63 protein-coding genes and 1 pseudogene (2 of these 64 only partly in view) are annotated in these 53,880 nt (G+C 55.6%); 27 read left to right on the top strand and 37 right to left on the bottom strand.

What is annotated here, in order from left to right; genetic code table 11:
- From ACSPHG_RS13460 to ACSPHG_RS13480, 5 genes are all read left to right on the top strand, one after another.
- Positions 1-662 carry the 3' portion of a TVP38/TMEM64 family protein gene (locus ACSPHG_RS13460; RefSeq protein ID WP_435954034.1) on the top strand. It extends 4 nt beyond the left edge of the window, so 662 of the gene's 666 nt are visible here — the last part of the coding sequence; the start codon falls outside the window, past its left edge; its stop codon occupies positions 660-662.
- 10 nt (positions 663-672) lie between these two features.
- Positions 673-1,848: an ABC transporter substrate-binding protein gene (locus tag ACSPHG_RS13465; protein WP_435954035.1), complete on the top strand. Its 1,176-nt coding sequence runs from the start codon at positions 673-675 to the stop codon at positions 1,846-1,848.
- Complete coding sequence (locus ACSPHG_RS13470) at positions 1,845-3,428, top strand: ABC transporter permease family protein (protein ID WP_435954036.1); 1,584 nt, start codon at positions 1,845-1,847, stop codon at positions 3,426-3,428. Before ACSPHG_RS13465 ends, ACSPHG_RS13470 begins: the two co-directional genes overlap by 4 nt.
- On the top strand, positions 3,428-4,051 hold the full coding sequence (locus ACSPHG_RS13475) for an ATP-binding cassette domain-containing protein (protein WP_435954037.1): 624 nt from the start codon (positions 3,428-3,430) through the stop codon (positions 4,049-4,051). Before ACSPHG_RS13470 ends, ACSPHG_RS13475 begins: the two co-directional genes overlap by 1 nt.
- A 70-nt stretch (positions 4,052-4,121) precedes the next feature.
- Positions 4,122-5,417, top strand: a complete 1,296-nt coding sequence (locus ACSPHG_RS13480; protein WP_435954038.1) for a sulfurtransferase — start codon at positions 4,122-4,124, stop codon at positions 5,415-5,417.
- A 141-nt stretch (positions 5,418-5,558) separates the two neighbouring features.
- Here the strand turns inward: ACSPHG_RS13480 and ACSPHG_RS13485 are convergent, their stop codons facing one another.
- A complete protein-coding gene (locus tag ACSPHG_RS13485) occupies positions 5,559-6,173 on the bottom strand; it encodes a CDP-alcohol phosphatidyltransferase family protein (protein WP_435954039.1) in 615 nt (204 codons plus the stop codon).
- Positions 6,166-6,738 carry a carboxymuconolactone decarboxylase family protein gene (locus ACSPHG_RS13490; RefSeq protein WP_435954040.1) on the bottom strand — a complete coding sequence of 191 codons (573 nt, stop codon included), beginning with the start codon at positions 6,736-6,738 and terminating at the stop codon, positions 6,166-6,168. The genes ACSPHG_RS13485 and ACSPHG_RS13490 overlap by 8 nt, the downstream gene beginning before the upstream one ends.
- Positions 6,739-6,811: 73 nt before the next feature.
- On the opposite strand from ACSPHG_RS13490, the gene ACSPHG_RS13495 reads away from it, so the two are divergent.
- Entirely contained in the window at positions 6,812-7,222 is a 411-nt protein-coding gene (locus ACSPHG_RS13495) for a pyrimidine (deoxy)nucleoside triphosphate diphosphatase (protein WP_435954041.1), read from the top strand.
- Here ACSPHG_RS13495 and ACSPHG_RS13500 read toward each other — a convergent pair.
- The 4 genes from ACSPHG_RS13500 to ACSPHG_RS13515 form a co-directional block, all read right to left on the bottom strand.
- On the bottom strand, positions 7,188-7,472 hold the full coding sequence (locus ACSPHG_RS13500) for a DUF1496 domain-containing protein (protein WP_435954042.1): 285 nt from the start codon (positions 7,470-7,472) through the stop codon (positions 7,188-7,190). The two genes, ACSPHG_RS13495 and ACSPHG_RS13500, sit on opposite strands and share 35 nt — an antisense overlap.
- Entirely contained in the window at positions 7,396-9,384 is a 1,989-nt protein-coding gene (locus tag ACSPHG_RS13505) for a DNA topoisomerase III (protein ID WP_435954043.1), read from the bottom strand. Before ACSPHG_RS13505 ends, ACSPHG_RS13500 begins: the two co-directional genes overlap by 77 nt.
- Before the next feature lie 4 nt (positions 9,385-9,388).
- On the bottom strand, positions 9,389-10,432 hold the full coding sequence (gene selD, locus ACSPHG_RS13510; protein ID WP_435954044.1) for a selenide, water dikinase SelD: 1,044 nt from the start codon (positions 10,430-10,432) through the stop codon (positions 9,389-9,391).
- Positions 10,433-10,671: 239 nt separating this feature from the next.
- Positions 10,672-11,223 carry an NAD(P)H nitroreductase gene (locus ACSPHG_RS13515; RefSeq protein ID WP_435954045.1) on the bottom strand — a complete coding sequence of 184 codons (552 nt, stop codon included), beginning with the start codon at positions 11,221-11,223 and terminating at the stop codon, positions 10,672-10,674.
- A gap of 169 nt (positions 11,224-11,392) precedes the next feature.
- Here ACSPHG_RS13515 and sppA point away from each other — a divergent pair, with 169 nt between their 5' ends.
- The 4 genes from sppA (at position 11,393) to chiD (ending at position 16,568) form a co-directional block, all read left to right on the top strand.
- Entirely contained in the window at positions 11,393-13,243 is a 1,851-nt protein-coding gene (sppA, locus tag ACSPHG_RS13520) for a signal peptide peptidase SppA (RefSeq protein ID WP_435954046.1), read from the top strand.
- Positions 13,244-13,313: 70 nt separating this feature from the next.
- Positions 13,314-14,330, top strand: coding sequence for an asparaginase (gene ansA / locus ACSPHG_RS13525; protein ID WP_435954047.1), 1,017 nt, complete (start codon positions 13,314-13,316; stop codon positions 14,328-14,330).
- Positions 14,331-14,339: 9 nt separating this feature from the next.
- Complete coding sequence (gene pncA / locus ACSPHG_RS13530) at positions 14,340-14,969, top strand: bifunctional nicotinamidase/pyrazinamidase (protein WP_435954048.1); 630 nt, start codon at positions 14,340-14,342, stop codon at positions 14,967-14,969.
- A gap of 324 nt (positions 14,970-15,293) precedes the next feature.
- A complete protein-coding gene (gene chiD / locus ACSPHG_RS13535; protein ID WP_435954049.1) occupies positions 15,294-16,568 on the top strand; it encodes a chitinase ChiD in 1,275 nt (424 codons plus the stop codon).
- Positions 16,569-16,620: 52 nt separating this feature from the next.
- Here the strand turns inward: chiD and ACSPHG_RS13540 are convergent, their stop codons facing one another.
- Both ACSPHG_RS13540 and msrB read right to left on the bottom strand, forming a co-directional pair.
- Positions 16,621-16,896: a YeaC family protein gene (locus ACSPHG_RS13540; protein ID WP_435956016.1), complete on the bottom strand. Its 276-nt coding sequence runs from the start codon at positions 16,894-16,896 to the stop codon at positions 16,621-16,623.
- A 43-nt stretch (positions 16,897-16,939) separates the two neighbouring features.
- On the bottom strand, positions 16,940-17,353 hold the full coding sequence (msrB, locus tag ACSPHG_RS13545; protein WP_435954050.1) for a peptide-methionine (R)-S-oxide reductase MsrB: 414 nt from the start codon (positions 17,351-17,353) through the stop codon (positions 16,940-16,942).
- Between the two features lie 345 nt (positions 17,354-17,698).
- Here msrB and gapA point away from each other — a divergent pair, with 345 nt between their 5' ends.
- Both gapA and ACSPHG_RS13555 read left to right on the top strand, forming a co-directional pair.
- Positions 17,699-18,694 carry a glyceraldehyde-3-phosphate dehydrogenase gene (gene gapA, locus ACSPHG_RS13550; protein WP_435954051.1) on the top strand — a complete coding sequence of 332 codons (996 nt, stop codon included), beginning with the start codon at positions 17,699-17,701 and terminating at the stop codon, positions 18,692-18,694.
- A gap of 79 nt (positions 18,695-18,773) precedes the next feature.
- On the top strand, positions 18,774-19,661 hold the full coding sequence (locus ACSPHG_RS13555; protein WP_435954052.1) for a D-hexose-6-phosphate mutarotase: 888 nt from the start codon (positions 18,774-18,776) through the stop codon (positions 19,659-19,661).
- Here the strand turns inward: ACSPHG_RS13555 and ACSPHG_RS13560 are convergent.
- From ACSPHG_RS13560 to ACSPHG_RS13570, 3 genes are all read right to left on the bottom strand, one after another.
- On the bottom strand, positions 19,658-20,509 hold the full coding sequence (locus ACSPHG_RS13560) for an aldo/keto reductase (RefSeq protein WP_435954053.1): 852 nt from the start codon (positions 20,507-20,509) through the stop codon (positions 19,658-19,660). The genes ACSPHG_RS13555 and ACSPHG_RS13560 overlap by 4 nt on opposite strands.
- A gap of 162 nt (positions 20,510-20,671) precedes the next feature.
- Complete coding sequence (locus ACSPHG_RS13565) at positions 20,672-20,914, bottom strand: Ogr/Delta-like zinc finger protein (protein WP_001514747.1); 243 nt, start codon at positions 20,912-20,914, stop codon at positions 20,672-20,674.
- A 46-nt stretch (positions 20,915-20,960) separates the two neighbouring features.
- Positions 20,961-22,088, bottom strand: a complete 1,128-nt coding sequence (locus ACSPHG_RS13570; protein WP_435954054.1) for a phage late control D family protein — start codon at positions 22,086-22,088, stop codon at positions 20,961-20,963.
- A 161-nt stretch (positions 22,089-22,249) separates the two neighbouring features.
- Between ACSPHG_RS13570 and ACSPHG_RS13575 the strand changes: the two genes are divergently transcribed.
- The 6 genes from ACSPHG_RS13575 to ACSPHG_RS13600 are packed head-to-tail and all read left to right on the top strand — an operon-like array spanning position 22,250 to position 27,844.
- The gene (locus ACSPHG_RS13575; protein WP_435954055.1) at positions 22,250-23,446 is read left to right on the top strand and encodes a phage tail sheath subtilisin-like domain-containing protein; all 1,197 of its coding nucleotides are present in this window, start codon (positions 22,250-22,252) and stop codon (positions 23,444-23,446) included.
- Positions 23,447-23,458: 12 nt separating this feature from the next.
- Positions 23,459-23,974 carry a phage major tail tube protein gene (locus tag ACSPHG_RS13580; RefSeq protein WP_001514744.1) on the top strand — a complete coding sequence of 172 codons (516 nt, stop codon included), beginning with the start codon at positions 23,459-23,461 and terminating at the stop codon, positions 23,972-23,974.
- Positions 23,975-23,988: 14 nt separating this feature from the next.
- Positions 23,989-24,327 carry a phage tail assembly protein gene (locus ACSPHG_RS13585; RefSeq protein WP_435954056.1) on the top strand — a complete coding sequence of 113 codons (339 nt, stop codon included), beginning with the start codon at positions 23,989-23,991 and terminating at the stop codon, positions 24,325-24,327.
- A gap of 50 nt (positions 24,328-24,377) precedes the next feature.
- A complete protein-coding gene (locus ACSPHG_RS13590; RefSeq protein ID WP_326490683.1) occupies positions 24,378-24,452 on the top strand; it encodes a GpE family phage tail protein in 75 nt (24 codons plus the stop codon).
- Positions 24,453-27,383, top strand: a complete 2,931-nt coding sequence (locus ACSPHG_RS13595) for a phage tail tape measure protein (RefSeq protein WP_435954057.1) — start codon at positions 24,453-24,455, stop codon at positions 27,381-27,383.
- 11 nt (positions 27,384-27,394) lie between these two features.
- Positions 27,395-27,844 carry a phage tail protein gene (locus ACSPHG_RS13600; RefSeq protein ID WP_435954058.1) on the top strand — a complete coding sequence of 150 codons (450 nt, stop codon included), beginning with the start codon at positions 27,395-27,397 and terminating at the stop codon, positions 27,842-27,844.
- A 116-nt stretch (positions 27,845-27,960) separates the two neighbouring features.
- Here the strand turns inward: ACSPHG_RS13600 and ACSPHG_RS13605 are convergent, their stop codons facing one another.
- The 16 genes from ACSPHG_RS13605 to ACSPHG_RS13680 all read right to left on the bottom strand — a co-directional run bounded on the left by ACSPHG_RS13605 (position 27,961) and on the right by ACSPHG_RS13680 (position 38,722).
- Positions 27,961-28,482: a tail fiber assembly protein gene (locus tag ACSPHG_RS13605; protein ID WP_435954059.1), complete on the bottom strand. Its 522-nt coding sequence runs from the start codon at positions 28,480-28,482 to the stop codon at positions 27,961-27,963.
- A 1-nt stretch (position 28,483) separates the two neighbouring features.
- Positions 28,484-30,151, bottom strand: a complete 1,668-nt coding sequence (locus ACSPHG_RS13610) for a phage tail-collar fiber domain-containing protein (protein WP_435954060.1) — start codon at positions 30,149-30,151, stop codon at positions 28,484-28,486.
- A complete protein-coding gene (locus tag ACSPHG_RS13615; protein WP_435954062.1) occupies positions 30,148-30,690 on the bottom strand; it encodes a phage tail protein I in 543 nt (180 codons plus the stop codon). The genes ACSPHG_RS13610 and ACSPHG_RS13615 overlap by 4 nt, the downstream gene beginning before the upstream one ends.
- A complete protein-coding gene (locus ACSPHG_RS13620) occupies positions 30,680-31,591 on the bottom strand; it encodes a baseplate assembly protein (RefSeq protein WP_435954063.1) in 912 nt (303 codons plus the stop codon). The genes ACSPHG_RS13615 and ACSPHG_RS13620 overlap by 11 nt, the downstream gene beginning before the upstream one ends.
- Positions 31,588-31,953 (bottom strand): GPW/gp25 family protein, encoded by a 366-nt coding sequence (locus ACSPHG_RS13625; RefSeq protein ID WP_435954064.1) that lies wholly within the window; start codon positions 31,951-31,953, stop codon positions 31,588-31,590. The genes ACSPHG_RS13620 and ACSPHG_RS13625 overlap by 4 nt, the downstream gene beginning before the upstream one ends.
- Entirely contained in the window at positions 31,950-32,570 is a 621-nt protein-coding gene (locus ACSPHG_RS13630) for a phage baseplate assembly protein V (RefSeq protein ID WP_435954065.1), read from the bottom strand. The genes ACSPHG_RS13625 and ACSPHG_RS13630 overlap by 4 nt, the downstream gene beginning before the upstream one ends.
- Before the next feature lie 180 nt (positions 32,571-32,750).
- Positions 32,751-33,383 (bottom strand): phage virion morphogenesis protein, encoded by a 633-nt coding sequence (locus ACSPHG_RS13635; protein WP_435954066.1) that lies wholly within the window; start codon positions 33,381-33,383, stop codon positions 32,751-32,753.
- The gene (locus tag ACSPHG_RS13640; RefSeq protein WP_435954067.1) at positions 33,384-33,851 is read right to left on the bottom strand and encodes a phage tail protein; all 468 of its coding nucleotides are present in this window, start codon (positions 33,849-33,851) and stop codon (positions 33,384-33,386) included.
- A 2-nt stretch (positions 33,852-33,853) separates the two neighbouring features.
- Positions 33,854-34,390, bottom strand: coding sequence for a DUF2514 family protein (locus ACSPHG_RS13645; protein WP_435954068.1), 537 nt, complete (start codon positions 34,388-34,390; stop codon positions 33,854-33,856).
- Entirely contained in the window at positions 34,387-34,776 is a 390-nt protein-coding gene (locus ACSPHG_RS13650) for a M15 family metallopeptidase (RefSeq protein WP_435954069.1), read from the bottom strand. Before ACSPHG_RS13650 ends, ACSPHG_RS13645 begins: the two co-directional genes overlap by 4 nt.
- Positions 34,769-35,098 carry a phage holin, lambda family gene (locus ACSPHG_RS13655; RefSeq protein ID WP_001514729.1) on the bottom strand — a complete coding sequence of 110 codons (330 nt, stop codon included), beginning with the start codon at positions 35,096-35,098 and terminating at the stop codon, positions 34,769-34,771. The genes ACSPHG_RS13650 and ACSPHG_RS13655 overlap by 8 nt, the downstream gene beginning before the upstream one ends.
- 9 nt (positions 35,099-35,107) lie before the next feature.
- Entirely contained in the window at positions 35,108-35,311 is a 204-nt protein-coding gene (locus ACSPHG_RS13660; protein WP_435956017.1) for a tail protein X, read from the bottom strand.
- Positions 35,311-35,799: a head completion/stabilization protein gene (locus tag ACSPHG_RS13665; protein ID WP_435954070.1), complete on the bottom strand. Its 489-nt coding sequence runs from the start codon at positions 35,797-35,799 to the stop codon at positions 35,311-35,313. Before ACSPHG_RS13665 ends, ACSPHG_RS13660 begins: the two co-directional genes overlap by 1 nt.
- Before the next feature lie 99 nt (positions 35,800-35,898).
- Complete coding sequence (gene gpM, locus ACSPHG_RS13670) at positions 35,899-36,744, bottom strand: phage terminase small subunit (RefSeq protein WP_435954071.1); 846 nt, start codon at positions 36,742-36,744, stop codon at positions 35,899-35,901.
- A 44-nt stretch (positions 36,745-36,788) separates the two neighbouring features.
- On the bottom strand, positions 36,789-37,844 hold the full coding sequence (locus ACSPHG_RS13675) for a phage major capsid protein, P2 family (RefSeq protein ID WP_435954072.1): 1,056 nt from the start codon (positions 37,842-37,844) through the stop codon (positions 36,789-36,791).
- A gap of 38 nt (positions 37,845-37,882) precedes the next feature.
- Entirely contained in the window at positions 37,883-38,722 is an 840-nt protein-coding gene (locus tag ACSPHG_RS13680) for a GPO family capsid scaffolding protein (protein WP_435954073.1), read from the bottom strand.
- A 146-nt stretch (positions 38,723-38,868) separates the two neighbouring features.
- On the opposite strand from ACSPHG_RS13680, the pseudogene ACSPHG_RS13685 reads away from it, so the two are divergent.
- From ACSPHG_RS13685 to ACSPHG_RS13695, 3 genes and pseudogenes are all read left to right on the top strand, one after another.
- A pseudogene (locus ACSPHG_RS13685) lies at positions 38,869-40,585 on the top strand (terminase large subunit domain-containing protein).
- Positions 40,586-40,587: 2 nt separating this feature from the next.
- Positions 40,588-41,637 (top strand): phage portal protein, encoded by a 1,050-nt coding sequence (locus ACSPHG_RS13690; RefSeq protein ID WP_435954074.1) that lies wholly within the window; start codon positions 40,588-40,590, stop codon positions 41,635-41,637.
- Between the two features lie 567 nt (positions 41,638-42,204).
- Entirely contained in the window at positions 42,205-42,708 is a 504-nt protein-coding gene (locus ACSPHG_RS13695; RefSeq protein ID WP_435954075.1) for a DUF4760 domain-containing protein, read from the top strand.
- 37 nt (positions 42,709-42,745) lie between these two features.
- Here the strand turns inward: ACSPHG_RS13695 and ACSPHG_RS13700 are convergent, their stop codons facing one another.
- Complete coding sequence (locus ACSPHG_RS13700; RefSeq protein WP_435954076.1) at positions 42,746-43,000, bottom strand: hypothetical protein; 255 nt, start codon at positions 42,998-43,000, stop codon at positions 42,746-42,748.
- A gap of 252 nt (positions 43,001-43,252) precedes the next feature.
- Between ACSPHG_RS13700 and ACSPHG_RS13705 the strand changes: the two genes are divergently transcribed.
- Both ACSPHG_RS13705 and ACSPHG_RS13710 read left to right on the top strand, forming a co-directional pair.
- Positions 43,253-43,516 carry a type II toxin-antitoxin system RelE family toxin gene (locus ACSPHG_RS13705; protein ID WP_435954077.1) on the top strand — a complete coding sequence of 88 codons (264 nt, stop codon included), beginning with the start codon at positions 43,253-43,255 and terminating at the stop codon, positions 43,514-43,516.
- A gap of 170 nt (positions 43,517-43,686) precedes the next feature.
- Positions 43,687-44,061 (top strand): helix-turn-helix domain-containing protein, encoded by a 375-nt coding sequence (locus ACSPHG_RS13710; protein WP_435954078.1) that lies wholly within the window; start codon positions 43,687-43,689, stop codon positions 44,059-44,061.
- A gap of 75 nt (positions 44,062-44,136) precedes the next feature.
- Here the strand turns inward: ACSPHG_RS13710 and ACSPHG_RS13715 are convergent, their stop codons facing one another.
- From ACSPHG_RS13715 to ACSPHG_RS13750, 8 genes are all read right to left on the bottom strand, one after another.
- A complete protein-coding gene (locus ACSPHG_RS13715) occupies positions 44,137-46,629 on the bottom strand; it encodes a replication endonuclease (protein ID WP_435954079.1) in 2,493 nt (830 codons plus the stop codon).
- A gap of 2 nt (positions 46,630-46,631) precedes the next feature.
- A complete protein-coding gene (locus ACSPHG_RS13720; RefSeq protein WP_435954080.1) occupies positions 46,632-47,459 on the bottom strand; it encodes a DNA adenine methylase in 828 nt (275 codons plus the stop codon).
- Positions 47,460-47,528: 69 nt separating this feature from the next.
- Entirely contained in the window at positions 47,529-47,921 is a 393-nt protein-coding gene (locus ACSPHG_RS13725; RefSeq protein WP_435954081.1) for a hypothetical protein, read from the bottom strand.
- A gap of 27 nt (positions 47,922-47,948) precedes the next feature.
- Positions 47,949-48,188, bottom strand: coding sequence for a DUF3927 family protein (locus ACSPHG_RS13730; RefSeq protein WP_435954082.1), 240 nt, complete (start codon positions 48,186-48,188; stop codon positions 47,949-47,951).
- Positions 48,188-48,619 (bottom strand): tellurite resistance TerB family protein, encoded by a 432-nt coding sequence (locus tag ACSPHG_RS13735; protein WP_435954083.1) that lies wholly within the window; start codon positions 48,617-48,619, stop codon positions 48,188-48,190. Before ACSPHG_RS13735 ends, ACSPHG_RS13730 begins: the two co-directional genes overlap by 1 nt.
- A gap of 86 nt (positions 48,620-48,705) precedes the next feature.
- Positions 48,706-48,936, bottom strand: a complete 231-nt coding sequence (locus ACSPHG_RS13740) for a phage filamentation protein Fil family protein (protein ID WP_435954084.1) — start codon at positions 48,934-48,936, stop codon at positions 48,706-48,708.
- Positions 48,933-49,130 (bottom strand): DUF4761 family protein, encoded by a 198-nt coding sequence (locus ACSPHG_RS13745; protein ID WP_435954085.1) that lies wholly within the window; start codon positions 49,128-49,130, stop codon positions 48,933-48,935. The genes ACSPHG_RS13740 and ACSPHG_RS13745 overlap by 4 nt, the downstream gene beginning before the upstream one ends.
- Positions 49,131-49,138: 8 nt before the next feature.
- Positions 49,139-49,483, bottom strand: a complete 345-nt coding sequence (locus ACSPHG_RS13750) for a hypothetical protein (RefSeq protein ID WP_435954086.1) — start codon at positions 49,481-49,483, stop codon at positions 49,139-49,141.
- A 91-nt stretch (positions 49,484-49,574) separates the two neighbouring features.
- Here ACSPHG_RS13750 and ACSPHG_RS13755 point away from each other — a divergent pair, with 91 nt between their 5' ends.
- The 3 genes from ACSPHG_RS13755 to ACSPHG_RS13765 all read left to right on the top strand — a co-directional run bounded on the left by ACSPHG_RS13755 (position 49,575) and on the right by ACSPHG_RS13765 (position 51,354).
- A complete protein-coding gene (locus tag ACSPHG_RS13755; protein ID WP_435954087.1) occupies positions 49,575-49,856 on the top strand; it encodes a helix-turn-helix domain-containing protein in 282 nt (93 codons plus the stop codon).
- Positions 49,857-49,886: 30 nt separating this feature from the next.
- Positions 49,887-50,183 carry a helix-turn-helix domain-containing protein gene (locus ACSPHG_RS13760; protein WP_435954088.1) on the top strand — a complete coding sequence of 99 codons (297 nt, stop codon included), beginning with the start codon at positions 49,887-49,889 and terminating at the stop codon, positions 50,181-50,183.
- A 193-nt stretch (positions 50,184-50,376) separates the two neighbouring features.
- Positions 50,377-51,354, top strand: coding sequence for a phage integrase (locus tag ACSPHG_RS13765; protein WP_435954089.1), 978 nt, complete (start codon positions 50,377-50,379; stop codon positions 51,352-51,354).
- Positions 51,355-51,538: 184 nt separating this feature from the next.
- Here the strand turns inward: ACSPHG_RS13765 and ACSPHG_RS13770 are convergent, their stop codons facing one another.
- Positions 51,539-52,285 carry a MipA/OmpV family protein gene (locus ACSPHG_RS13770; protein WP_435954090.1) on the bottom strand — a complete coding sequence of 249 codons (747 nt, stop codon included), beginning with the start codon at positions 52,283-52,285 and terminating at the stop codon, positions 51,539-51,541.
- A gap of 426 nt (positions 52,286-52,711) precedes the next feature.
- Here ACSPHG_RS13770 and yeaG point away from each other — a divergent pair, with 426 nt between their 5' ends.
- Positions 52,712-53,880, top strand: partial view of a protein kinase YeaG gene (gene yeaG, locus ACSPHG_RS13775; protein WP_435954091.1) — the 5' portion only. 766 nt of this gene lie beyond the right edge of the window; only the first 1,169 of its 1,935 coding nucleotides appear in the window; its start codon is at positions 52,712-52,714; the stop codon falls past the right edge of the window.

Below are 53,880 nucleotides of genomic sequence, written 5' to 3' on the forward strand. Positions count from 1 at the left end.
GCAAGCTGCTTTTTGCCGCGCTGATAGCCGTAGTGGCGCTGGTTCTGCTCCTTTTGCCGCCGGGTGCGATTAGCCTGGCGGCAGTGCAACATTACCAGGTTCAGCTTTCTGCCTGGCAAGCCGGCCACCCGCTGCTCGCGGCGGCGGCCTTTTTCCTCTGCTACGTCATCGTCACCACGCTTTCCATTCCCGGTGCTACGCTGTTAACGCTGCTGGGCGGCGCTTTGTTCGGCCTGCTGCAGGGCACCGTGCTGGTGGCGCTGGCGGCAACCTGCGGCGCGACGTTGGCTATGCTTATCAGCCGCTACCTGCTGCGCGACTGGGTGCAAAGAAGGTTTGCCCGCATGATGGACACGGTGAACCGTGGCGTGGAACGGGACGGCGCGCGCTACCTGTTCGCCCTGCGCCTCGCGCCGGTTTTCCCTTTCTTCCTGGTCAACCTGCTGATGGGCCTGACGCCGATTTCCGTCGGCCGCTATTTTGCCGTCAGCCTGGTCGCCATGCTCCCCGCCATCGTCGTGTATCTCAACGCCGGACGGGAACTTAGCCAGCTGCGGTCGCTGGCGGATATCCTCACGCCGGGCATGGTGCTGACGTTCGCGCTGCTCGGCCTGCTGCCGCTGGTTTCGCGCTGGGTGGTTCGCCTCGCGCAACAAAAATAAGGACTCGATTTTGCGTTTATGCTCTCTGCTGCTTTCCCTTCTCACCTTTAGCTTTGCCGCCACGGCGCAGCAGCCCGCGTGGGATGCGCTGCGCGAACAGGCCAGGGGACAGACGGTATACTTCAACGCCTGGGGTGGCGATCCGGCGGTCAACGCCTACGTCGAGTGGGCGGGCGGCGAGCTAAAAGAGCACTACGGCGTGACGCTGAAAATGGTTCGCCTGTCCGACGCCGCCGATGCGGTGAAGCGCATCCAGAGCGAGGCCGCCGCCGGGCGCAAAGACAACGGTTCGGTCGACCTGCTGTGGGTGAACGGCGAAAACTTCCATACGCTCAAGCGCGCGGGCCTGCTCGCTGAGGGATGGGCAGAAACGCTGCCGAACTGGCGCTACGTCGACCAGCGCAAACCCGTGCGCGAGGATTTTTCCGAGCCGGTAGACGGAGCGGAAGCCCCGTGGGGCAGCGCGCAGCTGATGTTTATCGGCGACAGGCAGCGCACCTCCGCCTTCCCGCGCGATGCCGACGCGCTGCTGGCGTTTGCTAAAGCGAACCCGGGCAGGGTGAGCTATCCGCGCCCGCCCGATTTCACCGGTACCGCTTTCTTAGAGCAGATGCTGATCGTGCTGACCGACCAGCCGCAGGCGCTGCGCGAGCCGCCCAACCCGGCGACCTTCGAAAACGTCGCCGCCCCGCTCTGGCGCTACCTCGACCGGCTGCATCCTTACCTGTGGCGCGAGGGGAAATCCTTCCCGCCCACGCCCGCGCGCATGGACCGCATGCTGGCGGACAGCGAACTTCTGCTGTCGATAACCTTTAACCCGGCCCACGTCGACAACCTGATTGCCCGCCGACAGCTTCCGGCGACCGCCCGTGCGTTCGGCTTTAGCCAGGGCATGCTCGGCAACGTGCACTTCGTGGCGATCCCGGCGAACGCCAAAGCGAATGCTGCAGCCCAGGTGGTGGCGAATTTCCTGATGTCCCCGCAGGCGCAGATCCGCAAGGCCGATGCAGAAGTGTGGGGCGACCCGACGATTCTCGACGGTAAACTTCTGCCCGCCCCGCTTGGCGAACGGCTGGCAAAACATGTTCCCGCAAGCCTTGAGCCGGTGCCGTTCCTTGCCGAGCCGAATGCGGCGTGGGTTGCGGCTATCGAAAAAGCCTGGCTTGAGCGCTACGGTTCGCGATGAGCCGCAGGGTTTCGCTCGCGCAGGGGCTGGCCTGGCTTTTTATGAGCCTGGTGTTTCTCCCGCTCATCCCCGGCCTCGGCCTGATGGCAGCCCCCCTGTCCGGGGGTGAAGTCTGGCTGGCCGTCTTGCGCGACGCGCAGTTTCCCCTGGCCGCAGCGGCCACTTTAGTTTCTACCGCAGTGAGCGTCTGTCTTTCCCTCGGCCTGGCGCTGGTTATTCTCTGCGGCCTGTGGCCCGGCGCGCGCTGGCAGCGCTACGTCCGCCAGCTTCCGCTCCTGCTCGCCTTCCCCCACGTCGCCTTCGCAAGCGGCCTGCTGTACCTGTTTACCGACAACGGCTGGCTGGCGCGGCTGCTTTCACTCTCGCTTTCTGCGGATAACTTCGGCGTCGGGCTGGGCGTTACGCTGGCGCTGAAAGAGGCCTGGTTCCTGCTGTGGTTTGCCACCACCCAGCTTGACCGCCAGCGGCTTGAGCGGGAGCTTACGGTGGCCCGGACGCTGGGCTACGGCGCGCTGCACGCCCGCCTGCTGGTGCTGGTTCCGCAGCTTTTGCCGCGCATAGGCTGGACGCTGGTGGCGGTTGCCGCCTACAGCCTGTCGGTGGTGGACGTGGCGACGATCCTCGGGCCTTCCAATCCGCCGACGCTTGCCGTGCTGGCCTGGCAATGGATTAACGACGGCGACCCGCAGCAGCAGGCGATGGGCATGGCCGCGTCCCTGCTGCTGCTAGCCCTGCTGGCCACTTTTGCCGTCGGTGGAAAAACGCTGTGGCTGGCCGCCCGTGGCTATCTGACGCGGTTTTCAGGGGCGCGTCACGGGGCGGATATCCAACGTTTGTCGTCCTGCGCAGGGGCGGGAATGTCGCTCATCGGGCTTGCCTCACTGCTGATGCTGGCGATTTGGTCCCTTGCGCTGGGCTGGTTTTACCCGGCGCTGCTGCCGGACGAACTCACGCTGTTTGGCTGGCTTTCTGCCAGCTACGAGCCGCTGATAACCGCCCTTTTGCTGGCGCTGGCGAGCGGTTTTATCGCGGTGATGTGCGTTTTGCTGTGGCTTGAAGGCGGCCCGCGCCGCTGCGACTTTTTTGTTTTGCTGCCGCTGGTGCTGCCCGCTTTACCGCTCGCCGCCGGGCAGTATCAGGTCTTACTGACTATCATGCAGGAAGGCACCTGGCAGGCCGTTATCTGGAGCCACCTGCTGTGGGTCGTTCCCTACACGCTGCTGGTGCTCAAGCCCGCGTGGCTTAAGCTTGACCCGCGTCACGCCACCGTCGCCGCGACCTTCGGATGGACCGGCTGGAAGATTTTGTGGCGTATCAAGGTGCCGCTTTTGGTGCGCCCGCTGCTCGGCGCGCTTGCCGTGGGCTTCTCCGTAAGCGTGGCGCAGTACCTGCCGACGCTGTACGCTGGCGCGGGCCGTTTTACCACCGTTACCACCGAGGCGGTAGCGCTCAGCAGCGGCGGCGACCCGCAGCAGCAGGCGGTTCAGGCCCTTCTGCAAACGCTGCTGCCCGCCGCGATGTTTATCCTCGCGGGCAGGCTTAGCCGCCTGATCTGCCATTATCGACAAGGATTACGCTAATGCTCAGCGTCCGCGACTGTTCCCTTTCCCTTGGCGCAACCCCGCTCCTGCAACACATCAGCTTTGACGTGATGCCCGGCGAAATCCTCACGCTGATGGGACCGTCGGGCGTGGGAAAATCGACGTTCTTGAGCTGGATGATCGGGGCTTTGCCGCCCGCGTTCCGCGCCCACGGCGAGCTGGTGCTGGGCAACCTGCGCCGCGACGGGCTGCCTACCGAACGCCGCCGCATCGGCATTTTGTTTCAGGACGCGCTGCTCTTTCCCCATCTTAACGTCGGGCAAAATCTGGCGATGGCCGTACCTGGCCGGGAAAAAGACCGCGAGCATCGCCGCAAGCGGGTGGCGCAAGCGTTAGAAAACGCCGGGCTTGCGGGCTACGGCGAACGCGATCCCGCTACGCTTTCCGGTGGCGAGCGCGCGCGGGTTAGCGTTCTGCGGGCGCTGCTCGCCGAGCCTGAGGCGCTGCTGCTGGATGAGCCTTTTTCCCGGCTGGACAGGCGCCTTCGCGCCCAGTTTCGCCAGTTCGTCTGGGATGTGGTGGCGGAGCAGAAGCTGCCCGTCGTGCTGGTTACCCACGATGAGCAGGACGTGCCCGCGGGCGGCAAAGTCATCACTCTATGAGGTATCGCAAAGAAAGCGGCGCGCGCATCCCGCACAATTGCGCCTCTTTTTTCTCTCTTCAGGTTATTAGATGAAACGTGTTTCTCAGCTAACCACCGCCCTGCTGCTTGCCGGGCTGTCGTGTGCCGCTACCGCCGGAACTCAGCCAACGCCCATGAACTTTGCCTCGGTACAAACGCAAAAAGGGACGCTTATCGATACGCGCCCGAGCGCGTTCTACAACGGCTGGCCGCAGGCGCTTAACGCCGCGGGCGGCCACGAACCTGCCGCGCTCAACCTGTCCGCCAGTTGGCTTAAGCTGATGAGCGATGAGCAAATCAACGAGTGGGCGAAGCAGCACGGCCTGACCGATGCGAGCCTGATTGCGCTCTACGGTAAAAGCGAAGACGCGCAGGCGGTTAAAGATCGTCTGGATAAGCTTGGCTTTAGCCACGTCGGGCTGCTTGCCGACGGGATGCAGGATCCGTCGCGCCTGCAAAGAATGGCGCATTTCGAACAGCTCGTTTATCCGCAGTGGATTCACGATCTTCAGCACAAGAAGCCGGTAACCGCCGCGCCTGCCGGGGAATGGAAGGTAATTGAGGCGGGCTGGGGCGCGCCGAAGAAATACCTGCTGAGCCATATTCCGGGCGCGGGCTATATCGACACCAACGAGGTGGAAAGCGAACCGCTGTGGAATAAAGTTTCTGACGAGCAGCTCAAGACGATGCTTGCGAAGCACGGGATTCGCCACGATACCACCGTCGTGCTGTACGGCCGCGACGTTTACGCGGCGGCGCGCGTGGCGCAGATTATGCTGTACGCGGGGGTAAAAGACGTGCGCCTGCTGGACGGCGGCTGGCAAACCTGGAGCGATTCGGGCCTGCCGGTTGAGCGCGGCCTGCCTGCGAAGGTGCAGCCCGCAGCCGACTTCGGCGCGCCGATCCCCGGTCAGCCGCAGCTGATGCTGGATATGGAGCAGGCCCGCAGGTTGTTACACCGTAACGACGCCTCGCTGGTAAGCATTCGCTCGTGGCCGGAGTTTATCGGCACCACCAGCGGCTATAGCTATATCAAGCCAAAAGGCGAAATCGCCGGTGCCCGCTGGGGCCACGCCGGGTCTGACTCCACGCACATGGAGGATTTCCACAATCCGGACGGCACCATGCGCAGCGAGGCAGACATTACGGCGATGTGGAAAAGCTGGAACATCACGCCGGATCAGCAGGTAGCGTTTTACTGCGGCACCGGCTGGCGCGCTTCGGAAACGTTTATGTACGCGAGAGCCATGGGCTGGAAGAACGTCGGCGTGTATGACGGCGGCTGGTACGAGTGGAGTGCGGATCCGAAGAATCCCGTTGAGTCGGGCGATCGTAAGCCGGAATAGTGAGGATAGTGTCGGATAGCGCTTCGCTTATCCGACCTACGAATCGAAGGTGATCCCGGTGGCGTCGGATAGCGCTGCGTTTATCCGACCTGCAAAACCGAGCCCGTAGGGCGGGTAAGCGAAGCGCCACCCGCCGCTGCGTTACGACAACCGCTTTAACGTCTGATACCCGCTCCACACCCTCGTCAACGTCGTCATCCAGCACAGCGCGCCGAAAACCCACGCCAGCCAGACAAACGCGCCGGGGAACAGGCAGCTCAACGCAAACAGCGCGATGGTTTCCGTCCCTTCCGTTAGCCCACCGAGATAATAAAACGATTTGTGCGCGTAGCCTGGGTTATCCAGCTCGTGCTTTTGCGCCACGGCGGCAAACGCCAGGAAGCTGCTGCCGGTGCCGATAAAGGCGAACAGCAGCCAGGCGCCCGCCAGCCCGTTTTGCAGCGGATCGGCGAGGATAAACCCGAACGGCACCAGGGCGTAAAACAGAAAGTCGAGCGCGATATCCAAAAAGCCGCCCGCGTCGCTCAGGCCTCTGCGCCTCGCCAGCGCGCCGTCCAGGCCGTCAAACAGGCGGTTCAGCACGATTGCCGCCAGCGCCGCGCCATACCACTGGAGCGCCAGAAACGGCAGCGCCAGCACGCCGATGGCAAAGCCAAACATCGTCAGGCCGTCGGCGGAAACGGACGGCCTGTCGAGTACCGCGACCATGCGGTTAAGCGCCGGTTTGACGCGCGGATGCAGGTAGCTGTCAAACATGCGGACGCTTCCCGGCTGCGGGAACGCACAGGCCCTGGGCAGGAATATCGAGGGCGGCGTTAAAGCGGGCGGAGAGATTCTGGAAGGCGACGAGCGCCGTCAGCTCGGTTAGCGCTTTTTCATCGTAATGCGTTTTTAACGCGGCCTTCAGCTCGTCGCTGACGCAGGGTGGCGTAGCCGTCATCGCGTCGGCATAGGCCAGCGCCGTGCGCTCACGTTCGCTAAACAGCGTCTCTTCTTCCCAGTTCGCTACCGCCAGCACTTTCTCCATCGACCCGCTGCGCTCGGCCAGCCGCAGGCTGTTGGCGTCAATGCAAAATTCGCAGCAGCACCGCTGGGAAACGCGCGTCATCACCAGCGAACGGGTCACCGCATCAATTTTTGCTCCCCGACGTTCCAGGAAGCCGATAAACAGCGCCACCAGCCAGAACAGCCACGGCAGGCGGCCCCACCAGCGCGTGGGGTTGAGCACCGCGCCAAAATGTTTTTCCTGCATGGAAACGATCGGGCGCAGGCTTGCAGGCAGTTTTTTTAGCGGCGTAACCCAGGGGGATTTGTTGGCCATTGGCTCGGGACTCTTCAGATAACCTTATGTGGCGGGTATTATGCCATGCCCGGAGGCACGAAAATGGAGCGTTATGTCAGTAATCATTGATGTTGTAGCGGCAATAATCGAGCGAGACGGCAAAATTTTGCTGGCGCAGAGATCGGAACGCGGCGATCAGGCGGGCCTGTGGGAATTTCCCGGCGGCAAGGTGGACGCCGGTGAAACGCAGCCCGCGGCGCTGATGCGCGAGCTGGAAGAAGAGTTGGGTATCAACGCCGCCGTGGGCAGCTACGTGGCAAGCCACAGGCGTGAGGTGTCAGGCCGAATCATCAACCTGCATGCCTGGCACGTAAAGAGTTTTAGCGGGGAGATGGTGGCGCACTGCCACAGCGGCCTGGTCTGGTGCACTCCCGCCGAGGCCTTTACCTACGCACTCGCCCCGGCGGATGTCCCTCTTCTTGAAGCGTTTATGGTTTTACGCGACGCCACACCAGGGGATTAGTGCTCAGCGTTTTTTCATCGCGCTGGCACTGTAGCAGAATCCCACCGTCGGCCTTGACGACCGCGCCTTCGGTATAGTTCTGATCCTGATAGATACAGCACTGACTGCACGGCGCGGCACGCTGCCCCTGGGAGCTAAACACTTCCGGCGGCACGTTGATGTCGACCTGCGGATCAAGACGTTGCGCTATCCCCGGCAGGCTCACCGTCAGCGCTACCGCGGCGGCGAGCAGGCTTTTTCTTAGCATCATCATTTCCCTCTTTTTTAGCCCACTGTTTGCGGGGCTTTTTGTTATCTTCCGGTGCCTTGATTCCCTTGAACGCATGGCGAACCGGGGTCGTTCTTGCCTGGTGGATCAGTTCATAGAGCGTGGTCACCAGCGGCTGCATGAAGTCCTGATAGCGGCACTGCTTTTCGCTGATTTGCGTCAGCGTCGATTCCCAGTGCGCCGTCATGTCCGGGCGGGCGGCCAGCTCCGGCAGCGCGTGAATCAGCGCGCGGCCCGGCTCGGTGGAAATAATGTAGCGGCCCTTTTTCACCAGGAAGCTGCGTTTAAACAATAGCTCAATGATGCCCGCGCGCGTGGCTTCGGTGCCCAGGCCGTCCGTTGCGCGGAGGATCTTTTTCAGATCTTTATCCTGCACGAAACGGGCGATACCGGTCATCGCCGAGAGTAGCGTTGCGTCGGTGAAATGACGCGGCGGCTGGGTTTGCCGCTCTATCACCTCGCCTTTTTCGCACAGCAGTTCATCGCCTTTTGCCACCACCGGCAGCGGCGTGCCGTCGTTTTCCTCATCGCGCTCTTTGTTGCCAAGCAGCGTGCGCCAGCCCGCTTCGGCCAGGAAGCGGGCCTTGGCGTTAAATTTGCCGCCCGCAATATCCAGATCGATGGTGCACTTGCGAAACACCGCGTCGGCGCAGAACTGCATCAGATATTGTCGGGCGATCAGGTTGTAAACTTTAGCTTCGTTTTCAGAAAGCGAGACGTGCGAGCTGCGCGCCGTTGGGATTATCGCGTGGTGGGCGTCGACTTTTTTATCGTCCCAGCAGCGGTTGCGTATGTCTGTGTCCACGGCGGGCTGCGGCAGGAGATCCGGCTGATGCACGCTGATGGCGTTCAGCACCGCGTGGCGACCGGCGTAATGCTCTTCCGGCAGGTAGCGGCAGTCGGAGCGCGGATAGGTGATCAGCTTGTGGGTTTCATACAGCTTCTGGCAGATATCCAGCACGTTCTGGGCGCTGAGACCATAGCGTTTCGCGGCGTCGATCTGCAGGCTGGAAAGCGAGAACGGCAGCGGCGCGATTTCTGATTCCCGTTTATCGTTATAGGCCGTAACGATGGCAGGCTTGCCGCCAATGCGGTTAACAACGTGTTCGGCAAGCGGGCGATGCAGCAGCCGCCCTTCTTCATCCTGGTAGGGTTCGCAGGATTCGCTCGGGATCCAGGTGGCGATAAAACGTTCGTCGGCCGGGGTGACGATGTGCGCCTTCACCTCAAAGAAGTCTTTGGCAACGAAGTTTTCGATTTCTTCATCGCGCCTGACCACCAGGCCCAGCACCGGCGTTTGCACGCGCCCTACGGATAGCACGCCCTGATAGCCCGCGTTGCGCCCAAGAATGGTATAGGCGCGGGTCATGTTGATGCCATAAAGCCAGTCCGCGCGGGCGCGGGCCAGGGCCGAAACGCACAGCGGGATAAACTCGCTGTTGGCGCGCAGGCGGGATATCGCCCGCTCCACGGCCTGCGGGTTAAGGTCGTTTATCAGGCAGCGCTGCACCTGCTGGCGCTTTTCCGCAGGCATTTGCAGGTAGTCCAGCACCTCGTCAACCAGCAGCTGCCCTTCGCGGTCCGGGTCACCGGCGTGAACCACTTCGTCCGCCTGGCCGAGCAGCTTTTTTATCGCGTTGAGCTGTTTGGTGACGGACGGGCGCGGCTGGAGCTGCCACTTTTCCGGCACGATAGGCAGGTCCGCCAGGTTCCAGCGGGCGTAGCGCCCGTCGTAGGCGTCCGGCTGCGCCTGCTCTAAAAGGTGGCCGATACACCAGGTGACCACCTGGCCATTCCCGCATTCGATAAAGCCGTCGCCGCGACGGTGCGGTTTTGGCAGCACGTCGGCGATAGCTCGGGCAAGACTCGGTTTTTCCGCAATAAACAGCCGCATGAGATTAACGAATCTCGATCATCGGCCGGCCCGCGCGGGCGGTTTTCAGCTCGCCGATGGCGGTGAGCCTGATGCCGTTTTTTTCCGCCACGGCGGCCACTTCCGGCTCGGCCTCGGGCAGTACGGCAATCAGCAGGCCGCCGGAGGTTTGCGGGTCGCACAGCAGGTCGCGGTGCGCGTCGGACATTTCGCCCATCAGGTGGCCGTAGCTGGCGAAGTTGCGCCCCGTGCCGCCCGGTACGCAACCTTTAGCGATGTATTCCTCCACGTCCGGCAGCTTCGGCACTTTGTCGAACCACACGTCTGCCTGCACGCCCGCGCCCTGGCACATTTCGCTAAGGTGGCCGAGCAGGCCGAAGCCGGTAACGTCGGTCATGGCGGTAACGCCTTCGATGTTGGCAAACTCCGCGCCCGGCTTATTTAGCTGGCACATGATTTCAGCGGCAAGGCCGTGGTGTTCAGGCTTAAGAAGGGATTTTTTCTCGGCGGTGGTCAGCACGCCGATGCCCAGCGGTTTGGTGAGGAACAGCTTGCAGCCAGGCTTGGCGGAGCTGTTTTTCTTCACGCGTTCGGTGGGCACGATGCCGGTCACCGCAAGGCCAAAGATAGGTTCCGGTGCGTCAATGGAATGACCGCCCGCCAGCGAAATTCCCGCCTGCTGGCAGACAAAACGTCCGCCCTCAATCACCTTACGAGCGATTTCCGGCGCAAGCGTGTTGATAGGCCAGCCAAGAATGGCGATCGCCATGATCGGTTTGCCGCCCATGGCGTAGATATCGCTGATCGCGTTGGTTGCCGCGATGCGCCCAAAATCGAACGGGTCGTCGACAATCGGCATGAAGAAGTCCGTGGTGCTGACGACACAGGTGCCGTTGCCCAGGTCGTAAACCGCCGCGTCGTCGCTGGTTTCGTTCCCCACCAGCAGGTTTGGGTCGACAAACTTCGCCTGCTCCGAATGCAAAATGGTTTGCAGAACTTTTGGGGAAATTTTACACCCGCAGCCAGCGCCGTGGCTGTACTGCGTTAAACGAACGGTTTGCTCACTCATGGACTTCTCCTGTCATTGGGCTTCAAATGCTCTAAATAATTCGAGTTGCAGGTAGGCAGCAAGGGAGCTCATCCCCAGGAGCTTACTAAAGTAAGTGACGTGGTGAGTGAGTGCAGCTAACACCCCTGCAACTTGAAGTATGACGAGCCTATGGTAGCGCTCAAATGGCGGGGTGGTAAGTCTGCGTGTCTGAATTGCTCTGCTTTCGCTCACAATCCAGACAGCTTTGCGGCGTTTGTTCAGAAATGACGCACAAATGGCGCGGTGTCCGGCACGCTGATAGTGGTGGAGGCTTTCAGCTGCGGGGTGCCCAGATAAAGGAAACCGACGACTTCATCCTGTTCACGGCATTGCAGCGCGTCGCGCACGGCTTCGCTTTCGGTCCACAGGCCGCTGCGCCAGATGCCGTTAAAGCCCTGCGCCACGGCGGCCATCTGCATCGCCATTACCGCGCAGCCCGCGGAGACAACCTGCTCCCAGACCGGGACTTTATGATCGTCATCGCAGTATGCGACAACGGCGATGATCAGCGGGGCGCGGAACGGCGCGTTGCGCGCTTTGTCGATGCCCTTTTCATCCATGCCTTCTGCAACGGCCGCCGTTTCCAGCACTTTGCTGAAGCGCTCGCGGCCTTCGCCCTCGATAACGATGAAACGCCACGGCTGCAACGTGCCGTGATCCGGCGCGCGCATACCGGCGCGGAAGATGTTTTCCAGCGCGTCGCCGGTTGGGGCCGGTTCGGCCAGGCGTGAAGCGCTGCGGCGGTTCAGCAGTAGTTCTAATGCATCCATTTGATAACTCCTGTAATGATTATTATTCACAAAATTAACACAGCAGTGCGTTTTGTTACAGCGCAGGGCCGATTTCCTGCTGACTTTTGGCCGGGGGCTATTTAGGATAGCGGTCACTTTCGCCGTGGTTTTGTGCGGCAGCTTGCGATTATAGGGTTACGGAGAAGACATGCGTACCATTGGGCGAATTATTGCCGGTTTCTTTAAGTGGACCTGGCGTCTGCTTAACTTCATTCGAGAATTTATTCTCAATATGTTCCTGATCCTGCTGGTTCTGGTGGGCGTGGGCATCTGGCTGCAGGTCAGCAGCACCTCTTCCGAACCGACGCGCGGTGCGCTGATGCTCGATATTACCGGCGTGGTGGTGGATAAGCCTTCGGTGAGCAATAAGCTCGGCGTCATTGGTCGCCAACTGCTCGGCGCAAGCTCCGACCGCCTGCAGGAAAACTCGCTGTTCGATATCGTTGACGCGATTCGCCAGGCGAAGGACGACCGCAACATCACCGGCATCGTGTTGGATCTGAAGGATTTCGCCGGGGCCGACCAGCCGTCCATGCAGTACATCGGCAAAGCGCTGCGCGAGTTCCGCGACAGCGGCAAGCCGGTTTACGCCACCGGCGACAGCTATAACCAGAGCCAGTATTACCTCGCCAGCTTCGCCAATAAAATCTGGCTGTCGCCGCAGGGCATGGTGGATTTGCACGGTTTCGCCACCAACTCGCTCTATTACAAAACGCTGCTCGATAAGCTAAAAGTCTCCACGCATATCTTCCGCGTCGGCACCTATAAGTCCGCCGTTGAGCCGTTTATCCGCGACGATATGTCCCCTGCCGCCCGTGAGGCGGACAGCCGCTGGATTGGCGAGCTGTGGCAGAACTATATCGGCACCATTGCGGCGAACCGCCAGATTACCTCCGGGCAGGTGTTCCCCGGCGCGCAGGCGCTGCTCGACAACTTACAGAAACTGGGCGGCGATACGGCTAAATACGCGCTGGACAACAAGCTGGTGGACGAGCTGGCGACCAGCGCCACGGTGGATAAAGCGCTGGTAAAACAGTTCGGCTGGAACAAGGACAACAAAGACTTCAGCTACACCAGCATCTACGATTACCAGGTGAAGAAAGCGCCTGACCAGGGCGGCGCCATTGCGGTGATCTTCGCCAACGGCGCGATTATGGACGGCGAAGAAACGCCGGGCCAGGTTGGCGGCGACACCACCGCGATGCAGATCCGCGAAGCGCGTCTGGATAAGAAAGTGAAGGCTATCGTGCTGCGCGTAAACAGCCCTGGCGGCAGCGTGACGGCGTCTGAAACCATTCGCGAGGAGCTGGCAGCGGCGAAAGCGGCGGGCAAACCGATCGTCGTTTCAATGGGCGGCATGGCGGCTTCGGGCGGCTACTGGATTTCCACTCCGGCAGACTACATCGTGGTGAACCCAAGCACGCTTACCGGCTCTATCGGCATCTTTGGCGTTATCAATACCGTTGAGAATTCGCTGGATTACCTCGGCGTGCATACCGACGGCGTGGCGACCTCTCCGCTTGCGGACGTTGCTATCACTAAAGCCCTGCCGCCGGAAGTGCAGCAGATGATGCAATTAACCATCGAGAACGGCTACAAACGGTTTATCAATCTTGTGGCGGAATCGCGCAAGAAAACGCCTGAGCAGATTGACCAGATCGCACAGGGCCACGTCTGGACCGGCCAGGATGCGAAAGCCAACGGCCTGGTGGACAGCCTGGGCGACTTCGACGACGCGGTGGCGAAAGCGGCCGAGCTTGCGAAGCTGAAAACCTGGCACCTCGACTTCTGGCAGGACGATCCGAGCTTCGTTGATATGGTATTCAACAGCATGAGCGGGTCAGTCCGCGCTATGCTGCCGCAGGCGCTGCAGGCTTACCTGCCCGCCCCGCTGGCCGACGCGGCGCTGGCCGTGAAGGCGCAAAACGATAAGTTTGGCACCATGAACGATCCGCAAAACCGCTACGCCTTCTGCCTGACCTGTGGCGATGTGCGATAATTTATAACGTTGACGGCGGGTGGCTCTCGGCTGCCCGCCCTTTCATTGCGCCGCAAAGCGAAACCATTTCATGCAAAAAAAATCCATCTACGTTGCCTACACCGGCGGCACCATCGGTATGCAACGTTCCGAACATGGCTACATCCCCGTTTCCGGCCACCTGCAGCGCCAGCTGGCGCTGATGCCCGAGTTCCATCGCCAGGAGATGCCGGACTTCACCATCCACGAGTACCAGCCGCTGATGGACTCGTCGGACATGACGCCGGAAGACTGGCAGCACATCGCCGACGATATCAAAGCGCATTACGACGAGTACGACGGCTTTGTGATCCTTCACGGGACGGACACCATGGCGTTTACCGCGTCAGCGCTGTCGTTCATGCTGGAAAATCTCAGCAAGCCGGTTATCGTGACGGGCTCGCAAATCCCGCTTGCCGAGCTGCGTTCCGACGGGCAAATCAACCTGCTGAACTCGCTGTACGTGGCGGCAAATTTCCCGATCAACGAAGTGACGCTATTCTTCAACAATCGTCTGTATCGCGGTAACCGCACTACTAAGGCCCATGCCGATGGCTTCGACGCCTTCGCGTCGCCTAACCTTGCGCCGCTTCTGGAGGCGGGGATTCATATTCGTCGCCTGAATACCCCTCCCGCGCCGCGCGGCGAAGGCGAGCTGATCGTCCATCCGATTACGCCGCAGCCGATTGGCGTGGTGACGATTTATCCGGGTATTTCCGCCGATGTGGTCGGCAACTTCCTGCGCCAGCCGGTGAAGGCTCTGATTCTGCGTTCCTACGGCGTGGGCAATGCGCCGCAGCACGGTGCGTTCCTGCAGGAGCTGCAGGAAGCCTGCTCGCGCGGCATCGTGGTGGTAAACCTCACCCAGTGCATGTCCGGGAAGGTCAATATGGGCGGCTACGCGACGGGTAACGCGCTGGCGCAGGCGGGCGTAATCAGCGGCTACGATATGACGGTGGAAGCCACGCTGACTAAACTTCACTATTTGCTGAGCCAGGGCCTGGACGCGCAGGCCATTCGCGAGGCGATGTCGCGCAACCTGCGCGGTGAACTGACGCCGGACGAGTAAGGAGAACGAATGAAAAAACGTGCGTTGTTGCTGGTCGACTTGCAAAACGATTTCTGCGCCGGCGGCGCGCTAGCGGTGCCCGAAGGCGACAGCACCGTTGACGTTGCCAACGATCTGATTTGCCGCTTTAAGGCACGCGGCGAGGCGATTGTGGCATCCCAGGACTGGCACCCTGCCCGCCACGGCAGCTTTGCAAGCGTTCAGGGCGCGGAGCCTTACTCGCAGGGGGAACTCGAGGGACTGCCGCAGACCTGGTGGCCCGATCACTGCGTCCAGCATACGGAAGGCGTGGCGCTCCATCCTCTGCTCCACGCGGACGATATTGATGCGGTGTTCCACAAGGGTGAAAATCCCGCCATCGATAGCTACAGCGCGTTTTTCGATAACGGGCACCGCCAGGAGACTGGCCTTGACGCCTGGCTGCGCGAGCGGGGCATATCACAGCTGGTGGTGCTGGGGCTGGCGACGGACTACTGCGTGAAATTTACCGTGCTGGACGCGCTCGAGCTGGGCTATGAGGTTACGGTTATCTCCGACGGCTGTCGCGGCGTGAATATCAACCCGCAGGATAGTCTGATGGCGTTCCAGGATATGTCCGTGGCGGGGGCAACGATCGTTACGCTAGCGGATTTCTATTAGTTCACTTTCCTGTGTCGGATGGCGCTTCGCTTATCCGACCTACAACACATGCGCCTTCCGTCAGAAATGTCGGACGGCGCTTCGCTTATCCGACCTACAAAAAAAGCGTTGTCCGTCAGCAAGAACGGGGGACGCGATGAATATCCGAGCGACAACTACGCAGCCCCCGCCACCTCTTTCTCGATTCGGCTCTCATTTTGGACTTTATTTGCTCGCCCTTCGCTGAGAGCGCTCTCATAATCGACTTGCTTACTTATTCAGCGTCTTAGCTGAGTTTGCCTCGCCTGAGGCGTTTCCAATATTGTCTGTCAAAGAGGAATTGCTATGAAGTTTACGCGCAAACTGCTGCCGCTGCTGGCAGTTATCCAGCTCGCCTGTGCGGGTGCCGCCCACGCCGCTGAATATCTATCAGTGGGTTATTTTAACGGCGGCGGCGACGTTACCGCAGGGCCTGGGGGCGATATCAACAAGCTTGATGTCCGCCAGATTACCCATCTCAACTACTCGTTTGGCCTGATTTACAACGATGAAAAGGGCGAAACCAACGCCGCGCTGAAAGACGCCACGAAGCTGCATCAGATTTGGCTCTCGCCAAAGGTTATGTCCGACCTGGAAAAGGTGCCCGACCTGCGTAAGCAGAACCCGCAGCTGAAAGTGTTGCTGTCCGTGGGAGGCTGGGGCGCTCGCGGATTCTCTGGCGCTGCGGCTAGTCCGGAAAGCCGCGCCGTATTTATCCGCTCTGCTCAGGAGGTGATCAAGCGCTACGGCCTGGACGGCATCGACTTAGACTGGGAGTACCCGATTAACGGCGCGTGGGGCCTTGTGGACGCCACCGCAGCAGACCGCGACAACTTCACCGCCCTGCTTAACGAGCTGCGCCAGGCGTTGGGCAAAGAGAAGCTGCTGACTATCGCCGTGGGTGCCAACGTGAAAAGCCCAACCGAGTGGGTGGATGTAAAGGCTATCGCCCCGGCGCTGGACTACATCAACCTGATGACCTACGACATGGCATACGGCACGCAGTATTTCAACGCCAACCTGTATGACTCAAAGGCCTGGCCGACGGTGGCGGCGGCGGATAAATACAGCGCGGATTATGTGGTCAACAACTACATTGCGGCGGGCCTCAAGCCTGCGCAGATGAATCTCGGCATCGGCTTCTATGGCCGCGTGCCAAAACGCGCGACCGAGCCGGGTATCGACTGGGATAAGCCGGATGCGGCTAAAAATCCGGTCACCCAGCCCTACTTCGGCGCGCCGGAGAAAGCCGTGTTTATGTCCTATGGTCTGGACCTCACCAAGGACAGCTACTTCAAGTACAACGACATTGTGAGCAAGCTGCTGAACGATCCGCAGAAGCGCTTTACCGAACGCTGGGACGACGACGCGAAGGTGCCGTACCTGACGATGAAAAATGCGGAAGGCAAAGACCTGTTTGCTATTTCGTACGAGAATCCAAAATCCGTGGCGGTGAAGGCGGAGTACATCAAAAGTAAGGGGCTGGGCGGTGCGATGTTCTGGGAATACGGAGCGGATGATAATAACCAGCTAGCGAAGCAGCTGGCCGAAACGCTGGGGATTAAGACCGAGCATCAATAACGGCGGCGGCGGGTGGCGCAAGCTTACCCGCCCTATCCATGCTTAGTCCGAACTAAAGCTTCACCGTCATAATCGGCGCAGGTTCAATGCCGAACTCCGCTTTCAGCTGTTGCTTGCTTTTCATCACGATGTTGCCGTCGGTGCCGATAGTCATATGCTGGGCATCAACGTTGTGACGCGTCTGCCACATCATCACTAACTGCAGGCTGTTTTCTTTCTGATCCGGCGTAAGCGCAACGCCGTCGGGCCACTTGCCTAACTCTACCGCCGTGACCAGGCGCTGATAAATTTCAGGCGTCATGACGGCCAACATTTCATCCAAATTCATCATACGAGCAGCTTCCTGTGGAATAATTTGCTGAATCGATTTTTCAACCTTTAGTTTGCTCACCGTTCTGGTCATCGGTGAAGCTTAGCGACGCGGAGTTAACGCAGTAGCGTTCGCCCGTAGGCTGCGGCCCGTCTGGGAAAACGTGCCCCAGATGCGCTTCGCAGTTGCCGCAGCGGATCTCTACCCGCTCCATGCCGTGTGAAAAATCTTTGATATAACGGATAGCCTCGTCGCTTACCGGCTCGTAGAAGCTCGGCCAGCCGCAGCCGGAGTCGTACTTGGTTTCAGATTTGAACAGTGCGGCATCGCAAACCAGGCAGTGGTAGATGCCATCGCGCTTGTTGTGCAATAGACGCCCCGAGAACGGCGGCTCTGTGCCATGTTCCTGCGTGACGTAATACTGCATCTCGTTAAGGTTTTTCTTCGCTGAATCAGGGGGTAATTGGTTAGCCATATGCGTACATCTCGTGCAGTTGCTACGGTGACTGATAACAGCATGATTCTAACAAAAAATTAACAACACCGTGCAGCTTTTTGTTCTAAACTTAGCCCTGAATTTCTGGCTCGGCATTAATTGTGACCCATGTCACATTCTTGTTGATTTTGCCCTTTAGAATTCCAGAAACCGTCCCCATATGGTCAAAAGCCTAAAGGGAAAGGTTAAGTGGTTTTATCGTACAATTGATGTCCACAGGATTGATTTGTCGCAATGATTGACACGATTCCGCTTGACGCTGCGTAAGGTTTTTGTAATTTTACAGCCAACCTTTTATTCACTAACAAATAGCTGGTGGAATATATGACTATCAAAGTAGGTATCAACGGTTTTGGCCGTATCGGCCGTATTGTTTTCCGTGCTGCACAGGAACGTTCTGACATCGAGATCGTTGCAATCAACGACCTGTTAGACGCTGACTACATGGCTTACATGCTGAAGTACGACTCCACTCACGGTCGTTTCAACGGCACTGTAGAAGTTAAAGACGGCCACCTGGTTGTTAACGGCAAAACTATCCGTGTTACCGCAGAACGTGACCCGGCTAACCTGAAATGGAACGAAGTTAACGTTGACGTAGTTGCTGAAGCAACTGGTCTGTTCCTGACCGACGAAACTGCGCGTAAGCACATCACCGCTGGCGCTAAGAAAGTCGTTCTGACTGGTCCTTCCAAAGACAACACCCCAATGTTCGTTCGTGGTGCTAACTTTGAAAAATATGCTGGCCAGGATATCGTTTCTAACGCATCTTGCACCACCAACTGCCTGGCTCCACTGGCTAAAGTTATCAACGACAACTTCGGTATCGTTGAAGGCCTGATGACCACCGTTCACGCTACCACCGCTACTCAGAAAACTGTTGATGGCCCGTCTCACAAAGACTGGCGCGGCGGCCGCGGCGCAGCTCAGAACATCATCCCTTCTTCTACCGGTGCTGCTAAAGCTGTAGGCGTTGTACTGCCAGAGCTGAACGGCAAACTGACTGGTATGGCGTTCCGCGTTCCAACTCCAAACGTGTCTGTTGTTGACCTGACCGTTCGTCTGGAAAAAGCAGCGTCTTACGAAGAAATCAAGAAAGCAATCAAAGCGGCTTCTGAAGGCGCAATGAAAGGCGTTCTGGGTTACACCGAAGACGACGTTGTATCTACCGATTTCAACGGCGAAGTTTGCACTTCCGTGTTCGATGCTAAAGCTGGTATCGCACTGAACGACAACTTTGTGAAACTGGTTTCCTGGTACGACAACGAAACTGGCTACTCCAACAAAGTACTGGACCTGATTGCACACATCTCCAAATAAGTTGAGATGAGCAGTTAATCCATAAGGCGACCATTCGTGGTCGCTTTTTTTTTGCCTTTTCGATATATAGGTTGAGTCAATGATTACTAAAATTTTTGCCCTTCCGGTTATTGAACAAATCACCCCTGTCCTCTCCCGTCGTCAGCTTGATCAACTGGAAGTGATTGTTATCGACCATCCGCAGGTTCGTGCTTCCGTCGCTCTCCAGGGGGCGCATCTGCTCTCATGGAAACCTGCCGGTGAAGAAGAAGTCCTGTGGCTGAGCAACAACACTCCCTTCCAGCACGGTAAAGCGCTGCGCGGCGGCGTGCCGATCTGCTGGCCCTGGTTTGGCCCGGCCGAGCAGGAAGGCCTGCCCGCTCACGGCTTCGCGCGTAACCTGCCATGGACGCTGAGCGCCCATAATGAAGATGCCAACGGCGTTTCGCTGACCTTTGAACTGCAAAGCAATGATGAAACCCGCAAGCTTTGGCCGCATGACTTCACCCTGTATGCGCGTTACAAGCTGGGTAAAACCTGCGAGATGGAGCTGGAAGCCCACGGCGAGTTCGAAGCCACAAGCGCCCTGCACACCTATTTCAACGTGGGCGACATCGCCGATGTTAAGGTCAGCGGGCTGGGCAACGAGTACATCGACAAAGTGCTGGGTGGTGAAAAAGGCGCGTTGACCGACGGCGTGCAAACCTTCCCGGATCGTACCGACCGCCTGTACCTGGCCGCCGAAGACTGCAGCGTCATTCACGACGCCAGCCTGAAGCGCACCATTGACGTGGTGCACCACCATCAGAGCAACGTTGTCGGCTGGAACCCAGGCCCGGCGCTGTCTATCTCGATGGGCGATATGCCGGATGACGGCTACAAGACCTTCGTTTGTGTGGAAACCGCTTGCGTGACAACGTCACAGAAAGCCACTGCGGATAAGCCAGCGCGCCTGGCCGCAACCCTGCGCGTGGCTAAGAAAGGCTAAACCATATCTAAAGGCGTTTTGCGGCCCGGTGCCGGAAACGCCTTTTCCATCACCGTTTTATCCTCATCCGTAAGCACCACGCCCAGCGCCGCCGCGTTCTCTTTGACGTGCGCAACGCTGCCTGCTTTCGGGATTGCCATAACCCCGTCATGACTTATCACCCATGCCAGCAAGAGCTGGGCAACGGTGATGCCTTTTTGCTGGGCAAGTTCGTTGAGCGCAGGATGGTTCATCAACCCGCTACGTAAACGCCCCGCCTGCGCCAGCGGGCAATACGCCATCACCGGCATGTTTTGCTGCTGACACCACGGCAGCAGGTCGTGCTCAATACCGCGTGAGGCCAGGTGATACAGTACCTGGTTAGTCGCGCATCCTTCACCGCCATCAAGCGCGATAAGCTCCTGCATGTCTTCAAAGTCGAGATTCGACACGCCCCAGCGGCGGATTTTCCCCTGCTGCTGAAGTTTCTGCATTACGGCGAGGGTTTCTTCCAGCGGTATATCGCCCCGCCAGTGCAATAGATAAAGATCGAGGTAGTCGGTTTTCAGGCGTTGCAGGCTCGCCTCGCACGCGGCAATCGCCCTGTGACCGCCGGCATTCCATGGATAAACCTTAGAAACGAGGTACACCTCGTCGCGCCGCCCGGCGATGGCCTCACCGACGATGCGCTCCGCGCCGCCGTCGGCGTACATTTCGGCAGTATCGATAAGCTTGAGCCCTAAATCGATGCCCGCCTGCAGGGCATGAATTTCGTCCAGACGCTGCATCGGCTTATCGCCCATGTACCACGTCCCCTGTCCAATCGCCGGTAACGCCTGTGCATGTGGAAAATGAATGAGCTTTGTCATGACGCCTCCTAAATGATTGCCCCACCATAAAGCAAACGGGGCGCAAGCGCCCCACCATGAAGCAATTAAGATACTGATATTTATATGAAATAAATATTTTATGACCACAAATTGACTACACATAATAAAAAGCCCCAGCGTTCTGGGGCTTGTCAGTGGCTACTATAAAACCAGACTTAACTGGTCTTCACCGTGATGGCTTCGAGGGAAAACATCTTGAGGAACCACAGCGCCGGGAACTGGTTGGGTCTGGTTTAATGATTCATCTATTTGCGTCATGCTGGTAAAACAATAGCCGCACAACATGTTTTGACACTGGTGATAACTGCGCCGCACTAAATCACTCAACTCTACACTGGTACGAGTTTTCGCAACTGCACGGCAGCGAGGACAGCGCATTGCCATACGCGGGCCTCCTCTGGACTGGTTAATATCACGTCAAGTATAACGCTTAACCCGTTGATTCGTCACCTGCCTCAGCCGTCCATTCATCGATCTTAACTTCCAGCTCCAGCGAGGTGGTAAAGCCGCCGCTGCCGATATCATGTACACAACGGGTAATCGTCCAGTTGCCATTATCAATCGTTGACTTAAAGCCCGATACGCTTGCCGGTTGTTCCGGGTACAAATCCGCCCGGCCCCGTGCCAGCGTGATGGAGAATGACGCCGCGCCACGCTGTAACTGGCTCCACTTCGCCGCCGCTGCCCGCTTCGCTGCCTTCTCCGTTTTAAACGTCTTACGGATCACGAATACGTTGCCTTCCGCGCCTGCCATGTAATCCCCTTCCTTGCTGCTTGAGGCGGGTTCTTTTGGCTTCTTCGGCTGGGTTGTCCTGCGACGTCTGCGGGTGTTTGTCTGTACCGTGGTGGCGGGCTTCTTCCCAAAATTCAGATCCAGCCAGTAGGCTGTAACGCCTGTATAAGCGTCACGATCGGCAATGCTAAAGCTGTGCTTGTCACCACTGGCCCGCACAATGCCGATCGCCGGTAACGGTTTGCCACTCTGAGTCAACCCTTGTCCCGGCGTAATGAACAGCAACATGCCGTTTTTGACGGTGGCAACCGCACCCAGCATATCCGCCATTCTGGTGAGAAAACTGATATCTGATTCACTGGTTTGGTCAGCGTGATCGATCTCTATCTTCGCCAGTTCCTCGCTAACCCCGGCGCGCAGGTCGTACCGGCTGGCGATACTGGCAACCACATCGCCAACGGTAATATCGTGCCAGGAGTATTCACGCTTCACGTTGAACGTGTCGCGAAAGTCTGCGCTGCGGGCACTGATAGTGAGCTGATCAGGCGGGCCACGGTGCGCGACCTCATCAACGGTATACAGCCCTTTAAATACCAGCGGGTCATTATCCCAGCCCAGCGAAACGGAAATCTTTGTGCCACGCGATGGCATAACGATCTGCCCGTCTGAATCATCCAGCGTGAGATCAAGCGTATCAGCTTCAAATCCCCGGTTGTCCGTCAGCGACAACGAGATCAAGCGGTCATCCAGCGAGGTGAGCTGCTTGCCCTCAATCTGAATACTGAACGCCGGGCGTGGTGAATATCGCGCATCATCATCCAACATCTTATTGGTTCCCTCATTGGTGAGGGTACCATCGTCGCCACGCGCGCGCGTACAGACAACGCGGGGCTGTTGTTGCGGTCTGCTGACAACGCCCACCTCTCGCACCGGCTGGCAATTGTCGCAATGATAAGTGGCAATCATTGAGCCTTGGGAGGCACTACATGGCCGCAAATTACCATCACGGTGTAACCGTCACGGAAACCACCGATCTGAGCACGATGATCACCGATATTGATTCGGCGGTTATCGGCGTCGTTTGTATCGCGGACGATGCAGATGAAGACGCTTTCCCGCTGGATACCCCTGTACTTATTACCCGCGTGGCTAACATGCTGGGCAAAGCAGGCAAAACCGGCACCCTGTTCACCGCCCTGAAAGCTATTTCAGACCAGGCCAGCCCACAAACCATTGTGATCCGCGTGGCTGATGCGTCAAAAATTCCACCACCGGAAACCGGCACCGCCCCGACTCAGGATCAACTGGTCATTGGCGGCACTGACCCGGAAACGGGGCTTTTTACCGGCATGTATGCGCTACTTTCGGCGGAGATGCGCGTTGGCGTCCGTCCGCGTGTGCTTGCCGTTCCCGGCCTTGATACCCAGCCAGTGGCGGCGCAGCTCGGCGTTATGGCTGAGAAGCTGCGCGCCTTTGCTTATGTGTCCGCAAACGGCTGCAACACCATTGCAGAGGCGAAGGAATACCGGGAGCAGTTTGCCCAGCGTGAAATGATGGTGATCTGGCCTAACTTCATTTGCTACGACACCAACGCGGGAGCAAACGCCACCGTGCCGGTGGGTGCTCATGCGGTAGGGATGCGCGCCAAAATCGACGCAACGCAGGGCTGGCACAAAACTATTTCCAACGTGCCGGTGAATAACGTGCTGGGGATGGATCGCGATATCTATTTCACCCTACAGGGCACCGACACCGACGCGGACGAGCTGAACGCAGCAGGTGTTACCACCCTGATCAAGCAGGACGGCTATCGCATCTGGGGATCGCGCACCTGCGACGAAGAAACCTACATTTTTGAGAGCTACACCCGTACCGCTCAGATTGTGGCGGATACCGTGGCAGAAGCGCACTTCTCCTATGTTGATAAGCCGCTCACCCCATCACTGGTGAAAGATATCGTTGACGGTATCAACCGCAAGCTGACGTCCTATGTGACGGCGGGCAAGCTGCTGGGTGCGCGCTGCTGGTATGACCCTGAACCGAATACCAGCGAAACGCTGCGCAACGGGCAGCTCACCATCAAATACAACTACACGCCTGTTCCGCCGCTGGAAAATCTCAGCCTGGTGCAGGAGTTCACTGATGAATACTTCGCTACGTTTTCCAGCGCAGTGAATAACTAACCGGGGGCGCGTATGGCTCTGCCTAAAAAACTCAAATACTTCAACATGTTCTTTGACGGGGATAACTACTTTGGCATGGTGCCGGAAATCACCCCTGCGAAGTTAACCCGCAAGACAGAGGATTATCAGGCCGGTGGTATGCCTGGTTCTGTCGCGGTCGATCTCGGCTTTGATGCCGGGGCGCTGGATATGGATATAACCCTGGGCGGCATGGATGCGGGGCTGCTGAAAAAATGGGGCATCGCCACCGCCGATGGTATGCAAACGCGATATGCGGGGTCGTACCAGGATGATTCAACCGGCGAAGCGGTACCCGTCGAAATCCAGACGCGCGGGCGCTTCACGGAGATGGATCCTGGCACGTCCAAAACCGGGGATGATACTTCCCACAAGTACACCCTGAAAAATACCTATTACAAGCTGACCATCAACGGCGAAGAAATCATTGAAGTTGATGTGCTCAATATGATCTACAAAGTTGGCGGCGTTGACATGATGGAAAAACACCGTGCCAACATTGGCTTATAAGGAATTAACGCACCATGACCAAAGTAACCGGTAAAGAACTTGTAACGCTCAATGCGCCTATCGTTCGCGGCAAGACGGCAATCAGCGAAATCACGATCACGCCAGTCTTAAAACAGGCCGGATCGCTGCGTGGCTTAAAAGTCTATGACGTTCTGACGTCGAATTATGATGCGCTGGTTGTTCTGCTGCCGCGCGTTACCGCCCCGGCGCTGACCGCTGACGAAATCGCCCGCATGGATACGTGGGACTTCTGCCAGCTCGCCAACGCGGTGGTTGATTTTTTGCAGCCACCTTCGGATCAGAGCGGGACGGATACGGGCAGCGCGTCATCAGATGCCCCTGCGAACGCATAGAAAACTTAATGGCGGATATCGCCGTCATTTTCCACTGGCGACCAGCGGAGATGGACGCCATGACGGTAGAGGAACTTCTGTTATGGCGTGATCAAGCCGCTGCGCGCAGTGGCGGAGATCAATAAATGGCAGACCGCAAATTAAATATTCAGGTGGCTTTCAGCGCCCTGAATAATATGTCTCAACCTGTCAACGCGGCGCGCCAGAGTGCCGCCGCGCTGGCCTCTCAAATCAAGCAGACGCATAGCAGCATCAAAGGGCTTGAGCGTCAGGCTACCAGCTTTGACCGGCTGACCAACGCCAACAAAAAAACCACCGATCAACTGGCTCAGGCAAAGACGCAGGCGCGCGAAATGGCGGCGGCTTTCGGCCCGCTAAAACAACGCAGTGCTGAACAAGTTACCGCCCTCAACCAGCAGCGGGCAGCGATCCGCAACCTCACAGCCCAGCAGAAAACGGAACAGGCCCAGCTCAACCAGTTGCGCGCCAGCTTCTACAGCGAAGGGATTGCGATCGGCAGTACCAGCCGGGCAACGGAACAAATCAGCCAGCGCACCGCGCAGTACAATCGCCAGCTTACTGAACAGCAGCGGCGGCTTGAGTCTGTCACTCAGGCGCAGGCCCGCTATGCCCGCGCCAAAGAAACCGGCGAGAAGCTGCAAAACGCTGGAATGAAGACCGCAGCGACCGGCGCGGCGGTACTTGCCCCCGTAGCAGCCGCCATCAAGAGTTACAGCAGCCTGGAAGACGCCATGAAGGGCGTATCCAAACAGGTGAATGGCTTGCGCGATGATGACGGCAACCGCACGGCTCAGTTTGCTGAGATGCAGAACGCCATCAAAGACGCCGCCGAAAACCTGCCCATGCCCAACGGAGCTGTTGATTATGCCGCGCTGGTAGAGGGCGGCGCGCGTATGGGTGTGGCAAACAGTGATGATCCATGGCAGAAGCAGAAAAAGGATTTGCTCGATTTTGCCAACACCGCCGCGATGGCCTCAAAGGCATTTGAATTACCAGCCGATCAGCTGTCGGAAAGTCTGGGCAAAATCGCAGGTCTGTACAAGATTCCTATTCAGGATATTGGCAAGCTGGGCGACGTCATCAACTACCTGGACGATAACGCCAAATCAAAAGGCTCTGACATTATCGACGTGTTGCAGCGCGTGGGTGGTGCTGCCGATCAGCTTGGCTATCAGAATGCGGCGGCGCTTGGCTCCACGTTCCTGAGCCTTGGCGAGCAGTCCGAAACAGCGGGCACCGCTGTTAAAGCGATGGTGCGCGAGCTGGGCAACGCCATGGTGCAGCCGGATCGCTTTATGGTGGGCCTGGACGCGCTGGGGCTTAGCGCTGAGAAAGTGCAGAAGAATATGGCAAAAGATGCCATGGGCACCATTATGGCGGTGATGGAAGCCACCAAAAAGCTGGAGCCGGATAAGCAAATGAACGTGCTTACTCAGCTATTTGGCGATGAGTATGCAATGGCAGTTTCCAAAGTCGCCAACAACCTGCCAGAACTGCGCAGACAGCTAGAATTAACCCACGGCACCGCGTCGAAAGGCTCCATGAAGCGGGAATCCGATATTGATAAAGATTCACTCTCGTCACAATGGCAGATAACCAAATCGGAGTTTGGCAACAATTTCAGCGCGCTGGGCGAAACCATGCGCGGGCCAATGATGGCGATAATGAAATCAGTTGGTGGCGTCCTGCAATCAATCCGGGGCTGGATTGAAGCCAATCCGGCATTGGTTGCCGCCATTATGAAGACCGTCGCCGCGCTGGGCGCCATTCTGGCTGTGGTTGGTTCGCTTATGCTGGCGCTGGGCGCATTGCTCGGCCCGATGGCTCTTGTACGCCTGAGCTTCACCACGCTGGCAGGTGAAGGAGGGATCGCTAAGCTGCTGACCGGCGTCACCCGACTGGGCGGCGCGTTTCAGTGGCTTGCAGGTTCGCCCATGCAGGCGCTGCTTACTGCCGGTCGCGCGGTCTTTGGCCCCCTGATCACGCTGCTGGCGGGTATCTCTGCCCCGGTCTGGGGGCTGATTGCCCTGTTTGCCGCTGTCGCTATCGCGATCATTCAGTTCTGGCAACCTATCAAAGCATTTTTCAGTGGCTTTTTTACCGGCCTGATGCAGGGGCTACAGCCGATATTCTCAATCGTTTCCGCCGTGTTCTCGCCGCTGGTACCCATGTTTGACGCCATAGGTTCAGCGCTCAGTACGGTATGGGGCTGGTTCACAAAACTGTTTGAGCCGATTCAGTTCTCCACTGAGGCCCTGAAATCCTGTACCAGTGCCGGGGAATCCTTCGGCAAGATTGTGGGCGATGCCATCTCACTGGTGCTATGGCCTGTTGAACAGCTCTGGAAAGGTCTGGATCTGGTACTGGAAAAACTCGGTCTTATTCCTGACCAGGCTGAGCGCGCCAAAAAAGCCGTTGAGCAGGTGAATACGCAGAAGAAACTTACCGGTCTGGCGGATACGCTCGCCGGGGATTTGAAAGCCGTCACTACCCAGGCAAAAAAAGAAGAAGAGAAAAAAGAACAAAAGCGTAAAACGGAACAGAGCCAGCAACAGCAGGCGCTTGCCAATAACCTGAAAGGCCCGGCGAACCTCGCGCCAAAGATCAGCGGTAGCCTGGATAAAATCGCCAGCAACACGGCAGAGAAGGAAGACGGCCCCGGTGAAATCGTCTTCAAAAATAAACAGCCGTACATTCCTATCCACGGCGGATACGCCGAACCGGTGCGGCAGATTCAGCGGCAGGTGCCATCACTCACCGCATGGATGCAGCAGCAGGCTGGCACGCTCATTTCTTCGGTGCTTCCGTACAGCGTTCAGCAGCCTGCCGCCCGTTCGCCAGTGTCGGCGGTTCCAACTGCGGCTTCCGTTGCGGCGCTGATGCCTGGCGGCGACGTGTTTAACTTTGAAATCAACATCAAGGACGCGGGCCAGATGGATGAGCAAAAACTTGTTCAACGCATCCGCGAAGAGTTCACCGTTGCCCAGCAGCAGGCCGCACGGCGCAAACGCTCGCAACTGACCGACCACGAATAAAGGGCAAAGTCATGATGATGATATTGGGCATGTTTCCGTTTGCGCTGCAAACGACGCCCTACCAGACGTCGAACCAGTCGAATACCTGGCGACACGTCAAAAACGATCGCGTGGGGAAATCTCCGCGCTATCAGTACATAGGCCCGGATGAAGAACCGATCACGCTATCCGGTACGCTGTACCCGGAAATCAGCGGCGGCGATGTGTCGCTCACTACGCTGGAGACAATGGCATACACCGGCAGAGCCTGGCCCCTGATTGAGGGCACCGGCAAGATTTACGGAATGTACGTAATCGAAGGGTTAACCCAGAATCGCACTGAGTTCTTTCAGGACGGTAAAGCGCGGAAGATTGATTTTACCCTCAGCCTGAAAAAGGTCAGCGAGGATATCAGGGAGAAGCTGGCGGAAATTACCAATGATGACGTGCTGTCTATGGTGAAAGCGGGGGTGAATTTATAACTTTATTTTTTATGGCCAACACGTTCATTGTTGGCAGTGTGGTATAGAAATCATCGGGCACCGTCACTTTTAACCGTGCTGTAGCACGGTCATTTGTGGCAGTGCCTGTTATCGTTTTACGATGCTGGCTTTTCAGGCCATTTAATATTTCGTGCGTCTGAAATATCCAGTCGTTTGAGCATTACACGATATTTCCTCCACTCCAGCAGCTGCGCGGCTTCTTCTTCCGTTGCTATTCCTAAATCCACAGCATCCTGCAACGGCCCGATGGCGGCCGTAGCCCACTCCAGTAAGGCGTTTTTCTGCGCCCCGGCAAGCTCGCTTTCCGGCTGCGCGTACTCGACGATTTTCTCTTTCTGGTAGAGATAGGTTCTGGCCCCGATATCGTCGCGGTAATCTGCGGCCGGGATTTCATAGATGCTCACGCCCTCGGAAAGCGTCATAAAATTGGGGTCGCGCGCGCCGGTGGTGATAAACCCCTCCGGCGACACGGCAATAAACGCCGTTTCTCCAGTCCAGATCTTATCCCGCAGCGTGTACCAGTCCCGGCCCAAGTCATCCTCAAAATAACAAACCGGCAGGGGCACGCCGTCGACATAAACCTGCCTGCTGATTTTCACATTTTTAAACTGAATCATTTTAGTTTCCTATCTGAACCCAGCCGCCGCTGACCGTCTTAATCATGAGTGAGCGGTAATAAAAACCCATTGTCCGGGCGTCGCCCAGGTCGGCACGCAGGTTAATTCCAGTCATATAGCAGCCTGTCGGCGCTTCCCAGTTTGTTAACGTTGTGTGTCCTGCATTGACAATTGCCTGGCTTCCCCGCTGCGCCGTACTCACATATCGCGCGTCGCTCTGGGCTTTTGTATAAGCTTCACCTGCGGGGGTATAGCTTCCTTTTGCCTGATAACGCCCGTCAGATTCAGCTTTGGTATAGGCGGTACCGGTCGGAGTGTAGTTACCCTTTGGCTGATAACGTCCGTCGGATTCCGCTTTGGTATAGGCGGTGCCGGTCGGAGTGTAGTTACCCTTAGCCTGATATTTCGCGTCGAAATTTGCGTAACTGCCCGGGATAAACTGCCCGTCTTTTTTAAAGTTAAAGTTCGTCGTGCCTCCGGCACTGTTTAAATAGTGGATGTAGAAGCCGCCCTCATTTACCAGCGTTCCTCCCGACCAGGTTGAATTGGCCTGGGCATAATGCTGCTTAAATAAAGGCCAGTATTCTGAGGTGGCGGTGGTATTGATGTTCTGGAAAATCGGCGCACCTGCGGTGTTCTGATTTACCCACGATCCACGCCCTGTATCTGCAACCGATATCTGCCCTGTCATGGTGCCGCCAGCAAGCGCCAGCGCTGCAACATCGGCGGCACTTAGATTCACATCTGCGCTGAGCGCTTTCCCGTTAATCTTCCGCCCTGCGGGTACGCGGCCATTGGCATTATCATTCGCCGCCTTGACGGCTTTTGGCGTGGCGGCCAAAGTCTCACTGGCGCTGTCCGTGGAGCTGCTGAGTTGGACAATTCCCTTGCGCCCGGTCGTTGCATCCTGCGCGATGTATTTTCCGTTAGCCAGGTCATACGCCGTTTTCACCGCTTTGGGCGTGGCGGCCAGCGTCTCACTGGTGCTGTCCGTGGCGCTGCTGAGCTGGACAATGCCCTTGCGCGCGGTCGTTGAATCCTGCGCGGTGTATTTTCCGTTAGCCAGGTCATAGGCAGCCTTAACCGCTTTTGGCGTAGCCGCCAGCGCCTCGCTGCTGCTGTCGGTGGCGCTGCTGAGCTGCGCAAATCCCTTCTCATTGAGCGTGGCGTCGGGGTGCCTGCGGGACTGCTCGTGCTCGGCGATTTTCTCGTCGACGTACTCCTGCGTTGCCATCACCGTGGTGGTGTCTATAGTCAGCTCAACCGAATCGATCGCACTAATGATAATCACCATCCGCAATGTCTGTGCACGTCCCGATCCCTCTTCCAGCAAAGGCTTATAACTCTCAGCCATGTTCCCCACGGCGACCATAACGCCGGTATCGTCATATAGACCCAACTCACGCATCCAGAACCCACCGACCTCTGGCGGAATGACCAGTTCGGCAACCACGTAATTATTATTTTTTTCATCAACAGAGATTTTATTAAGGGCCGCGCGGTACGTCTCGTTAATCAGCCCGTTCTGGTTTACATCTGGCGTGGGCAGCGTTCCACCTCCATCCCCTACCGCCATTTTGGTAATATTAATTTTTGTACCGCCCGCAGTAGCGGCAGCAAACCGCGCTGCGCCAAGAGTGGTAATCAGGGTTAAATATTTTGTGCTCATAGTCCTTTTAACTCCGGGTAAACGGTCATAATGTCGCCGTCATAACTGAGGCCACCCACATATAAATAACCGGGAATATCTTGGATAATATTCAAACCGATCATGTGGCGGCTTACAGCCTTCGCATCAGCAATAAGGCGTTCCATTTCCTGATACATTTCTTCTGTAATACCGCTTTCAAGTACGCCGATATCTACGCGAAATGTGCCCGCCTCTTCGTTGGTTTGCCACCATTCTGTAATGTTTAACAGATAGCCCAGCGGCTCAACTACACGCCTGATGGCACCAATAGTTCCTTTGTGGCTGTGGATGTAGTACGCGGATGCAATAACGTTGCGCTTGGTTTTTGCAGGCCAGGTTTCATCCCACGAATCCACTGAAAAAGCCCACGCAAGATAGGGCAGCAAGTCAACCGGGCAGGTATACGGATCCCAGAGCTGACGCAGTGGTACCCGCACTTCCGCCAGAGAGGCGCAGACACGGGCGGCAACACGCTCAAGGCGCGTTGAGCTGGGCGGCGTAAGGGTTTTACTCATCATATCCACCAACCGTAATGGTGTAGCCGGTGCAGTGGGACGCCTGAGTATCATCAAGCACCATATCCGTCAACGGCTGCGCCAGCTCAACCCTCTGCACCCCTTCGACGTGCAATGCGGCATAGATGGCGGACAGCCGAATATCACGCCCCAAGCGGCGCTGATCGGCAATGTACGCCTGTAACTTCCGCTCCGATGCCTGCCGGATGGGTTCAGACTCCGGCCCAGGATAGATATACAGCGTGGCAACAATCTCATAAGGCACGATCTTCGCCGCCTGTACGGTCACACGATCGGCAACCGGCCGCACATCTTCGCCATTCAGCGCGCTGGCAACAATATCGATCAGCTCTTGGTTGGCGGTGCCGTCACCCTCGCGGGAAAGCACGGAGACAGTGACGCAGGCAGGCGTTGGGCTGACGGCAGACACATCAGCAACGCGCCCATCAGCAGACAGGCCGAAAAATTCATATGCCGCCGTTGGCCCGGCGACGCTCAGCCCCTCAAACGCTTGTGGAGTACGGACGCGCAGATCGGCATCCGATTCCATCACAGCAGGAACGGGCGGTACAACGCTGTCATCTTCCGGCGTGATAGTCAGACGCTTCACGTTGAAGTTTGCTGCCAGCTGATCAAGATCGCTGCCCACGGAGTACGCCACCATTACCGCTCGCGCCGCTTCGTTCACGCGCTGACGTAGCAACAGTTCGCGGTAACAGTTTTCTTCCAGCAGCATGGTGATCGGCTCAGACTCCAGCGAGAGGGTGCGCCTGATAACGTCCTGCTCATCTTCGGGGTAAAGCGCGATGAATGCCTCTTTACGCTCACTGAATAGCGTTTCAAAGTCCAGCGGCTCCACCACTACCGGAGGCGGTAATTGTGAAAGGTCAATAGTTCCGCTCATGCCTGCACCTGCCTGCCGATCGTTACGTCCGTGGTAAAGGGTGATTGTGTGTCGGTACGGCTAGCTTTGATGGTGGCAATCATCTGCCCTGCCCCGATTTCCGTCAGCACAATATTAGTAAGTGAGATACGCGGCTCCCAGAGGAAAAGCGCACTGTATATCGCGGACATAATGCGAAGGCGCGTTACGGCGTTGCCTGGCTGGTCAATCAGGTTATTGAGCTGCGAGCCGTAGGCACGGCGCATAACGCGAGAGCCAACCGGCGTTAACAAAATGTCGTTGATGGATTGAGAAATATGCTCGTTATCGGTGAGCGCTTCGCCGGTTTCGGCGTTCATCCCGCTATATCTTGCGCTGGTCATTTGATGCCCTTAGACCAGCTATTGCCGGACTCAATCCCGCCGTGGTCATGCTCATAAGGCTTAACCCCATTGATCGACATGGTTCCGGTGAAAGCCCCGTTAAGCTCGCCGCCTTCTGTTGCTGAAAACGTCTTACATGAAAGCTGCTTAGTGCAGATCACTTCCGGCGTATCAAAGGTGATTGAGGTTGTTGCAGTGCAGGTAATTTGTGGGGCGGTTGCCGCGATGGAGTCAGCAGCCTCAACGGTTGCGCTCTTCACACCCGTAACAACTAGCGCACCGGATTCCGGGTCATAGGATATTTTCGCGCCGTCAGGGAACAGGATTACATCTGACGCCGCGCCGCTATCCGGTGGCTTCACGTTGTCGCTGTACAGGCTCCCCCAGATGATCGCATTGTCAAAGTCTCCGCCTGGAGACAAAAGCAATACCTGCTCTCCCGGCGTTGGTGCCCACCATGTAACCGCAGTTCCCGCCCTCAAGGTTGCCCAGCGGATCCAATCGCCATCATTACCACCGCTTTTCACGCGGGCAACGTAGCGATCATGATCGACTTCGGTCACGGTACCGACGCGGACAACATTACAGAGCAGGCGGTTGAGTTCATTCAGGTTCATAAGCTGGCTTGCGTTATTAAATTTATAGCCAGTTTCATGATCCACGCGCGCGTAAGCAACGCGCTGGCATTGTCAGGGATTGGTAACAATGGATGGTGGCACCGGCAGACACTGCCAGCTATGACAGTGGCGGGAATAAACATCGAGCACCGTCATTTTTAACAGTGCTGCAGGAAGGGTTCAGGGTTGCAGAAAACTGACGATTGTATCCGCCAGCCAGTCAAGATCGCTTTCCGTAAAGCCCAGCAGTTCACGCGCCGGGTAACGGGTACGGGCACCGGGTGCCACGTTATCAACCTCACCATACTGGTGAACGCTGGCAATCTCGGCGGTATGCCCGGAGTAACCCACCACGGCGGCGCTGGCGGTACCGTATGCCTTGAGAAAGCGAGCGGTACGCAGACGGCGGAACATCTTTTCTTTGCTGGTTGAAGTGCGCCTCACCTGGCTGACATTGATTTCAATGTAGCGCTGAATATCCCGCTTAAAAAAAGTGCGCAAACTCCCTTTATCAACATCGTAACCAGTGATAGAACGATGCTCACCCCGCCCGGTTGTGTTCCAGTTAGCCAGCTCTCTAAGCTCGTTGTGCCAAAGAAACTTTATCCCCCCTTGGGATCGCCTGCTCTTTTTTCGGCGTGGGGTGTAGCTTTCGCCGCTGGTATTCTTCTGGTTGTTGATACGTTGCTGTTGGCGTTTACGTAGCCCGATAGCAACATCACGAGAGAGTATGCGCCGTTCTACTGGTGTCAGGCTTTTTGCTACTTGAGCAAGGTAGGTATCCAGTTCATGGAACAGAGGATCAGCATTCATTTAGTCCGTCCACGTTTCGCCGCTTACCGTATCTTCAAAGACCAGTGACCAGGCACCAAGCTCCGGCCCCGGCATAGGATCAGCGCGGTGATGTATGACCGGCTTACCCTCTTCAACTTTTACAACAACCGCCTCACTCGCCTGAATTTTGATGAGTATATCCATGGTGGAATTGCTCAGGATATCCGCTTCAAAGGTAATTCCATCGCGGGCGCGGTCAGGGTTGAATAGTAGTTCAGGCTGATACAGGCGCGCCCATGCCAGAATTGGCAGGCTGAGGGAATCCAACGGCTCAGGGTAATCCATCGCCAGCACCTCAATGGTGTACTCATATTCAAACGAAGCGGAGCGCTGCCCTGTGCTCACCATGCGTCCCTTCTGGACGAACACCGCCAGATTATCAGGGTTGTCACGCAACCACGGCACCGCGTGGCTGATGTGCTTGCGCAGCAGATCGGGTTTTAACATCGCTATTTCTCCACCGCTTTGGCTCCTGCCAGCGCATCATAAGCCGCTTCACAGGTCAGCCCTCGGATCCTTGCCTGATCAGCAATTGCCGCCAGTTCTCCCGCTCGCTTGTCAGCGCGGCGGAACAGCTCGGCAAGCAGTTCGCTGCCGGTGGTGCCTGCCGGGCCTTCGCTGGCAGTTGCGGCACGGCGGGCGCGCTCACTTGCTGCCAGTCTGGCGGCGAGTTTTGCGGCTTCGTCATGCAGCCCGTCAGAAACAGCGCGGGCATGGTCAGCATCAGCAGCGGCCTGAGCAATCTGCCCCTCGGCCCTTTTCTCAATCTCATCTATTTCACCTTGTCGGCGCTGCTCTTCGGCTCTGGCTTCTGCCTGCCGCTTTGCCAGCGCGGTAGCATCGTCGGCATCCCGCTGTTTCCATTTCAGTGCCCAGGCTGTATTAGTCTGGTGGGTGCCGAACCACGAACCAGAAAGGAACGTGCCACCCAGAACTAAAGCAACCAGAAGGCCGCGCCAGTGCCGCCTGAGCCAGTTCAGAATCATGCAGGGTACGCCGCATAAGGAAGCTGGAAGTGAGGGCCATCTTTTAGCGTTTTCCAGTCGCCACCCCACTCAACGGGAATATTCAGCTCCTTGCCCGCCTGTTTGAAGGCTTCGGAAATCTGCTGATAATATTTCCAGTCCCATGAGCCTGCCGGAGTGGGATAAGCAAACACATCAACCGCATGGCCTGAAATATGCCTGCTGTTCATCGTCTGACTTTTGCCCTCAGCAACAAGCTGCTTTTGTCGCTCTACAGTGCGCAGCCCTTCGGTGATACCAAAATCAACGGCAGAAAGTTGAAGGGCACGGCGGACGACTTTCATAAGGTCAGCGTTAACACCTTTCAGGTTATTTTCACTTCTTTGACTGAATTTAAATTCACTCATTTCCTTTCGCCCCTCCAATACGGGTTTCAATAAAACCGGTCACTTTGTTGCGTACCTTGTCAGCACCCATAAAACCAATGGATGCGCCCACGAAGGTAACGGCATTCGACGGCAAGCCCAGATACTCCAGCGAACCGGCAACCGCCAGCGTAACGATCCCGCAGACCAGTGAACCGGTGGCGGTTTTCAGCATTGACTGACCGTCATACAGACTCATAAGCGCCGATATGCTCAGCGCAGCGCCTGCCGCATAAAGCGTCGGCAGATAGGTAGCAATCCATTTCATTGTTTGTTCCAGCATCCCCGTAGGTACGTCGCTCATGGCAACCTCTCAATCCCATAGCTGCACGGTTTCCCGCTGGGTGGGTGGTGGTAATTCGGGAAGATAAACAGCCTGCCCGGCACTCAGCAGCGGGCCGCTGTCGCACAGTCCCGGATTGGCTTCATGCACGGCTTCGGTTACTCCCGCCGTCCTGCCGTAATACCGCCAGCAAAGTTCATCAACGGTGTCATCCTGCTGCGCCTGCACGTTCATTAGCACAGCTCCGCAAGGCCGCGATCTTCATTCTGGATATCGCGAATCGACCAGCGAACATCACGCCAGAGCGTATCTATCTGGGTGCTGAGCGCCTGCGCGTGGTCTTCCCCTTTACTGGTGGTATCAATATCGCGATACCCCTCTATCAACAGGGCTTTGGTTAGTGACCAGACGGCATTTTTATAGCGCCAGACCTTCACCGATTCGCCATTCACCGGATCGGCGGGGATCTCCGCCAGAGTCTGATAACCAGCATCAACCTGAACCTGACGCCACAGAAGAAGCTGATCGTTAACGTGGGCCACGGCCTCAATGGTGCGGGACATAAGACGATCGGTTGTTACCTGCCCGTCAAGGCGCATCGCGCGGCGCAGGTCAGCCAGCACGATCACAGGCCAGAAAGGCAGGCTCTCAACTTTTGCGCCGCCATCGTCAGGCGCGGGATCTGATGGCGGCCTTACCGGTTCAGTGGCGACCAGGCTCATACAGGTATCTCCATAAGGCAGGCGGTGGACGGCGTGACGCAGTAGAGGCCGGGCCTTATTGCGTCACACCGTGCCGCCTGGTGCGCGGGGGCACATTCGTTATGACTTCGCGACTTTGCGCGTCGTCTTGTTCTTTGCTGCCGGTTTTGCCTGGCTGTTTTTCGGCTTTTTGGCTGCGGTAGTGCGCGGCGCTTTCTCCGGCGCAGCTTTCGCGGCCTCTTGCTGCGCTTCCGGCTTTACCGGTGGCGCATCGCCCTCGCCTTCTCCGCCGCTGGCTGCGGTCAGCTTTTTGATATTGCGATCCAGCAGTTCGATATCACGCGCCACGCCAATTTTTGCGTTGAGCCTGATAGCTTCCTGCAAATGCGAGCGGGCAAGCTGCTGGGATTCAACATCCTGATTAAGGCGCACGGTGTACCCCATGACCTTAAACAGCTTGGCCCTTACCTGATCGGGCATATCTTCATGGGTGGTGATGCCGTTCAGCGCGTTGAGGTTGTCAATGCCCACGCTCGCCTTTGCCGGGTTTGCTTTGAAAGCGGCAAGGATGGGATCGCAAATCTCTTCAACCAGTACCGTGGCAGTGGTGCGCTTGTACTGGTCAGGCATCGGGATTTTATGGCGCAGCACGTACTGCCCTATCCGCAACGCCTGCGCAATATCACCGGCATCCGCCGCCCAGATCATTACGGTGGTGATCACCTCATCCGCCTGGCCCGTATCGGCTGCCAGTACGCCATCAATCCACGGCTGGTAATCCGGTAGGCGCTCGCTTTTCAGCTTCGCCTTAGCGGCGTTTGACTGGACGCGGCTGAGGTCGGCTTTATCCATGCGCAGGCGAAAAAGTATTTGCTCATAGGCAGTTCTTTCGGCGGTGGTTGTCCCGCGATTACTGCGGCGCTCAGCCATCACGCGATCAAAGTGTTTTTGTGCTGGTGTTAACATTTATGCCCCCTGAGCAGGCCAGCAAGGTGCTGGCCTGCGGCGTCTTATGCTTCCGGTTCTGCTGTCGCAGGTTCGGCTGCCGTGATGCCTTCGATCAGACAGCCATAGCCGTAGTCTTCAATGACGTAGGCATCATTCGAAGAGCTGTACGTTGAGACACGGTTATATTCCGGCTCCTCAACGATGCGGCGACGGTGCCCGCCTTCCTGCCAGTAGATGGACAGGTTTTCCCAGGAGGTAATGAACATGCTGCCATCAGGGAAGAATGGCGCGATGAATGACGGCAGATTGCCGATCGTTTTACGCGAGGCAATCAGCTGCCCGGCGAGCGCTTCGGAGTTCGGGTTATTGGTACTGACGGCGTTGATGATTGGGAAAGAACGGTTAACCGTCAGATTACGCCCGGTGATGACCACCAGATCGGGCGAGTCCTTGTACCACTCATCCATAAGCGAGTTGACCGCATCAAATACGATGGAGTCGTAGTTACCGTAATCACCTTTCGCGATCACCTGGTTGGTATCGTCACGGCTGGTCACGGTGACATTTTTCATCACGCGCTGAGCTGCGTTAGCACGGTACTGCTGGAGCCAACCGATGCCACAATCCTGTAACAGCGGGTTAGCGCCGCGGTCTGACTTCTCCGCATAGCTGGTACCGTTGAAGCCGATCATGATGCGATCGAGCGCAATACGCTTGATGATCTGATTGCTGAGGCGCTGCTGAAAGTCCGGGAACTTTGCCCAGGCATCAAGCTGCGTGTACGGCGTAAAGGTATCGGCGTTCACCTTGTTACAGGTGTACTTATTCGAATCCAGCGCCGCCACAGAGGTAGGCTGACGGCGATCCGTGGTGGAATTGTTGGTACTGGAAACCGGGCCGCTAACGCCCAAACCGATTTTTTCACCGGTCTGATCGTTAACGCCGTAAATGTTAATTTTTTTCAGCATCTCAGACGACTGCTGGATCTTATCCTCAAGCGTTTGCTCAACGCTCGGATCAATGCTGTACGCTTTGGTGATGTGAGCAGCACTGATATGGTTCAGCTCAGCCTGTCGCTGAATGTACTTATCAAACAAATCGCGGGTTGTATTACGCATCTTTTTTTCCTTTCCTGAGCCTGACGCACTGAGCCTTATCAGCAATCAGCCAGATGTTGAGTTGATTGACCATCGCCGCCAGTTGCAGGCGGGCGCTGGTTGTACTGCTCGGCGTCCTGGCCTTTCAGTTTCTCTTCCAGCGCTTTGAAGTCCTTACGCAGGCTTTCCAGCTCGGTGGCGTCAGCCTTGCCCTTCACCGCAGCAGAAAGCTGGGTAGTGCTGTCCAGCAGCTTGCCCTGGCTCTCGGCAATGGCCTCGATAGCCTCACGGTTTTCACCGTTCTGCTGGCTAAACTGCTGCTGCGTACCGCCCAACAGCGCCTTAACACGGGCAAAGAAGTTTTTGCCTTCATCCTGCGGCGGCTGTTCATCTTCAAATTCCATCGTGGATTCAACGGCGGCGGTGAAGAAACAAGCCGGATCATGCTTACGTGATGCCAGTGGGTTAACGGTGTTTTTAGAGCAAAACTCCATCATTTCCGTGCCCAGGCTGGCAGGGCTATCGGTGCAGGCCAGCCCCATCAAGTAGGCTTCGCCGGTATCTGCAAAAGAGGGATGTACTTCGATGCTGTGATAAATCTTCTGGCGGTTCTTTTTCATGGCAACCAGATCATCAGTGGCATCAACCTGCACATACAGGCCCAGCTTGCCCTTTAACTCTCCCTCAGCGATCTCTTGATAGCTGGCGGTAATAACATCGCCATAAGCACGGAAATCACTGTTGGGCGAATAGCCCCGGAGGTGCTCCAGATTGACGCGGGCACCGTATACGATTGGGTTATAACGTTGAGCCATCTGCACAATGTGCTGACGCTCCAGCGTCCGACCGTCGCAGGTGGCACCCTCGACAGCAACGCGAAATGGTTTTGACTTTGGCATGTCGAAATCCCGAATGAGTGAGTGATATTAACCAGTGCCCCTATCATTCCCGCCGCAGCCTAAACGCGCAAAGCGTTGCCGTTGTTGCCGTTTTCCGACAATGACAACCCGAAGCGACACGCGCGCGGGCGCGGTACTCTGCCACCATGAAACAGACTTCCCACGATGAGCCACGGATTGCCGCTAAGGTCATGTACTGGCAGGCATACAGCATCACGCAGATCGCCAAATCGATCGGCGTGAGTACCAACACCCTGTATTCATGGCGCCGCCGCGATAAGTGGGACGAGTCCACCGCGCTGGAGCGTGTACAGGATCGGATGCAGGTGCGGCTGTTACGCCTGACGGAAAAGCCAGACCTGACGGCGCATGACTTCAAGACCATTGACCTGTTAACCCGGCAACTGGTGCGGATGGAGCGCGAAGAGCGCCGCAGCGAAGAGAAAGGCCGCGAGAAGAAGCCGAAAAAACCACTTTACGGAAGAGCAGATCGGGGATCTGCGCGCTCTGGTGCTGGATTCGCTCTACGAGCATCAAAAACGCTGGTACAAGCAGCGCGAACGCCGCAACCGTTTCATCCTTAAGAGCAGGCAAATCGGTGCCACTTGGTACTTTGCCCGCGAAGCACTGTTACGGGCGCTGGAAACCGGCAACAATCAGATCTTTCTGTCAGCCAGCCGCGCCCAGGCGTTCCAGTTCAAGAAGTTCATCCAGCTACTGGCGGCGCAGGTTGGCGTTGAGCTTAAAGGCGGCGACGCCATCACCCTGAGCAACGGCGCAACGTTTTATTTTCTCGGTACATCGGCAGCAACAGCGCAGAGCTACACCGGCGATCTGTATCTTGATGAAGCATTCTGGATTAATAACTTCCTCAACCTGCGCAAAGTTGCGGCAGGCATGGCAACCCACGAAGGGCTGCGCCGTACCTACTTTTCCACGCCATCCAGTGAAGAACATGAAGCCTATAGCTTCTGGACTGGCGACCTTTTCAACAAGGCGAGGCCCAGAGCTGAACGGGTTGAAATAGACGTCAGCCACAAGGCACTGAAAAACGGCAAGCTGGGCGGGGATGGGATCTGGCGGCAAATTGTCACCATCGAAGACGCGGTAAAACTCGGCTTCAACCTGGTGAAGCTGGAAACCATTAAGGCGGAAAACTCCCCGGAGGATTACGACAACCTCTACCGCTGCCGCTTCGTCACCGTAGGCGAGCGCGCCTTTAACTACAACGCCATGATCGGCTGCTGCGTTGATGGCTTTAACGATGATGTTTGGCCCGACTGGAACCCGTTCGCCCCCAGACCGATAGGCGATCGCGGGGTATGGGTTGGCTATGACCCCAACGGGGGAAGCGGTAACGGTGACTCTGCCGGGCTGGTCGTGATAGTTCCGCCAGCGGTGCCGGGCGGTAAGTTCCGCATCATTGAGCGCGTCCAGCTTCGTGGGATGGAGTTTGAGGAGCAGGCAAAGGCCATTCAGTCACTGACGGAGCGTTACAACGTCCAGCACATCGCGATCGATGCCACTGGTATTGGTGATGCCGTCTGGCAACTCGTAATTAAGTTCTTCCCGCTGGCGGTGAAGTACCAATATTCCGCCCCACTCAAGCGGGCCATGGTGCTGAAAGCGCTCATGCTTATCCGTGCCGGTCGGCTGGAGGTGGATGCGGGAATGCTGGATCTCGTCCAGTCATTTATGACTGTTCGCAAGGTGCAGAAAGGCGGGGTTATGACCTACGTTTCCGACCGCAAACGCGGCAGCAACCACGGCGATCTAGCCTGGGCATCAATGACAGCTTTGTATAACGAGCCGATCGGCAGCGAAAGCGGCGGCGGTAGTGACAGTTTTGTAGAGGAGTTTTAAACGTGAGCCGCAAAAAGCAAAAGTTTCAGGCCAAAGAGCCGCTGCAATCTGCCACGATGGAGGCCAGTGCGGTTGAATCATTCAGTTTTGGCGACCCGATAGCCGTCACCGATCGCAGTATGTTGTTGGATTGTATGGAGTGCGCAGATAACGGCGTATATTTTGAACCACCGATCAGTCCCTACGGCATCGCCCGAATGTTTGATTCAACGGCCTATCATCAGTCTCCGCTGGTCTTTAAGCGTAATGTGATCACATCCTGCTACATCCCTCACCCGATGCTGAGCAGGCAGGAAATGAGCGCGTGGGTGCTGGATTATCTGGTATTTGGCAACAACTACATGGAGGTACGCCGTAACGTGCTGGGCGAGCCTATTGCGCTGAAACATGCCCAAGCCAAATATACCCGGCGCGGCAGCGACTTGAAAAAGGATCAATACTGGTTTATCACCCGCCGCGATGCGGACTACCCATTCAAGCCAGGCAGCATCTGCCAAATAAAAAACCCCAGCATCCACCAGGAGATCTACGGCGCACCTGAATACATGGCCTCGCTACAGAGCGCCATGCTCAACAGTGAAGCGACCATGTTCCGCCGCAACTACTACATTAACGGCAGTCACGCCGGGGTAATCGTCTATCTGACCGACCCGATCGCCAACAATAAAGACGTTGAGAGCCTGAAAAAGTCATTGAAAGATGCGCGCGGCGGTGGAGCTTTTAAAAACCTGTTCGTATACGCAGCTGGCGGGAAGAAAGACGGCTTGCAAATCCTGCCATTCAGCCAGATAGCGGCTAAGGACGAGTTTACCGGCATCAAGGACGCAACGCGGGATGATATGCTTGCCGCGCACCGCGTCCCGCCTCAACTGATGGGGGTGATGCCAGGCAACGCCGGGGGGTTTGGCGACGTTGAGAAAGCCGCCCGCGTCTTCTCCATCAACGAGCTGACGCCGATACAGGAAAGCCTGAAAGAGCTGAATGACTGGCTGGGCATTGAGGTGATCCGCTTCAACCCTTACGCCCTGGCAACCCCATCAACAGCCGCCTGACCATTCAAAAAGATTGACGTATCACCCTGTCAGAGGGTGAGCACAGCCACCCCGAAAGCTAAACGCCATATAAGCCCCTCAGCGCCACGCTGTCAGGGGCTTTTCTTTTTCACCCCCTCACCGGCCACCACGCAACCGCATCAAAACAGAGCCGCACAGACGCGAAAAAGGGCATTAACAGGTATACCCTCCTTACCCCCTCAGCGCGCGATGGTTCCCCCGCCTCGCCCGCACACAAAACCCCCTTCTTTTTGTGCAAACTTGCAGACCACAGCAGGCCGCGCCGCGTCTGGGCTTGTATGGAAAATGTATCATCAAAAAAATTGTGCGAAAGTGCGCACTTTTGCGCAACGAATCAGACCCCATCTATTTGACTAAAGATTACCTTTAGGGTAATTTTCTACCCATGACTTCACTAATACGTGATTTTCACGAAAAGTGAACCTGACAAATATTTAAAGGGGGTTAATATGAAAAGATTATTTGATGAGTTCGACGGCTTCTAAGCTGAATCTAACCTCTACGAGGCGGGGACTTTAACCCCGCCTTTTTTATGGATGAAAAATCATGACCTTAGACGCCACAACCTTGCAAATTATCAGCAACGCTATTGTCCTTCTTGGTGTGATTGTCGCCATTGGTACGATTATCTATAACGTCCGCACGGCAAAGAAAACGCAGACAGCTATTTTTTTGTTTGAGAGCCGTCAGGACAAGCAATACATTGAATCTCTACATATCCTCAAGCAGGTGCATCGCTCAGGAAAATCTTTCCGCGCTTACGTATTCCCTTGTGAAGGCAAAGCGATCACAGAAGAAGAAATGATAGAGCGCCGCAAGTTTCAGTACATCCTGAATTTTTACGAAAGGGTTGCCGTTAGCATCCGTGAAGGTATTTATGATGAGCAGATGATCAAGCGCACATCCTTTACCACCGTGATCGAAACATACGATATTGCCGAACCCTTGATAAAAGCTATCCGAGAACACATCAAATCAACTACAACATATCAAGAATTTGAATGGCTGGTTAAACGGTGGAAGAAAAAGCCACTGAAGAAAAACAGGTAACAAGCACCACTGAAAAGCCGTCTGACAGGCGGCTTTTTCAACGTGGCGTTGCATCGTCAATTCCCCGTTCTAAAATTCCCATCTGGATCGCACAAAAATCAATTACGGCCCCTACCAACTCAGGATCATTAGCATAATCCTGCACCAGTTCAGATCGACTGTAATTCAAATTCTGCCCCCTGTACTCCCAATCCCAAAACATAGTCAATATTGGACCATTTCTTTCAAAACGTACTCTTGCTTCGGGCCTAATTTTTCTTGCCTCTATCGTGAGTAAGCCTTCAATTGCCATAGTGGAATTTACTCCCATGCAGATGGTGAAGTTAAAAATATAGACCTTTATAGGCTCACTCCCAAGGTGCAACACCTTAAGATTAAGATCTTACTCTGTTTTCATATATAAATCATGGAGATAGGGCAATCCTCTCATAAAATATAGGGTTTGATATAGGGAAGCGTTGACAATATAGGGCTTGCACCCTATATTATCAACAGTCCCGTGAGGGGCGTGTTCTTTAACAATTTACCTTTGAGGCTTGTCATTATGACAATTATCCAATGGACCGGTAAGGCCGCTAAGGACTTACGCTCTCTCCCCTCAAACGACAAGAAGGCTATCAGCGAGAAAATAAACTCAATGAAGTCTTACCCGGACTTAACTGGGCTGGATGTAAAAAAGCTCACGGATCAGAATGGGAAGTATCGGTTGAGGGTTAAAAACTATCGTGTCCTGTTTGAATTTGTAAATGAGGAAACGGTAGTAATTGAGATTCAGCGCATTTTGCGCCGAACGTCCACTACATACTAAGGCGAGGCGGGGGGCTTCCCCGCCCCACTTAGACTCAAATGGTAAATAAAATCATTCAACAACTAATGGAGAATTTAATGTCAACAAATCACTTAAACAGTAATCGAATACCATATACAAGATTGAGATAAATGTTTGTTATATCAGTGACATAATCTAGGATTAAAGTGATGGCTAACATTCAATTTATCACTGACAGTAGAGGTCAAAGAATCTCTGCGGTAGTGCCGATTGAACTGTTCGAAAGATTAACTCAAGATAGCGATATCGCAGAGTTATACGAGCCTGTTCAAAACGAAACCGGCACATCTGATAACGTTCGATACCCAAACGATGTTATCAACATACTTGCTGAGAAAGGTTGCACCATGCAAGCTGCATGGCGCATCTACAGAGGCTTGACGCAAAAACAAGTCGCTGATGCATTAGGCATAAAGCAATCAACAGTGTCGGAGTTCGAGAAGTCAGAGCGTCCTCGCAAAGACAACATTGAACGGCTAGCTACACTGTATAGATGTAGTCCTGAGCAACTTACTCTCGAGTAATAAATATGCCCCGGAAACGGGGCATTTCATTTATCCTTTCTAACTTCTTTCATATCTACAGCCGCAATATTCCTATCAACATCCCCCTGTCAACTTCCGCCAACGACTGATTAGTGTCTCGGTCTTGTAAAGCGCAAGTGCTTTACGCCAAGGTTGATCGGTGCCGGCGATAATCAACTCACCCGTAACCGGATGCGCGCGATACACGGAATCGAGTACCGTCACTTCATTACCGCGCGCCAGTTGAATGGCCTGCGGTTTACTGATCTGTACTTTCTTGACCTGCGCCCATGACTGAACCAGCCCAGCCAGACCAGCAATTGCCGGTGATAACACCTGCTCTTGCTGCCTGATCGCGTGGGCGGCTTTGAGGTAACTTTCTGCCCGCTGGGTATCATATTCGGAACAGTCGCCGCTGGTAATGCTGTGCGCCAGCTCCTCAAACTCATCAGCAGGCGATTTCTGCCGCTGCGGTTTGTGGTTATGAAGGCTTTCACGTACCTGTTTTCGCTGTTCCTGAGTCAACTGACCGATCTCAAACTGTTCCGGCCCTTCCCGCTCAGCTGGCACTGTCATTAATGACGGTGATCCGGGCGGTGAATTTGTTCTTTTTTTGACCTCAGTACAGTTATTGACACGAGTCCTAGAGGGCGCGGACGCGCCCCGAAGGTCAAAATCAAAGTCAACGGCCTGCCCGGAGTCGTCTACAACTTCCGGTTTCTTACGCACAATGCGGTAGGTATGCAGGCGGGTTTCAATTGGCGGGATGTGAACGGCTGGCATCATCAGACCTTTGATAAGATCCAGATACTCGCCGTAATCATTTGGCTCGTCTTTCTGCTGGTACCAAATGCGCAACGGTAGATCACGGCGGGCAACCAACGCCCCGCCCTGCAATTGGGTGTATTGCTGCCAATCGCCAGCATCCGCAGCACGGTGCAGCTCAGCAAATAGCGGGTTTATCTTGTCGGCCTGTTCCTGATTGCGGAACCGGCGCAGCTCGCGCCAGACAGATACCGGCGCGCCGCCCAAAAACTGAAATTGACGGATGCCCCAGCACGATGCCCAGGCGGTAGCGTGTTTTGATGTTTCTTTCAGCGGCCTGCCGCTCTCGTCGTCTGTTTCACCGTCGAGCGCGTAGCCGTCAATATTCTTACTGATGTACTTCACCACGTAGCCAGTGGCGCTGCCGATTTCCTGATCGATCGGCTTCATATCAAAACGCGGCTGGTTGCCGTGCTTGCCTTGTAACTCTTCCGCATCCTCGCGGGTGGCATAGTCTTCCATCACTTCCAGCAGCTCGGCGGAATGCTCCGGCAGGGAGAACAGCAGGCCGTGCCAGTGCGGCGTACCATCGTGGTGAGACTCAGCCACCCGCAGGCCAAAAACCGGAATTTCACGGCGGGCCAGCTCAGCGCGGATCTGTTGCCATACCCGATTAAGATAACGCTGCGTGGCTCTTGGGCTGGCACCATTCCATTTGGCATTACGATGACCGAATACGGTATATGCGTGGTATTTGGATGGCGCAGTCAGAGTAAAAAACTGGCCCGTGTAGCCGCTTTCGGTGGCAACTTTCTCAAAGCCGCCGATACGGGTCATAAGTTCAACGCGGCGCAATGCCGGGTTAGATATGCTCTTATCGATCTGCTCAATAAGCGAAATACGCTCTTTGGTGTCCTGGTCTTCCAGCTCAAGACGGGCCATGATCACGCGGCTGCGCTTGCGCCTTGCATCCCACTCATCAACGTGGTGTTTACTGCAATACGGCGCAGCGCCTCGCTTTACATCACCAAAGGCAATGTGCAGGTGCTCACGCCAACGCGCGGCGTACTTTTTCAAGTTACGGTGCCAATAGCGATCATCCAGCATCTTGCTAATGCCAGTAGTTGCCTCATCAATAAAGAGCGCTCCCCGGCAATACTTTGCCCAGCTCGGAGGCGTCAGGAAGAAAAGCCGCGCGAGGATAGCCGCTTCGGTGTAAAGGTATCCGGCATATTTCCGATCACTCTGCGTCTCTACTGTTTCGTGAACTTCACTCAACACAGCCCGCATATAGATAGCGATATCCTGCGCCAGTAGCTCAACATCTTCCGGCGTGAAGTCCGGCAGGTGGTTAAAGCGCTCAACCAATCCATGCAAAGTGTTAAACGTGTGGTAAAGCGGGTTTAACCCTTTGAATGCTGTATCAGCCTGAGATTTAGCCTCATCGGTCATCGCAATAGCGTATTGCTCATTCACCATATTGATAGGCGGCAGATCCCTGCGGATGATATCGCGCAGCGCCAGACGGGCGATGTGTCTGCCCTTCATGGTGTGAATGCTGTCGATGCGGGAAGCCAGACGCAGGCGAATAAAGCGAGGTAGCGGCGCAAGGGTAGCTTTTACCCACGCCAAAAACTCCTGTTCTTGACGCAGCTCGACTAGATCAACAACGGGAGTCTTATCAACAAAAATGGCAGCTTTTGGCTTCTGCCATTCGTAATCGTACCGGGTGGCGTCTGGTGCGCTACCCGGATACGGAGGTGGCGGCGTAGGGACGCCACGCCCTTTTGTTCCGGCGGTCATACTTAAACTATGTCCAGAGTGCCGATCACTTCTTTGGCCCTCTGGCGGTTGCTGGCGTCAGTGCTTACAGAGCGCTGAACGTTGATTTCATGCAGCCGGAAGCGGTGGTAGATCTCGCGGGTGGTTTCGGTGTCGCTGTTGGAAATGACAACCGGCGCGCCATATTTGCGGTTCACTTCCAGCAACTCAGTCGCTAACTGGCGGTGGTGCTCCTCGGTAAATGGTTGGGTGTGGTATTGGGTGAAATTAGCGGTATCGCTGACAGGCAGATACGGCGGATCGCAGTAGATGGCTTCATCCGTTCCAACCATCACCTTGATGGTGTTTTGAAACGAGCTGCACAGGAAAATAGAGTTGGTGTCGTTAGCCTTCTCAGCGAACTGGCGGATCTCCGCCTCCGGGAAGTAAGGCGCGGTTTTATGCTGACCAAACGGCACGTTATAACCGCCGCTCTGGTTGTAACGCACCACGCCGTTGTAACCGTGGCGGTTGAGGTACAGAAACAGAGCCGCGCGGGCCACATCAAGCAAGCCTTTTGTACCGTTAAAAATGCGGCGGTTCTGTAAGTATTCCTCTTTGGAATTACCGGGCGCAAAGAGCGGGCGGGCAAGATCGATCACCAGCTCAGGATTGCTTTTAACTTCACGATAAAGGCGGATCAGGTCTGGATTGATATCCGCAAGGATATAGCGGCGATAATCGGTATTGAGGAACACGGAAGCGCCACCAACAAAAGGCTCAACGAGGCAATCAGTCTTTGGTAAATGCGGCAGTAATTCAGGCATCACGCGGCTTTTGCCACCGGGCCATTTGAGTAGAGATCGAATCATCTTGCTTTCTCCTGGGTGCAGGAAGCCCGGCGCGGTGATGCGCCTGACTACTGGTTAATCATTCAGTGGTTAATTGACTGCGCCATCCGGCGCGGGTGGTGGTGATTCGCGTAACGCCTGCATTTCAAGGCGCGGCGCAGCATGATCGAGAAACTCCCACGGCAGCGCTGCGGCTAGCTCGGCAAGACGCTTAATGCCCAGCATCAAGCTGGCTTTATCCTGATCGTTAAACTGCTCAAAAGTCATTGAGATATGGGCATGAGTCAGCAACGGCAGACCCTGAAACCGCCGCGCGGCTTCGTTTGCCAGCAGGATAATCGCCTTTTTCTGAGTCTCGCCCAGACGGTTGAAACGGCTGGCCGTGTCATTTGTGCGGGAAACTGAAATGCTCGACTGCAAACGCGCGCACTGTTCAAGGAACATCTGCCGCCCGGATACTGATTTCTCTTGTCCGATACTCATTACCCTATCCCCCATCACTGCCGCTTATCAGGCGCGCCACTCGAAAGTAACGCCCCGGATAAGCACCGGTTTCCCGGTGCCTTTCTTACTCGTCGCCCTGCTGCTCTTTGGCTGGCTTAATCGCAGGCCATACCAGAACAACGAGCGCCCCACGAAGAACAGATCGCCAACCGCTGAGAGCAGATAGCTGGTGTAGTCCACCGCTACCACCATGAAAGCCAGCAGCAGAACCAGCGCAGGCCGCAACATGCTCAGCACCTGACTCATCAGATGTAATCCTCAACGCGCAGGCCCAGACGACGCCCAACCTCTTCCAGTACCTTCTGCTCTTCCGGCTCGATCTCGCCGTCAGATTCGGCAATGGTCAGCATGTTGACGAAGACTTCCTCAGCCTCCTTTTGGTCGTTTTTGATATCTTCGATTTCACGCAGGATATTCATGCGACCAACACGGAAACCTGCTTCAAGCTGTTCAATGAAGCGGGTGATCAGCGCGGTGATTTCATTGCCGTAATGGCTCAGGCGGGGATTGGAGCGCAGCAACTGATCGAGCTTTGCGGTTTCCTCTTTTTCAATTGCACCATCAGCAGCAGCAACCAGCAGACAGCCGCCAACAATGGCCTCCATCAGATCGCGGTTTTCAACTTTCTTTAATTCAACTTTTACAGCAGCGGTTTTTTTCTTGAACATGCCAAACATAATTAACCCCTTTTTTGGGTGAGTGAATGCGCCATCACTTAATAAAGTGACGACAGGTAGAAAAAGTTTTATCTATTACTTAATTACTAAAGCAGCTTTCTAAATAACCTTGCTAAGGCACTAAATAAGCCTTTGTTTATCTTCTTCGTATAAACAAAAGGCTTACTCGCACCTTTAATAAAGCGCACCTTATTTGGTTCCGGTTTAAAGAAACGCCCGTCCGGGCATTCAATCCAGCCGCGTGTATTGCGGTAGTGCGTGACCTGACAGCCGTGCTTTAACAGGCTGGCAAGTGATGGGCTTTGCTCTCCGCTCATTGGTGTGGTTCCCCGTCACGAATAGTATCAACAGTTTTCATAGCTTCCGATAATGCAAAATCGCGCCCAAAATAATTACCGTTATTTAAAACGCTATATGCGGTTTTCATGGTAATAGAATTACGCGGGCATTTATGAATAGTGAATCCACGATATACAAAGCTGTGCTTACTTAGCTGAATTAATGCGCTCATATTCAAACCTAAAAAGCCGAAGCTTTATCAAGATGATTAAAGCTGTCTAAATACATGCGAGCGTAATACGCCACCATGTTTACCTGTAGCAACTCCCTGCGCCCTGGCATCGTTCGTGGCACCAGTGGCAGATACCTGCGCTCGGCATCGCTTTGTACCTGGCGCAGATCCATACCGTAGAACTCTGCAAACTCTTTTAAGGTCATGCGCGGCTTTATGCCCTTCTCCGTCAGATGAGCCAAGGCCAGCGCCGTGGCTTCACGTTCCTTAGTACCGCAAACAGGCATTTCGGTGATTTTACGTACTTTTGAAGACGCGGCCTTTTCATTGATCCTTTTACGCGTTGTCGTCATGGGCTATCCTTTACGATCGGTTTAGATTGGTTTCGATGGGCCCTATATAGGTCCTGTCGTTATTAAAGACCCTATATAGGTCCCATGTCAAATGAAATTGAGTGAGAAGATTAAAGAGATCCGTGAGAGTGAAGGACTGAGCCAAGCTAAGTTCTGCGACATCATCGGGTTGTCAGTGAGCACCCTTAAGAAATATGAAGGCGGTAAATTTGAACCGGGCGGAGATGCTCTTACAAAGATCACTCATCATCCAAGATTCATGAAATACACCCTTTGGCTGATGACCGATCAGATAGCCCCAGAATCTGGGCAGGTTTCGCCCAATTCAGTAGGCCAACAAGAGTCCATTCGACCACCATCGAAAATGGCGTGAAATTTAGCAAAATCACATAGGACTCACACGATGACGCTTGGCTTGAAGTTACGTGAAATTAGAGAAGCGGAAGGGCTAACACGGGGAGAAATGGCAGAACTTACAAAAATCCCTGTGCCGACAATGAAGCGGTATGAAACCGGTCGGATCTCTAAAATTGGCAGCGATACCTTAACAAGATTCACCATGCACCCAAGGTTCAAAAAATATACGCTGTGGCTAATGGCAGATCAGATAGCACCAGAATCCGGGCAGATATCCCCGGCTCTCTCCCCTGATGGGCGAAGCGAAACAATCAGCCCCCAAAAAGGCCACAAGGTTGGTTAGTACTTTACAAAATATATAAAAAATGGGGTCAGGGTGGTATTTGCAGCGAATTAGTGAGCTTTATTGAACAGTAATTTCGTTTTGTCGATTTATAAATGTGATAAGGATATTGTATGAAAAATACTTTTATATTCAAAAACGCCATCCCACCTTTACGTAATGCCTGGTTCTGGTAACTCGCTGCATATTGTATATGACTATTAAATCATTAGGCTCTGATGGCTGGATGGTTGATGTTCGCCCTCAGGGGCGCACTGGGAAACGCATCCGAAAAAAATTCCTTACCAAAGCCGAAGCTCAACAATATGAGCGCTGGGCAATCGCCACCCATCACAATAAAGAATGGGTTGATAAGCCCAGGGATCGGAGCGCTCTAAGCGAGCTTATTACCCTCTGGTGGGATCGCTGCGGCAGCACGCTGAAAGATGGCGAAAACCGCCACGTAAAACTAAAGGCTACCGATCGCCGGTTAGGTTTCCCACGCGCAATCGACGTTACGCCCGAAGCGTTTGCCCAGTACCGCGCGCAACGCATCACAGATGGCATTGCCCGTAAGACCGTCAACAATGAGCATCGCGACCTAAAAGCGATGTTCAACAAGCTGCGAGAGCTTGGCCTGTTTCACGATCAAAACCCATTAACTGAACTCAGCGAACTGAAATTACCGCAAACGGAATTAGGCTTCCTAACTAAAGACGCGATCCGCCGCGTTCTGTCAGCTTTCGAAGGCGACAACCTCAAAGCGGCAAAGCTATGCCTTTCTACAGGTGCCCGCTGGAATGAAGCGGCGAGACTCACACGCGATCGCGTATATAGTGACCGAGTTACTTACACCGAAACCAAAAACGGGCAGCACCGTACTGTACCCATCACGGCGGCACTGGCGCAGGAGATCACAGAGGGTGAAGGCCGGTTGCTTTTCCCTAACATTGATTACGATCTGGCGCGTAAAACACTCAAACGCGTAGCCCCTGAAATACCCGCAGGGCAGGCAACGCATGTTTTCCGCCATACCTTTGCCAGCCACTTCATGGCGAACGGCGGCAACATCCTCGTTTTACAGCGCATCCTGGGGCATTCCAATATCAACCAGACGATGGTTTACGCGCACTTCTCGCCTGATCACTTGGCTGATGCTGTTACGTTAAACCCGCTGGTAAACCTCGACTGACCCCCTCCCAAAATGACCACAAACGAAAAAGCAGTGATCCACATTTTGACCACACAGGTTTGATTTAGAGGGGTTTTGGTTGGTTTCGTTGGGGGGTTAACTGCTTGATTTTGATATAACTTACTGTTTTTAAAGACATAAGAAAGGGGCGCAAGCGCCCCGTAACTATGCACAAAATGCACTATCAGAAACTGTAGGTGACCCCAGCGGAGAAGACGCTTGACCAGGATTTATCCACCATCGGACTGTCTTTGATTTCATCGCTCAGGCGGTTGTAGCGGCCCGTGCCATAAACGCTCCAGTCTGGCGCAAATTTGTAGCTCGCGCTGAGTTCAATGTACGGGTTCCAGCCATCGTCCGCATCATAGCTGTTCAAACCGCTGCGGCGTGATTCGCTGTGCGAAACGCCGTAGTAGTAATCGTTGTAGTGCGCGCTTTGCCATTCCACGCCGATACCCGGGGTCAGCGTTAAGCCGCCGTTGGTGTAGCGGTAAAGCCACGCCAGATCCCAGACGATACCGTTGTTGTTGTCCAGCGTATCGCCAGTCAGCGCCGTACGCAGGAAACCGTATTCAGTATTGTGGACATAGGAAAGGCCAGCCATCATGGTGCTACGACGCTTGTCCAACCGACGCAGCTGGTTGTTGTCGCTATCGCCCGGTTTGAAATAGGTAGGCGAGTAATAGGCCATGATTGAAAGCTTATCGGCCTGGTCGTTCCACAGATAATAGCCACCGCCTAAACCGCGGAACCAGAAATTATCGCCCTCGTAGGTCACCACCGGCACTGGGTACACATCACGGTCATACTGTTTGTACGGGCTGGTTATTACGCCAACGCCCGCGCCAACAGACCACTGATTTGCCGCGATCGCGGTGCTTACTGAAGAGGCGATAAGTACGCTCAGTGTCAGAATTTTGAATTTGGTCACAATCCATTAAGTCCTTTAATCAAATAATCAGCGTGAGAAGTGTAACCGCCCTTGTCCGTCTTCCCAAATTTTTTACCAAAAGCCAATAATTGTTCAACCTAAAATCTTCGCGCAAACGTGTGACGCCAGGCTTTCATTTCTGTGACGTTCGGGTGAAACGGCACGCGACCGCTTAGCACGTGAGGATATTTATTTGGATGAGTTATTGATATGTCATTGAAATTGGAGCGCGGTGCCATGCAAGTTTTCCAAATGCCATCTACGCTTTATTTTAGGAAGGTGAATAACTCTGACGGCAGTACCACAAGCACCACAACAGCTAGGTTGGCATAAGGGTTGCTGTACTCAGATTACGTCTTCCGGGAGCCCACATTACTATTACCTTTGGCTCTCTAACCTGTGCTAAAAACGAAAGGACGGCATGCCATGAATATATTCGATCACTATCGCCAGCGCTATGAAGCTGCCAAGGACGAAGAGTTCACACTGCAGGAATTTCTTGCCATCTGTAAGCAAGATCGCAGTGCCTATGCCAATGCGGCAGAACGGCTATTGATGGCCATCGGTGAGCCAGTGATGGTGGATACTGCCACAGAGCCACGGCTGTCCCGTCTCTTTTCGAACCGCGTAATCTCGCGTTACCCCGCGTTTGAAGAGTTCTACGGCATGGAAGAAGCCATTGAGCAAATCGTTGCCTACTTGAAGCATGCCGCTCAGGGGCTGGAAGAGAAGAAGCAGATTCTTTACCTGCTGGGCCCGGTAGGCGGCGGTAAGTCCTCGCTTGCAGAACGCCTGAAGGCGCTGATGCAGCGCGTGCCTATTTACACCCTTAGCGCCAACGGCGAACGCAGCCCGGTAAACGACCACCCGCTGTGCCTGTTTAACCCGCAGGAAGACGCGTCAATCCTTGAAAAAGAGTACGGCGTCCCGAACCGCTACCTCGGCACCATTATGTCGCCATGGGCGGCAAAACGCCTGCACGAGTTTGGCGGCGACATCACCAAATTCCGCGTGGTGAAGGTCTGGCCTTCTATTCTGGCGCAGATCGCCATTGCGAAAACCGAACCGGGCGATGAGAACAACCAGGATATCTCGGCGCTGGTTGGTAAAGTTGACATTCGCAAGCTGGAAAACCACGCCCAAAACGACCCGGACGCCTACGGCTATTCCGGCGCGCTGTGCCGCGCCAACCAGGGCATCATGGAATTCGTCGAAATGTTTAAAGCGCCGATTAAGGTGCTCCACCCGCTGCTGACCGCAACCCAGGAAGGGAACTACAACGGGACGGAAGGCATTTCCGCCCTGCCGTTCAACGGTATTATCCTCGCGCACTCCAACGAATCGGAGTGGGTGACCTTCCGTAACAACAAGAACAATGAAGCCTTCCTTGACCGCGTTTATATCGTCAAGGTGCCGTACTGCCTGCGGATTTCCGAAGAGATCAAAATCTACGAAAAACTGCTTAACCACAGCGAGCTGTCCCACGCGCCGTGCGCCCCCGGCACGCTGGAAACGCTATCCCGCTTCTCTATACTGTCGCGCCTGAAAGAGCCGGAGAACTCCAGCATTTACTCTAAAATGCGGGTTTACGACGG

The sequence above is a fragment of the Dryocola baronae genome, from assembly GCF_051297175.1.
In the GTDB taxonomy this organism is placed as follows: Bacteria; Pseudomonadota; Gammaproteobacteria; order Enterobacterales; family Enterobacteriaceae; genus Dryocola.

Coding starts and splice junctions, on each gene's coding strand:
- ACSPHG_RS13740 (WP_435954084.1), bottom strand. CDS start 48,936: ATGAGCGGAGAGCAAAGCCCATCACTTGCCAGCCTGTTAAAGCACGGC.
- ACSPHG_RS13680 (WP_435954073.1), bottom strand. CDS start 38,722: ATGCCAAAGTCAAAACCATTTCGCGTTGCTGTCGAGGGTGCCACCTGC.
- ACSPHG_RS13600 (WP_435954058.1), top strand. CDS start 27,395: ATGATGATGATATTGGGCATGTTTCCGTTTGCGCTGCAAACGACGCCC.
- ACSPHG_RS13630 (WP_435954065.1), bottom strand. CDS start 32,570: ATGAACCTGAATGAACTCAACCGCCTGCTCTGTAATGTTGTCCGCGTC.
- ACSPHG_RS13765 (WP_435954089.1), top strand. CDS start 50,377: ATGACTATTAAATCATTAGGCTCTGATGGCTGGATGGTTGATGTTCGC.
- ACSPHG_RS13675 (WP_435954072.1), bottom strand. CDS start 37,844: ATGCGTAATACAACCCGCGATTTGTTTGATAAGTACATTCAGCGACAG.
- pncA (WP_435954048.1), top strand. CDS start 14,340: ATGAAAAAACGTGCGTTGTTGCTGGTCGACTTGCAAAACGATTTCTGC.
- ACSPHG_RS13490 (WP_435954040.1), bottom strand. CDS start 6,738: ATGGCCAACAAATCCCCCTGGGTTACGCCGCTAAAAAAACTGCCTGCA.
- ACSPHG_RS13560 (WP_435954053.1), bottom strand. CDS start 20,509: ATGACAAAGCTCATTCATTTTCCACATGCACAGGCGTTACCGGCGATT.
- ACSPHG_RS13730 (WP_435954082.1), bottom strand. CDS start 48,188: ATGAGTCAGGTGCTGAGCATGTTGCGGCCTGCGCTGGTTCTGCTGCTG.
- sppA (WP_435954046.1), top strand. CDS start 11,393: ATGCGTACCATTGGGCGAATTATTGCCGGTTTCTTTAAGTGGACCTGG.
- ACSPHG_RS13725 (WP_435954081.1), bottom strand. CDS start 47,921: ATGAGTATCGGACAAGAGAAATCAGTATCCGGGCGGCAGATGTTCCTT.
- ACSPHG_RS13645 (WP_435954068.1), bottom strand. CDS start 34,390: ATGATTCTGAACTGGCTCAGGCGGCACTGGCGCGGCCTTCTGGTTGCT.
- ACSPHG_RS13595 (WP_435954057.1), top strand. CDS start 24,453: ATGGCAGACCGCAAATTAAATATTCAGGTGGCTTTCAGCGCCCTGAAT.
- gapA (WP_435954051.1), top strand. CDS start 17,699: ATGACTATCAAAGTAGGTATCAACGGTTTTGGCCGTATCGGCCGTATT.
- ACSPHG_RS13750 (WP_435954086.1), bottom strand. CDS start 49,483: ATGACGACAACGCGTAAAAGGATCAATGAAAAGGCCGCGTCTTCAAAA.
- ACSPHG_RS13565 (WP_001514747.1), bottom strand. CDS start 20,914: ATGGCAATGCGCTGTCCTCGCTGCCGTGCAGTTGCGAAAACTCGTACC.
- ACSPHG_RS13735 (WP_435954083.1), bottom strand. CDS start 48,619: ATGTTTGGCATGTTCAAGAAAAAAACCGCTGCTGTAAAAGTTGAATTA.
- ACSPHG_RS13755 (WP_435954087.1), top strand. CDS start 49,575: ATGAAATTGAGTGAGAAGATTAAAGAGATCCGTGAGAGTGAAGGACTG.
- ACSPHG_RS13570 (WP_435954054.1), bottom strand. CDS start 22,088: ATGTTGGATGATGATGCGCGATATTCACCACGCCCGGCGTTCAGTATT.
- ACSPHG_RS13505 (WP_435954043.1), bottom strand. CDS start 9,384: ATGCGGCTGTTTATTGCGGAAAAACCGAGTCTTGCCCGAGCTATCGCC.
- ACSPHG_RS13710 (WP_435954078.1), top strand. CDS start 43,687: ATGGCTAACATTCAATTTATCACTGACAGTAGAGGTCAAAGAATCTCT.
- ACSPHG_RS13700 (WP_435954076.1), bottom strand. CDS start 43,000: ATGGCAATTGAAGGCTTACTCACGATAGAGGCAAGAAAAATTAGGCCC.
- ACSPHG_RS13475 (WP_435954037.1), top strand. CDS start 3,428: ATGCTCAGCGTCCGCGACTGTTCCCTTTCCCTTGGCGCAACCCCGCTC.
- ACSPHG_RS13665 (WP_435954070.1), bottom strand. CDS start 35,799: ATGAGCCTGGTCGCCACTGAACCGGTAAGGCCGCCATCAGATCCCGCG.
- ACSPHG_RS13760 (WP_435954088.1), top strand. CDS start 49,887: ATGACGCTTGGCTTGAAGTTACGTGAAATTAGAGAAGCGGAAGGGCTA.
- ACSPHG_RS13715 (WP_435954079.1), bottom strand. CDS start 46,629: ATGACCGCCGGAACAAAAGGGCGTGGCGTCCCTACGCCGCCACCTCCG.
- ACSPHG_RS13745 (WP_435954085.1), bottom strand. CDS start 49,130: ATGAGCGCATTAATTCAGCTAAGTAAGCACAGCTTTGTATATCGTGGA.
- ACSPHG_RS13650 (WP_435954069.1), bottom strand. CDS start 34,776: ATGAGTGAATTTAAATTCAGTCAAAGAAGTGAAAATAACCTGAAAGGT.
- ACSPHG_RS13580 (WP_001514744.1), top strand. CDS start 23,459: ATGGCTCTGCCTAAAAAACTCAAATACTTCAACATGTTCTTTGACGGG.
- ACSPHG_RS13500 (WP_435954042.1), bottom strand. CDS start 7,472: ATGATGCTAAGAAAAAGCCTGCTCGCCGCCGCGGTAGCGCTGACGGTG.
- selD (WP_435954044.1), bottom strand. CDS start 10,432: ATGAGTGAGCAAACCGTTCGTTTAACGCAGTACAGCCACGGCGCTGGC.
- ACSPHG_RS13635 (WP_435954066.1), bottom strand. CDS start 33,383: ATGAATGCTGATCCTCTGTTCCATGAACTGGATACCTACCTTGCTCAA.
- ACSPHG_RS13610 (WP_435954060.1), bottom strand. CDS start 30,151: ATGAGCACAAAATATTTAACCCTGATTACCACTCTTGGCGCAGCGCGG.
- chiD (WP_435954049.1), top strand. CDS start 15,294: ATGAAGTTTACGCGCAAACTGCTGCCGCTGCTGGCAGTTATCCAGCTC.
- ACSPHG_RS13575 (WP_435954055.1), top strand. CDS start 22,250: ATGGCCGCAAATTACCATCACGGTGTAACCGTCACGGAAACCACCGAT.
- msrB (WP_435954050.1), bottom strand. CDS start 17,353: ATGGCTAACCAATTACCCCCTGATTCAGCGAAGAAAAACCTTAACGAG.
- ACSPHG_RS13640 (WP_435954067.1), bottom strand. CDS start 33,851: ATGTTAAAACCCGATCTGCTGCGCAAGCACATCAGCCACGCGGTGCCG.
- ACSPHG_RS13620 (WP_435954063.1), bottom strand. CDS start 31,591: ATGAGCGGAACTATTGACCTTTCACAATTACCGCCTCCGGTAGTGGTG.
- ACSPHG_RS13625 (WP_435954064.1), bottom strand. CDS start 31,953: ATGACCAGCGCAAGATATAGCGGGATGAACGCCGAAACCGGCGAAGCG.
- ACSPHG_RS13555 (WP_435954052.1), top strand. CDS start 18,774: ATGATTACTAAAATTTTTGCCCTTCCGGTTATTGAACAAATCACCCCT.
- ACSPHG_RS13615 (WP_435954062.1), bottom strand. CDS start 30,690: ATGATGAGTAAAACCCTTACGCCGCCCAGCTCAACGCGCCTTGAGCGT.
- ACSPHG_RS13585 (WP_435954056.1), top strand. CDS start 23,989: ATGACCAAAGTAACCGGTAAAGAACTTGTAACGCTCAATGCGCCTATC.
- ACSPHG_RS13720 (WP_435954080.1), bottom strand. CDS start 47,459: ATGATTCGATCTCTACTCAAATGGCCCGGTGGCAAAAGCCGCGTGATG.
- ACSPHG_RS13540 (WP_435956016.1), bottom strand. CDS start 16,896: ATGAATTTGGATGAAATGTTGGCCGTCATGACGCCTGAAATTTATCAG.
- ACSPHG_RS13660 (WP_435956017.1), bottom strand. CDS start 35,311: ATGAACGTGCAGGCGCAGCAGGATGACACCGTTGATGAACTTTGCTGG.
- ACSPHG_RS13485 (WP_435954039.1), bottom strand. CDS start 6,173: ATGTTTGACAGCTACCTGCATCCGCGCGTCAAACCGGCGCTTAACCGC.
- ACSPHG_RS13605 (WP_435954059.1), bottom strand. CDS start 28,482: ATGATTCAGTTTAAAAATGTGAAAATCAGCAGGCAGGTTTATGTCGAC.
- ACSPHG_RS13480 (WP_435954038.1), top strand. CDS start 4,122: ATGAAACGTGTTTCTCAGCTAACCACCGCCCTGCTGCTTGCCGGGCTG.
- ACSPHG_RS13655 (WP_001514729.1), bottom strand. CDS start 35,098: ATGAGCGACGTACCTACGGGGATGCTGGAACAAACAATGAAATGGATT.
- ACSPHG_RS13470 (WP_435954036.1), top strand. CDS start 1,845: ATGAGCCGCAGGGTTTCGCTCGCGCAGGGGCTGGCCTGGCTTTTTATG.
- ACSPHG_RS13695 (WP_435954075.1), top strand. CDS start 42,205: ATGACCTTAGACGCCACAACCTTGCAAATTATCAGCAACGCTATTGTC.
- ansA (WP_435954047.1), top strand. CDS start 13,314: ATGCAAAAAAAATCCATCTACGTTGCCTACACCGGCGGCACCATCGGT.
- gpM (WP_435954071.1), bottom strand. CDS start 36,744: ATGTTAACACCAGCACAAAAACACTTTGATCGCGTGATGGCTGAGCGC.
- ACSPHG_RS13495 (WP_435954041.1), top strand. CDS start 6,812: ATGTCAGTAATCATTGATGTTGTAGCGGCAATAATCGAGCGAGACGGC.
- ACSPHG_RS13705 (WP_435954077.1), top strand. CDS start 43,253: ATGACAATTATCCAATGGACCGGTAAGGCCGCTAAGGACTTACGCTCT.
- ACSPHG_RS13515 (WP_435954045.1), bottom strand. CDS start 11,223: ATGGATGCATTAGAACTACTGCTGAACCGCCGCAGCGCTTCACGCCTG.